General features: G+C 64.8%; 56 protein-coding genes and 1 tRNA gene (2 of these 57 running past the window's edge). 32 read left to right on the top strand and 25 right to left on the bottom strand.

Features of this window, described 5'->3' with window-relative positions:
- The 3 genes in view from mbtN to AB4Z42_RS07625 are tightly spaced (at most 5 nt apart) and all read right to left on the bottom strand, a layout consistent with a single transcriptional unit that may run on beyond the window.
- Positions 1-96, bottom strand: the beginning of a protein-coding gene (gene mbtN, locus AB4Z42_RS07635; RefSeq protein ID WP_442008520.1) for a mycobactin biosynthesis acyl-ACP dehydrogenase MbtN. 1,080 nt of this gene lie to the left of the window's left edge; only the first 96 of its 1,176 coding nucleotides appear in the window; its start codon is at positions 94-96; the stop codon falls past the left edge of the window.
- Positions 93-1,664, bottom strand: coding sequence for a long-chain-fatty acid--ACP ligase MbtM (gene mbtM, locus AB4Z42_RS07630; RefSeq protein WP_442008875.1), 1,572 nt, complete (start codon positions 1,662-1,664; stop codon positions 93-95). Before mbtM ends, mbtN begins: the two co-directional genes overlap by 4 nt.
- A 5-nt stretch (positions 1,665-1,669) precedes the next feature.
- Positions 1,670-1,939 (bottom strand): acyl carrier protein, encoded by a 270-nt coding sequence (locus AB4Z42_RS07625; protein WP_442008519.1) that lies wholly within the window; start codon positions 1,937-1,939, stop codon positions 1,670-1,672.
- Positions 1,940-2,061: 122 nt separating this feature from the next.
- Here AB4Z42_RS07625 and crcB (AB4Z42_RS07620) point away from each other — a divergent pair, with 122 nt between their 5' ends.
- The 6 genes from crcB (AB4Z42_RS07620) to AB4Z42_RS07595 all read left to right on the top strand — a co-directional run bounded on the left by crcB (AB4Z42_RS07620) (position 2,062) and on the right by AB4Z42_RS07595 (position 6,614).
- A complete protein-coding gene (gene crcB / locus AB4Z42_RS07620) occupies positions 2,062-2,562 on the top strand; it encodes a fluoride efflux transporter CrcB (protein ID WP_442008874.1) in 501 nt (166 codons plus the stop codon).
- On the top strand, positions 2,559-2,927 hold the full coding sequence (crcB, locus tag AB4Z42_RS07615; protein WP_442008518.1) for a fluoride efflux transporter CrcB: 369 nt from the start codon (positions 2,559-2,561) through the stop codon (positions 2,925-2,927). Before crcB (AB4Z42_RS07620) ends, crcB (AB4Z42_RS07615) begins: the two co-directional genes overlap by 4 nt.
- Positions 2,927-3,499, top strand: a complete 573-nt coding sequence (locus AB4Z42_RS07610) for a histidine phosphatase family protein (RefSeq protein ID WP_442008517.1) — start codon at positions 2,927-2,929, stop codon at positions 3,497-3,499. Before crcB (AB4Z42_RS07615) ends, AB4Z42_RS07610 begins: the two co-directional genes overlap by 1 nt.
- Before the next feature lie 83 nt (positions 3,500-3,582).
- On the top strand, positions 3,583-5,214 hold the full coding sequence (gene pgm / locus AB4Z42_RS07605; protein ID WP_442008516.1) for a phosphoglucomutase (alpha-D-glucose-1,6-bisphosphate-dependent): 1,632 nt from the start codon (positions 3,583-3,585) through the stop codon (positions 5,212-5,214).
- Entirely contained in the window at positions 5,211-6,485 is a 1,275-nt protein-coding gene (locus tag AB4Z42_RS07600) for an MFS transporter (RefSeq protein WP_442008515.1), read from the top strand. The genes pgm and AB4Z42_RS07600 overlap by 4 nt, the downstream gene beginning before the upstream one ends.
- A gap of 56 nt (positions 6,486-6,541) precedes the next feature.
- A tRNA-Ala gene (locus AB4Z42_RS07595) sits at positions 6,542-6,614 on the top strand.
- 59 nt (positions 6,615-6,673) lie between these two features.
- Here the strand turns inward: AB4Z42_RS07595 and AB4Z42_RS07590 are convergent.
- The gene (locus tag AB4Z42_RS07590) at positions 6,674-8,737 is read right to left on the bottom strand and encodes a serine/threonine-protein kinase (RefSeq protein WP_442008514.1); all 2,064 of its coding nucleotides are present in this window, start codon (positions 8,735-8,737) and stop codon (positions 6,674-6,676) included.
- 293 nt (positions 8,738-9,030) lie between these two features.
- On the opposite strand from AB4Z42_RS07590, the gene AB4Z42_RS07585 reads away from it, so the two are divergent.
- The 5 genes from AB4Z42_RS07585 (at position 9,031) to AB4Z42_RS07565 (ending at position 12,137) form a co-directional block, all read left to right on the top strand.
- Positions 9,031-9,288: a DUF3297 family protein gene (locus AB4Z42_RS07585; RefSeq protein ID WP_442008513.1), complete on the top strand. Its 258-nt coding sequence runs from the start codon at positions 9,031-9,033 to the stop codon at positions 9,286-9,288.
- 9 nt (positions 9,289-9,297) lie between these two features.
- Positions 9,298-9,450: a hypothetical protein gene (locus AB4Z42_RS07580; RefSeq protein WP_442008512.1), complete on the top strand. Its 153-nt coding sequence runs from the start codon at positions 9,298-9,300 to the stop codon at positions 9,448-9,450.
- Between the two features lie 132 nt (positions 9,451-9,582).
- Positions 9,583-10,242, top strand: coding sequence for a TetR/AcrR family transcriptional regulator (locus AB4Z42_RS07575; RefSeq protein WP_442008511.1), 660 nt, complete (start codon positions 9,583-9,585; stop codon positions 10,240-10,242).
- Between the two features lie 602 nt (positions 10,243-10,844).
- Positions 10,845-11,057: an excalibur calcium-binding domain-containing protein gene (locus AB4Z42_RS07570; protein WP_442008510.1), complete on the top strand. Its 213-nt coding sequence runs from the start codon at positions 10,845-10,847 to the stop codon at positions 11,055-11,057.
- A 357-nt stretch (positions 11,058-11,414) separates the two neighbouring features.
- Positions 11,415-12,137, top strand: coding sequence for a hypothetical protein (locus AB4Z42_RS07565; protein ID WP_442008509.1), 723 nt, complete (start codon positions 11,415-11,417; stop codon positions 12,135-12,137).
- Between the two features lie 180 nt (positions 12,138-12,317).
- Here the strand turns inward: AB4Z42_RS07565 and AB4Z42_RS07560 are convergent, their stop codons facing one another.
- Positions 12,318-12,737 (bottom strand): hypothetical protein, encoded by a 420-nt coding sequence (locus AB4Z42_RS07560; protein WP_442008508.1) that lies wholly within the window; start codon positions 12,735-12,737, stop codon positions 12,318-12,320.
- 878 nt (positions 12,738-13,615) lie between these two features.
- On the opposite strand from AB4Z42_RS07560, the gene AB4Z42_RS07555 reads away from it, so the two are divergent.
- Genes AB4Z42_RS07555 through AB4Z42_RS07545 form a run of 3 tightly spaced genes read left to right on the top strand, consistent with a single transcriptional unit; the run spans position 13,616 to position 16,081 of the window.
- Positions 13,616-14,218, top strand: a complete 603-nt coding sequence (locus AB4Z42_RS07555; protein WP_442008507.1) for a hypothetical protein — start codon at positions 13,616-13,618, stop codon at positions 14,216-14,218.
- The gene (locus tag AB4Z42_RS07550; RefSeq protein ID WP_442008506.1) at positions 14,215-15,588 is read left to right on the top strand and encodes a hypothetical protein; all 1,374 of its coding nucleotides are present in this window, start codon (positions 14,215-14,217) and stop codon (positions 15,586-15,588) included. Before AB4Z42_RS07555 ends, AB4Z42_RS07550 begins: the two co-directional genes overlap by 4 nt.
- 10 nt (positions 15,589-15,598) lie before the next feature.
- Positions 15,599-16,081: a GNAT family N-acetyltransferase gene (locus tag AB4Z42_RS07545; protein ID WP_442008505.1), complete on the top strand. Its 483-nt coding sequence runs from the start codon at positions 15,599-15,601 to the stop codon at positions 16,079-16,081.
- A 114-nt stretch (positions 16,082-16,195) separates the two neighbouring features.
- Here the strand turns inward: AB4Z42_RS07545 and AB4Z42_RS07540 are convergent, their stop codons facing one another.
- The 5 genes from AB4Z42_RS07540 to AB4Z42_RS07520 form a co-directional block, all read right to left on the bottom strand.
- Positions 16,196-17,158, bottom strand: a complete 963-nt coding sequence (locus AB4Z42_RS07540; RefSeq protein ID WP_442008504.1) for a YihY/virulence factor BrkB family protein — start codon at positions 17,156-17,158, stop codon at positions 16,196-16,198.
- 105 nt (positions 17,159-17,263) lie between these two features.
- Positions 17,264-18,502, bottom strand: coding sequence for a mechanosensitive ion channel family protein (locus AB4Z42_RS07535; protein ID WP_442008503.1), 1,239 nt, complete (start codon positions 18,500-18,502; stop codon positions 17,264-17,266).
- 153 nt (positions 18,503-18,655) lie between these two features.
- Positions 18,656-19,651 (bottom strand): glycoside hydrolase family 6 protein, encoded by a 996-nt coding sequence (locus AB4Z42_RS07530; protein ID WP_442008873.1) that lies wholly within the window; start codon positions 19,649-19,651, stop codon positions 18,656-18,658.
- A 54-nt stretch (positions 19,652-19,705) separates the two neighbouring features.
- Positions 19,706-20,191, bottom strand: coding sequence for a ribonuclease HI (gene rnhA, locus AB4Z42_RS07525; RefSeq protein ID WP_442008502.1), 486 nt, complete (start codon positions 20,189-20,191; stop codon positions 19,706-19,708).
- A 52-nt stretch (positions 20,192-20,243) separates the two neighbouring features.
- Positions 20,244-21,158, bottom strand: coding sequence for an SPFH domain-containing protein (locus tag AB4Z42_RS07520; protein WP_442008501.1), 915 nt, complete (start codon positions 21,156-21,158; stop codon positions 20,244-20,246).
- Positions 21,159-21,291: 133 nt separating this feature from the next.
- Between AB4Z42_RS07520 and AB4Z42_RS07515 the strand changes: the two genes are divergently transcribed.
- Entirely contained in the window at positions 21,292-21,558 is a 267-nt protein-coding gene (locus AB4Z42_RS07515; RefSeq protein WP_442008500.1) for a YdeI/OmpD-associated family protein, read from the top strand.
- Positions 21,559-21,575: 17 nt separating this feature from the next.
- Here the strand turns inward: AB4Z42_RS07515 and AB4Z42_RS07510 are convergent, their stop codons facing one another.
- A complete protein-coding gene (locus AB4Z42_RS07510) occupies positions 21,576-22,793 on the bottom strand; it encodes an NAD(P)/FAD-dependent oxidoreductase (protein ID WP_442008499.1) in 1,218 nt (405 codons plus the stop codon).
- Positions 22,794-23,263: 470 nt separating this feature from the next.
- Between AB4Z42_RS07510 and AB4Z42_RS07505 the strand changes: the two genes are divergently transcribed.
- A complete protein-coding gene (locus AB4Z42_RS07505; protein ID WP_442008498.1) occupies positions 23,264-24,691 on the top strand; it encodes a hypothetical protein in 1,428 nt (475 codons plus the stop codon).
- Here the strand turns inward: AB4Z42_RS07505 and AB4Z42_RS07500 are convergent.
- Positions 24,688-25,605, bottom strand: a complete 918-nt coding sequence (locus AB4Z42_RS07500) for an NAD(P)H-dependent flavin oxidoreductase (protein ID WP_442008497.1) — start codon at positions 25,603-25,605, stop codon at positions 24,688-24,690. The two genes, AB4Z42_RS07505 and AB4Z42_RS07500, sit on opposite strands and share 4 nt — an antisense overlap.
- Positions 25,606-25,677: 72 nt before the next feature.
- On the opposite strand from AB4Z42_RS07500, the gene AB4Z42_RS07495 reads away from it, so the two are divergent.
- Both AB4Z42_RS07495 and AB4Z42_RS07490 read left to right on the top strand, forming a co-directional pair.
- A complete protein-coding gene (locus tag AB4Z42_RS07495; RefSeq protein ID WP_442008496.1) occupies positions 25,678-26,709 on the top strand; it encodes a Rieske 2Fe-2S domain-containing protein in 1,032 nt (343 codons plus the stop codon).
- Positions 26,706-27,794 carry an NAD(P)H-dependent amine dehydrogenase family protein gene (locus AB4Z42_RS07490; protein ID WP_442008495.1) on the top strand — a complete coding sequence of 363 codons (1,089 nt, stop codon included), beginning with the start codon at positions 26,706-26,708 and terminating at the stop codon, positions 27,792-27,794. Before AB4Z42_RS07495 ends, AB4Z42_RS07490 begins: the two co-directional genes overlap by 4 nt.
- A 5-nt stretch (positions 27,795-27,799) precedes the next feature.
- On the opposite strand, the gene AB4Z42_RS07485 is transcribed toward AB4Z42_RS07490, so the two are convergent.
- Entirely contained in the window at positions 27,800-29,017 is a 1,218-nt protein-coding gene (locus AB4Z42_RS07485) for a cytochrome P450 (RefSeq protein ID WP_442008494.1), read from the bottom strand.
- 162 nt (positions 29,018-29,179) lie between these two features.
- On the opposite strand from AB4Z42_RS07485, the gene AB4Z42_RS07480 reads away from it, so the two are divergent.
- On the top strand, positions 29,180-29,752 hold the full coding sequence (locus AB4Z42_RS07480; protein WP_442008493.1) for a TetR/AcrR family transcriptional regulator: 573 nt from the start codon (positions 29,180-29,182) through the stop codon (positions 29,750-29,752).
- Positions 29,749-30,375: a TetR/AcrR family transcriptional regulator gene (locus AB4Z42_RS07475; RefSeq protein ID WP_442008492.1), complete on the top strand. Its 627-nt coding sequence runs from the start codon at positions 29,749-29,751 to the stop codon at positions 30,373-30,375. Before AB4Z42_RS07480 ends, AB4Z42_RS07475 begins: the two co-directional genes overlap by 4 nt.
- Here AB4Z42_RS07475 and AB4Z42_RS07470 read toward each other — a convergent pair.
- The 4 genes from AB4Z42_RS07470 to AB4Z42_RS07455 form a co-directional block, all read right to left on the bottom strand.
- Positions 30,372-31,268, bottom strand: a complete 897-nt coding sequence (locus tag AB4Z42_RS07470) for a DMT family transporter (RefSeq protein ID WP_442008491.1) — start codon at positions 31,266-31,268, stop codon at positions 30,372-30,374. The genes AB4Z42_RS07475 and AB4Z42_RS07470 overlap by 4 nt on opposite strands.
- 146 nt (positions 31,269-31,414) lie before the next feature.
- Entirely contained in the window at positions 31,415-32,539 is a 1,125-nt protein-coding gene (locus AB4Z42_RS07465) for an acyl-CoA dehydrogenase family protein (protein WP_442008490.1), read from the bottom strand.
- A gap of 13 nt (positions 32,540-32,552) precedes the next feature.
- Complete coding sequence (locus tag AB4Z42_RS07460; RefSeq protein WP_442008489.1) at positions 32,553-33,785, bottom strand: acyl-CoA dehydrogenase family protein; 1,233 nt, start codon at positions 33,783-33,785, stop codon at positions 32,553-32,555.
- Positions 33,786-33,861: 76 nt separating this feature from the next.
- Positions 33,862-35,547 carry a diguanylate cyclase domain-containing protein gene (locus AB4Z42_RS07455; protein ID WP_442008488.1) on the bottom strand — a complete coding sequence of 562 codons (1,686 nt, stop codon included), beginning with the start codon at positions 35,545-35,547 and terminating at the stop codon, positions 33,862-33,864.
- Positions 35,548-35,725: 178 nt separating this feature from the next.
- Here AB4Z42_RS07455 and AB4Z42_RS07450 point away from each other — a divergent pair, with 178 nt between their 5' ends.
- The 4 genes from AB4Z42_RS07450 (at position 35,726) to AB4Z42_RS07435 (ending at position 40,373) form a co-directional block, all read left to right on the top strand.
- A complete protein-coding gene (locus AB4Z42_RS07450) occupies positions 35,726-36,886 on the top strand; it encodes a beta-ketoacyl synthase N-terminal-like domain-containing protein (protein WP_442008487.1) in 1,161 nt (386 codons plus the stop codon).
- A 72-nt stretch (positions 36,887-36,958) separates the two neighbouring features.
- A complete protein-coding gene (locus AB4Z42_RS07445) occupies positions 36,959-38,488 on the top strand; it encodes an MFS transporter (protein ID WP_442008486.1) in 1,530 nt (509 codons plus the stop codon).
- Positions 38,489-38,681: 193 nt separating this feature from the next.
- A complete protein-coding gene (locus AB4Z42_RS07440; RefSeq protein ID WP_442008485.1) occupies positions 38,682-39,815 on the top strand; it encodes a GGDEF domain-containing protein in 1,134 nt (377 codons plus the stop codon).
- Between the two features lie 105 nt (positions 39,816-39,920).
- Positions 39,921-40,373: a MaoC family dehydratase gene (locus AB4Z42_RS07435; RefSeq protein ID WP_442008484.1), complete on the top strand. Its 453-nt coding sequence runs from the start codon at positions 39,921-39,923 to the stop codon at positions 40,371-40,373.
- 202 nt (positions 40,374-40,575) lie between these two features.
- Here the strand turns inward: AB4Z42_RS07435 and AB4Z42_RS07430 are convergent, their stop codons facing one another.
- Positions 40,576-41,403, bottom strand: a complete 828-nt coding sequence (locus AB4Z42_RS07430) for a mycofactocin-coupled SDR family oxidoreductase (protein WP_442008483.1) — start codon at positions 41,401-41,403, stop codon at positions 40,576-40,578.
- Positions 41,400-42,572: an acyl-CoA dehydrogenase family protein gene (locus AB4Z42_RS07425; RefSeq protein WP_442008482.1), complete on the bottom strand. Its 1,173-nt coding sequence runs from the start codon at positions 42,570-42,572 to the stop codon at positions 41,400-41,402. Before AB4Z42_RS07425 ends, AB4Z42_RS07430 begins: the two co-directional genes overlap by 4 nt.
- A gap of 113 nt (positions 42,573-42,685) precedes the next feature.
- Between AB4Z42_RS07425 and fabG the strand changes: the two genes are divergently transcribed.
- The 4 genes from fabG (at position 42,686) to AB4Z42_RS07405 (ending at position 46,576) form a co-directional block, all read left to right on the top strand.
- Positions 42,686-43,423 carry a 3-oxoacyl-ACP reductase FabG gene (gene fabG / locus AB4Z42_RS07420; RefSeq protein WP_442008481.1) on the top strand — a complete coding sequence of 246 codons (738 nt, stop codon included), beginning with the start codon at positions 42,686-42,688 and terminating at the stop codon, positions 43,421-43,423.
- Complete coding sequence (locus AB4Z42_RS07415; RefSeq protein ID WP_442008480.1) at positions 43,420-44,640, top strand: acetyl-CoA C-acetyltransferase; 1,221 nt, start codon at positions 43,420-43,422, stop codon at positions 44,638-44,640. The genes fabG and AB4Z42_RS07415 overlap by 4 nt, the downstream gene beginning before the upstream one ends.
- Positions 44,641-44,701: 61 nt before the next feature.
- Positions 44,702-45,895: an acyl-CoA dehydrogenase family protein gene (locus AB4Z42_RS07410; protein WP_442008479.1), complete on the top strand. Its 1,194-nt coding sequence runs from the start codon at positions 44,702-44,704 to the stop codon at positions 45,893-45,895.
- 3 nt (positions 45,896-45,898) lie between these two features.
- A complete protein-coding gene (locus AB4Z42_RS07405; protein ID WP_442008478.1) occupies positions 45,899-46,576 on the top strand; it encodes a GntR family transcriptional regulator in 678 nt (225 codons plus the stop codon).
- On the opposite strand, the gene AB4Z42_RS07400 is transcribed toward AB4Z42_RS07405, so the two are convergent.
- Genes AB4Z42_RS07400 through AB4Z42_RS07375 form a run of 6 tightly spaced genes read right to left on the bottom strand, consistent with a single transcriptional unit; the run spans position 46,569 to position 53,434 of the window.
- Positions 46,569-48,059, bottom strand: coding sequence for a class I adenylate-forming enzyme family protein (locus AB4Z42_RS07400; protein WP_442008477.1), 1,491 nt, complete (start codon positions 48,057-48,059; stop codon positions 46,569-46,571). The genes AB4Z42_RS07405 and AB4Z42_RS07400 overlap by 8 nt on opposite strands.
- Positions 48,052-49,566 carry a class I adenylate-forming enzyme family protein gene (locus AB4Z42_RS07395; RefSeq protein ID WP_442008476.1) on the bottom strand — a complete coding sequence of 505 codons (1,515 nt, stop codon included), beginning with the start codon at positions 49,564-49,566 and terminating at the stop codon, positions 48,052-48,054. Before AB4Z42_RS07395 ends, AB4Z42_RS07400 begins: the two co-directional genes overlap by 8 nt.
- A complete protein-coding gene (locus AB4Z42_RS07390) occupies positions 49,559-51,019 on the bottom strand; it encodes a class I adenylate-forming enzyme family protein (RefSeq protein ID WP_442008475.1) in 1,461 nt (486 codons plus the stop codon). The genes AB4Z42_RS07395 and AB4Z42_RS07390 overlap by 8 nt, the downstream gene beginning before the upstream one ends.
- Positions 51,019-51,810, bottom strand: coding sequence for an enoyl-CoA hydratase/isomerase family protein (locus AB4Z42_RS07385; RefSeq protein ID WP_442008474.1), 792 nt, complete (start codon positions 51,808-51,810; stop codon positions 51,019-51,021). Before AB4Z42_RS07385 ends, AB4Z42_RS07390 begins: the two co-directional genes overlap by 1 nt.
- Positions 51,807-52,619, bottom strand: a complete 813-nt coding sequence (locus tag AB4Z42_RS07380; protein WP_442008473.1) for an enoyl-CoA hydratase/isomerase family protein — start codon at positions 52,617-52,619, stop codon at positions 51,807-51,809. Before AB4Z42_RS07380 ends, AB4Z42_RS07385 begins: the two co-directional genes overlap by 4 nt.
- Positions 52,620-52,639: 20 nt before the next feature.
- Complete coding sequence (locus tag AB4Z42_RS07375; protein WP_442008472.1) at positions 52,640-53,434, bottom strand: enoyl-CoA hydratase/isomerase family protein; 795 nt, start codon at positions 53,432-53,434, stop codon at positions 52,640-52,642.
- Positions 53,435-53,546: 112 nt separating this feature from the next.
- On the opposite strand from AB4Z42_RS07375, the gene AB4Z42_RS07370 reads away from it, so the two are divergent.
- The 4 genes from AB4Z42_RS07370 to AB4Z42_RS07355 all read left to right on the top strand — a co-directional run.
- Positions 53,547-54,200 (top strand): hypothetical protein, encoded by a 654-nt coding sequence (locus AB4Z42_RS07370; protein ID WP_442008471.1) that lies wholly within the window; start codon positions 53,547-53,549, stop codon positions 54,198-54,200.
- On the top strand, positions 54,200-54,979 hold the full coding sequence (locus AB4Z42_RS07365; RefSeq protein WP_442008470.1) for a FadR/GntR family transcriptional regulator: 780 nt from the start codon (positions 54,200-54,202) through the stop codon (positions 54,977-54,979). Before AB4Z42_RS07370 ends, AB4Z42_RS07365 begins: the two co-directional genes overlap by 1 nt.
- Positions 54,976-55,845, top strand: a complete 870-nt coding sequence (locus AB4Z42_RS07360; protein WP_442008469.1) for an enoyl-CoA hydratase/isomerase family protein — start codon at positions 54,976-54,978, stop codon at positions 55,843-55,845. The genes AB4Z42_RS07365 and AB4Z42_RS07360 overlap by 4 nt, the downstream gene beginning before the upstream one ends.
- A 78-nt stretch (positions 55,846-55,923) precedes the next feature.
- On the top strand, positions 55,924-55,929 hold the 5' end (the start) of the coding sequence (locus tag AB4Z42_RS07355; protein ID WP_442008468.1) for a thiolase family protein. Its footprint extends 1,170 nt past the window's final position; only the first 6 of its 1,176 coding nucleotides appear in the window; its start codon is at positions 55,924-55,926; its stop codon lies off the right edge, out of view.

The following is a 55,929-nucleotide window of genomic DNA, read 5'->3' as shown; positions in this document are numbered from 1 at the left end:
CGTCCATTTCGTGACTCGGTCGTCGAAGACACGGTCGAGCAGCTCGCTGAAATCCTCCGCCGAAGGTCCCGCTGAAACATCGGCGGCTAATGTCATCGGCTGGCCCCCTCCAGGTTGCGCTTGACCTCCAACCGGCGCAGCTTGCCCGACGACGTCCGCGGCAGCGCACCGGGTTTCATGAACACGACGTCGGCGGGCACCACACCGCATTCCGATGCAACGCGCGCGACCACAGCGCTGCGTGCCGCGCTTTCGTCGTCACCCTTGAACTCGGCGGCGATGACGAGTCTGGGCCGCGCGGTCGCCTCACCCGTGCCGACCGCCACCACGCACCCGTCGCGAACACCGTCGATTTGGCCGGCGATGCGCTCGATCTCGGTGGGGAACACGTTGCGTCCCGCCACGGTGATGAGTTCCTTCGCACGGCCGCAGATGACCAATCCGTCGTCGGTGAGGTACCCGAGATCGCCGGTGGGCAGCCATGCCTGGCGATCGATCGGCGCCTCGCCGACGTACCCGTCCATCAGTGATGTGCCACGGACCTCGACCTCGCCGACGTCCCGCCCGATGACCTCGGTCGAGTGCGGCTGATCGGTGTTCACACGGATCTCCATACCGGGGATCGGGTGGCCGAGCGCCGCGAAGCGTCGAGTGGACTCGCCAGCATCGGTGGTGACGGTGACCTCGTCGAGCCGGAGGCCGGAGAAGGGCTCGGGAATGGATACCGCACAAGTAGATTCGGCAAGCCCGTAGGACGGGGCCAGCGAGTTCGGGTTGAAGCCGAAGCGGGCCATCTCGCTGGAAAAGCGCGCATAACCCTCACAGTCGACGGGCTCACCACCGTTGAGCGTGAAGCCAAGGTTGCTCAGGTTGATGTCGGACAGGCCGCTGGCGTACTTGCCGATGATGTTGAACGCCATGTTCGGTGCGGCGGTCATCGTGGCCTTGCTTTCGTCGAGCCACGTGAGCCAGCCGAATGGATTGCCTGCGAACGCTTTGGTGGGTGCGTGCCATAGTTCTGTCTGCGCCAGCATGGACGTGAGCAGGAAGGTCAGCCCCATATCGTGGTAGATCGGCAGCCAGCTGTGCATACGGCTGTTTACGTCGATGTTGACTCGATACATCAGTCCGCGGAAGTTGGCCAGCGCGGCCGCTGGCGAAATCTGCGCTGTACGTGGCGTTCCCGTTGATCCGGCCGTGCCCTGCAGGATTGCGACATCGGCGGTCCGTGGTCCCTCGAACGTGCTCGAACGCTGGATGTGGGCGACCTCGGCGAGATCGTGGGCGACGATTCCTTCGTCCTGTCCACGTAGCAGTTCCAACTCCTCGCCGTGGCTGAAGACCGTTGTCACTCCGATACCGCGGAACCGGTCCAGGGTGGTCTTGGCCCATTGCGCAGGATCGGCGCGGCGGATGGGGCCGGGCAGGATGGACGCTGCCGCACCCGAGAAGAAGATGCCCGGGATAGCCGCGATGAATTCCACCGTCGGGTCGCCGACGAGGCCGACGGCTGTCGACCCGTCGTCGACGATGCGGTCGGCGACGTTCTCAGACCGGGCGTGCACTTCCGGCCAAGGATGATGAATCCACTTGTCGCGGTCGGTATCGAGCACCGCCAACTTGGTCGGCGCCCCCCGCATCGCGGCCGAAAGCGCCGCGGCCAACTCGTTCACGAGTTCGCCTGGGCGGCAGGCACCTTAGCGATAATCGCCGCTTCGAGGTCGCCGACGGTGTCACAGCTGAGCAGGTCCTCCTCGGACAGCGCCACCCCGATCTTGTCCTCGATGGCCACCATTCCGACGGCGAATGCCACGGAGTCGAGTCCGACGTCATCGATCAATCTGGAGTCCGGGGTGACTCGGCTGATATCGACGTTCATGTCTTCGCGCAGGATCTCGGTGAGAGCAGCGCTCACCGCTGCGGGAGTAGACGGCTTCACGGCGTCGGACGGTACACGGGAATATCAGATGAGGCTAGGCTTACCTTTGGTCGTTTGCCACGATATGCGGTGCGCGAGCGGTTAGAGTCGACCGCATCGACGATGACGATGACGATGACGTGATCGGCGCTGTGCCGCCGGCGGTGTCCAACGATCCGCACGCCGAGTTGCTCACCGATCCCGACGCTCCGGCGAGACCCTTACGTCCACTGCACCTACGGCCATCGGCAATGGCGTGGATCTTCGCGGGCGGCATCGCTGGTACAGCGCTGCGGTATTACGTCGAGAAAGCCCTGCCGCACGACGGCGCCTCGTGGCCGTGGGCGACCTTCTTGATCAACCTCAGCGGTGCCTTCGTCTTGGGCGGCTTGTTGGAGAGCCTCGCGCGGCTGGGTGACGACTCGGGATGGCGCCGGCGCGCCCGCCTCTGTGCCGGCACGGGATTCTGTGGGGCCTTCACCACCTATAGCGCCTTCGCGCTGGAGATCGTGCTGCTGGGCCGGAACGGTCACCTCGGCACCGCGATCAGTTACGGCCTGCTCAGCGTCGTGGGCGGCGTACTCACCGCGTGGCTTGGCATCGTGGTCTTCTCACACGTTCACCGCGCGAGGACTCGCGCATGATTCCGATCCTCACCTTCCTCGCGGGAGCCTCCGGCGCCGTGACGCGGTTCCTGCTCGACGCATGGACGAAACAGCGGTGGCGGTCGCCGTTTCCGTTGGCCACCGTCGTCATCAACGTCACGGGATCGCTCCTTATCGGCGTTCTCGCCGGAGCCGTGCTCTTCCACGGCCAATCCAGCGCCTGGCAGACCGTACTGGGAACCGGATTCTGCGGCGGATACACGACGTTCAGCACCGCGAGTTTCGAAACCGTGCGACTGGTCCAGCAGGGCCGGCGCGCGTCCGCGTTGCTCAATGCCGTTGTGTCCTTGGTGTTGTCGGTGGCTGCCTGCGCGGGCGGATTCGCTCTGGTGTGGGCGCTCTGATGGAGCATGTTTACCTCGTCCGTCATGGAGAGACATCACTCAACGCCGACGGAAGGCTCCGCGGTCTCGCCGATCCCGAGCTGAACGAACGCGGTGAAAGCCAAGCCCTCGCAGTCGCGGCTGCACTGGCGGCGGTCGATGCCGCCGTCGTGGTGTCGAGTCCGCTTCGGCGCGCAGTCCGCACCGCAGCCGCCATCGCCGATCACGCGGGAATCACCCACCAGGTCGATGATCGTTTCAACGATCGCGACTACGGGCGGTGGACAGGCGAGCTGAAGTCAGAGGTCATCGCCGAGTGGGGCAGTGTCGACGCGGCGCCGGGAGTCGAGCCGACGGAGACCGTGCTGACCCGGTGTCAGCCTGCTCTCGACGAGTGGGGCGCTTGGGCCGAATCCCAGCACAAAGCGGTTGTCGTGGTGACCCACGACGCGGTGATCCGGCCACTCCTGGCGCGCATCGCTCCCAGTCTGCCCGCCGTGTCCGTACCCACGGCGTCCTACCAAGTGCTGCGGTACGACGCCGGCATCTGGTCCGTCGAACTGACCGATCAGCAGGCGCCGCTGCCCGCCTAGTTGGTGCGACGAACTGTTGCCGTCGACCTGAATTCCTGGCACCGCGCCGATGCGCGGCGCGGAACCGGAGCAGAATCGACACCATGGCCAATCCCCGCGCCGGTCAACCGGCACAACCCGAAGACCTCATCGATGTGGCGCAGCTGGTGACGGCGTACTACACCGTCGAACCCGACCCGGACAACGTCGATCAGCAGGTGGCGTTCGGCACGTCCGGCCACCGAGGGTCCAGCCTCGACGCGGCGTTCAACGAGGCGCACATCGTCGCGACGACGCAGGCCATCTGCGAGTACCGGCACGCGCAGGGCACGTCGGGACCGCTGTTCATCGGCCGTGACACGCATGCGCTCTCGGAGCCCGCGTGGGCGTCGGCGCTGGAGGTGCTGGCCGCCAACGATGTGGTCGCGATGATCGACTCCGCCGATCGCTACACCCCGACACCCGCCGTCAGCCATGCGATCCTGACGTTCAACGACGGCCGCGACGGCGATCTGGCCGACGGGATCGTGGTCACGCCCTCGCACAACCCGCCGCGCGACGGTGGCTTCAAGTACAACCCGCCCAACGGTGGACCCGCCGACACCGACGCCACCGGGGTGATCGCCAAGCGGGCGAACGAGATTCTGCGCGACGGCCTCAAAGCCGTGAAGCGGGTACCGCTGGCCAGCGCGCTGAAGACGGTGGAGCGTCATGACTACCTTGACGCGTACATCGCGGACCTGCCCAACGTCGTCGACCTGCACGCGATCAGTGCCGAGGGGATCCGCATCGGCGCCGACCCACTGGGCGGCGCGAGCGTCGACTACTGGGGTGCGATCGCCGAGCGGCACAGCCTGAAACTCACCGTGGTCAATCCGCTCGTCGACTCGACGTGGCGGTTCATGACGCTGGACACCGACGGCAAGATCCGGATGGACTGCAGTTCTCCCAACGCGATGGCGTCGCTGATCGCCAACCGCGAGAGCTTTCAGATCGCCACCGGCAATGACGCCGACTCCGACAGGCACGGCATCGTGACGCCCGACGGCGGACTGCTCAACCCCAACCACTTTCTGGCGGTCGCGATCGACTACCTCTACTCCAACCGGCCCGACTGGCCTGCGTCTACGGCGGTCGGCAAGACGGCGGTCAGTTCGTCGATCATCGACCGGGTCGTCGCCGGATTGGGCCGCAAACTGGTCGAGGTGCCGGTGGGTTTCAAATGGTTCGTCGACGGATTACTCAGCGGCACCATCGGTTTCGGTGGCGAGGAAAGCGCCGGGGCGTCGTTCCTGCGGCGCGACGGTTCGGTGTGGACCACCGACAAGGACGGCATCATCATGGCCTTGCTGGCGTCGGAGATCCTTGCAAAGACGGGGTCGACACCATCGCAGCGATATGACGAACTCGCCGAAAAGTACGGTGCGCCAACGTATGCCCGTATCGACGCACCCGCCAACCGTGAGCAGAAGGCTCGGCTGGCCAAGCTGTCGGCCGACGAGGTAACGGCGACCGAGCTGGCCGGTGAGCCGATCACCGCGAAGCTGACCACGGCGCCGGGCAACGGAGCTCCGCTCGGCGGTCTGAAGGTGACGACGGAGAACGCGTGGTTCGCGGCACGTCCGTCGGGCACCGAGGACGTGTACAAGATCTACGCCGAATCGTTCCGCGGGCCGGAGCATCTTGCCGAGGTGCAGGAAGCGGCCAAGGACGTGGTGAATAAAGTCATCGCGTGAGTTCTACCGCGGAGGGCGACTGTTCGTCGGCAGTCGCCGACAAGCCGAAGCTCCCGCGCGAGGTCTGGCTGCTGGTCGCCGCCAACGTCGTGGTGGCGCTCGGCTACGGGGTCGTCTCGCCCGTGTTGCCGCAGTATGCCCGCCACTTCGGGGTCAGCATCAGCGCAGCGACCTTTGTGATCACGGCCTTCGCGGTGATGCGGCTGGCGTCTGCGACGCCGGCGGGCTGGCTGGTGCAGCGTCTGGGGGAGCGCCGGGTCTACATCAACGGGCTGTTGATCGTCGCGGTGTCCACCGCCGTGTGCGCATTCGCCCAGACGTACTGGCAGCTGCTGCTGTTCCGGTCTCTCGGAGGACTCGGGTCGGCCATGTTCTCGGTGTCGTCGCTCGCGCTGATGATCCGGATTTCGCCGCCAGACGCACGCGGTCGCGTCGCGGGCCTGTTCTCGTCGGGATTTCTCATCGGATCCGTCGGCGGCCCGGTGCTCGGCAGCCTCACGGCGGGGCTGGGTCTCTCGGCGCCGTTTGCGATCTACGGTTTCGCGCTGCTTGTCGCGGCCGCGGTGGTGTTCTTCAGCCTGCGGGGCAGCCCGTTGGCGGCGGCCGAGGACGCGGCCGCTGAGCCCGCCGTTTCACTGCGAGAGGTGCTGCGTAACAGCGCCTACCGCGCGGCGTTGTTGTCCAATTTCGCGACCGGCTGGGCGGCGTTCGGACTGCGGATCGCGCTCGTGCCGCTCTTCGTGGTCGACGGGCTTGGCCGCAGCACCGGCATCGCCGGCCTGGCGCTTGCGACGTTCGCGATCGGCAACGTCTCGGTGGTCATCCCCAGCGGATATCTGTCCGACCGGATCGGGCGACGCAAGTTACTCATCGTCGGGCTGATGGCGGCAGCGGTGTCGACGAGTCTGCTCGGGGTGACGTCATCGTTGGTGATCTTCCTGGTGACCGCGTATGTGTCGGGCGCAGCGACGGGCATCTTCGTGTCCCCGCAGCAGGCCGCCGTGGCCGACATCGTCGGAAACCGGGCGCGCGGCGGTACTCCGGTCGCTGTCTTTCAGATGATGGTCGACGTCGGATCGATCGGGGGGTCGCTGATCGTCGGCATGATCGCGCAGCACGCCTCCTTCGGCTGGGCCTTCGCCGTCAGCGGTGCGGTCCTCTTTGTGGCGGCGATCGGTTGGGTGTTCGCGCCCGAGACGCGGGGCGTGCCGCCCGCAGGTCATACACCGGCGCGCCCCCTTGGGCCCGAAGCCGGCGGTGAAGTGCCCTGACCTGCGATTTTGAAGGCATACCGCAGGTGGTGTAACTTCGATGAGCACAACTTCACGGGGCTATGGCGCAGTTGGTAGCGCACCACACTGGCAGTGTGGGGGTCAGGGGTTCGAATCCCCTTAGCTCCACTTGAGATTGAACGACCCCAAGATAGACCGTGCGTGTTCTTGTTCGGGGGATGTCGGCGTCACCTTCGGGTCGGTCTCGTGATCCGAAGGTAAGACCGCAGATGGGAGTCTGCGAACCTGTCCCGGTAGCGTCTCGGATTGCGAATTGAATGTGGAAGCTCGTAACGCGCTCGGCTGCGAATCACCCGCTCAAGCGCGCGAATGTCGGATTCGATCTGCCGCGACAACCAATACGCGAGCACGAACGCGGCGATGCCCCCAATACACAGCACTCTCATCGGGACGACGACTGCAGCGATCTCGGGGGCGGTCAGGAAGCTGACGGCCACAATGCCGAGCAACGGCACTGAGGCCGCGACCGCCAAATAAGGCGGCAGTCGGCGGCTGAGCCGTTGTAGCTGTTCGGCCTCCTGCACATTCGTCTGTCCGTGTGCGACCAGTTCCGGATAGACGCTGCGCACGATGTAAAAGGTGAGCAAAAAGAACGGATACGCGATCGCGATGGCGCCACACACCGTGATTGACCCAAAGAAATGGATCGCATACCTAGCGGAGATTCCACCCGCGAAAAATTGCATAAGGACCGGAAATGTAAGCCCGCTCACCAACGACAAACCGGCCACGACTATCACCACTCGATCACCCATGACGAGACAGTCATGGCGCGCTCGAGCCAAGGTTTCTGCGGGCGGTGCTGGTCCCAGCCGCAGGCGCCGCGGGACCAGGATGACGTAGCGACACAAATAGACCACCGCCGCTGCGCCTAGCGGAATGAAAATCAGGTTGATCAGCGTGGTGACCAGAACAAACCGATGCTGAGCCTGCTGGGAAAGATGACTGACGATAAGCAGGTGATTGTGCTGGATGTTGTACGCGCCGGCGAGCATCACGGGAATCAGGATGGCCAGCGCAGTAACCGGCAGAATGAACGGACGCAGCCGCAATCGCCAACTGCGCGCGGGCGGATCCAGCAAGTCGCGAGCGTGCGGGTCTAGGCACAGCTGTAGTTGCTCGGCGAATTCAGCGCCAGAGCGCCAGCGTTGATCGCGATCGCCACACAATGCCTTCAGCAGAACTCGACGCAGAGCGGTAGGACAGTCACTGGGGAGCGCGTCGAGCGCAGCAGACGAGATTCCTTTTTCGCGGGTAGTCATCATCAGATCGAGCGCGGTGGTGTCGCCGACTAATTCGGCCGAGGCCGCCCGAGCGGCTTGCGCCGCTGAATCGTCAAATGGCTTCAGGCCGGTCAGGAGTTCCCACAACACGACCGCGAGCGAGTAGATGTCGCTGCGGGTATCGAGGTCTGCTGCCTCTAGCACGTGTCCCGGTCGGCAAGCCGTGAGCTGCTCGGGAGACATGTAGGACAGTGAGCCGCCGAAATAGTCGAACGGGCTTGCGCCCGATACGTTGCGGGAGAAGCTGACGTTAAAGTCCGCGAGTTTGGGGGTGCCATCGCGTGCGAGCAGTACGTTCGCGAGCTTGATGTCGCGGTGCAGGACGCCCCTCGAGTTCGCATAGTGCAACGCTCCGGCCAGTCGTTTCCCCAGCCACGCGACAGTCTCGGGCCAGGAAAGGGTCGCCAGCTCGGCGCGAGTGATTGATTCGGTTGGCCGGCTCTCGCCGCGTGACTCCAGTGCGATGTCCACCGCGTCAAGCAACGCCTGACCGGAGTCGGGTCGCCGCTCACCCGCGTAAATCACTCGACCGAGGTCGAGCAGCGTCCCGCCGGGCAAATACTGCATATACAGCAGCCGCCAGTCTCGATCGCGGAGAACATGCTGGTCGAAGACTCGGACGATGTGATCGTGATCCAGCTGAGCGAGGGTCTGTGGTTCGTGGCCGCGGTTCGCCGATATCTTGACCGCCACCAGTCGCTGCATCGAAAGTTGCCGGGCTAGAAAGACTCGCGCGAATGCGCCGCTGCCGAGTTCGATGAGCAGATCGAAGTCGTCGAGCCGCTGGCCGACCTCTATCTCTCCTATCTGCGTGACGTCCGCGGATTCGCTGATATCGGCAAACGCTGAGCTGAATGTTCCAGTGCGGAGTCCCGTTGCTTCGCCGGTTTCGGTCCTCGCGTGCGTTTCAGTGAACGCTGCCGGGTAGTTGGCAGTCGGATCTGTCATGGCAACCTCGTTTTAGGTCGCCTAAATCGTAACGGCTGCGGTACTTGAAGCCTGGAAGGTTCTGGTGTTGAGGACGTGCGCCTCGGGCGTGTGGCGCGCTGAGGCGCTCCGACTGGGCGGCGCCGGGGCCGATCCGCACCCGTCCATGGTGATCGGCGACGGCCTTGTCGGAATGCTGGTCAATGGCGCCGCCAGCGCCGGCGACCGGCACGACGAGCCGCCGGGCGGTACTAGAGAGTCGCGTAGGTTCTTAGAGAATCAGAACCTCACGCCGCACTCGAACGAAAGCCATCATGTCCGAGGATCAGAACACAGACGCCCCACCGAATCACCTCTCCATCGATCCGCGCAGCGCCTTCTATAGCGAAGAGGTGCTCAGTCGCGACGTGGGTATTCGCTTCAATGGCGTCGAGAAAACAAATGTTCACGAATACAACGTGGCCGAGGGTTGGGTGCGTGTTGAAGTCCCCACCGCCAAGGATCGCCGCGGAAATCCGATGGTGGTCAAGCTCAGCGGCACGGTTGAACCTTACTTTCGCCTAGAAAAGTAGCGGGCGCCCTTGGGTCTGGCGCGGCTGTCCGTCGGACTGCTGGTCGGCGAGGACGTCTGGGAATACGACGAGTCGGTCCGCGACATCATTGCGCTCGACCCGGCCGACGTGCTGACCGCCGAGCATTCGGGCAAGTTGCTCGACCGGTGTGTCAGGCAGTGAACGGGTTGTGTGCCGGCAGTGGCTTGATGAGCGGGGCGGGGCCTAGTGCGATAAACCTGTGCTCGCATTTTCGACTCCCTGCTGTTCCTGTAGTCTCTGATGTAAGTAGGTAATTACTTACATAGGAGTGTGATGGCTGAGTCGTCACGGGATCGGATCCTTGCCGAGGCGCTGCGCTTGTTCGGTGAGCAGGGGTATGCGGGCACTTCGATCGCCCAGATCGAGAAGGCGTCGGGCCTGTCACCGGGCTCGGGCGCGCTCTACCGTCACTTCAAGTCCAAAGACGAACTTCTCGTCCAGGCCCTGCAAGCCCGAGTTCTGGACCGCGGTCAGTGGGCACAGTTCCTCTCACCCGATTTCTCAGTGCTCGCGATGCTGGATCTCGTCGCACCCAACACCGACATCGTCGACCGGCTGATGGTGTTGTGCAGGATCGGCTTGCAACGTCTCGATCACGACCGCGACGTGACTCGAATCCTGTTGCGTGACAATACGGCACCGCAGGATGCGCTGGAGGTGGCGCGGCGAGACGAGCACTTGGTAGTGCTGTCGGTTCTGTCGCGAGGGTTAGCCGAGCTCGCCGGCCCGAACCAGGGCGATGAAGACTGGGACGCTCTGGCAGTCGTCCTGCAAGCCGCCCTCGCGCACTACTGGTTGGTGAGCGACGTCTTCGGCGGCGAACACCCGTCCAGTATCGATCCTGATCGATACTTGCGCGCGATCGCAGAGATGGTCGCTGCACGCCTAAAAGTGGCTGCCCCCGTGAGCAATTCGACTGCAGGCAGCGCTTGAGTCAATCTGCACAGAATGATTGGTGAGGGTTACGCGGAAAAGTTGAGCCGCACAGTGTGATCCGAAGAGGTTCGCTGACGTCCTAAGCGCCTTCACGCTGATCAGTCAGTCCTGCGTCACTCACTGGCTTCCGTGCGTTCGGTTCTCTGTGCGGGTTCGATGCCCCGGGGTGCTTCAGCAGGCGCCGTCAGTTTGGGCCCGCCAGCCACGTCCAGTGCTCGTTTGTCTGCGCACCCCTCATCGAGAATTTCCTGCGTGTGGGGGTTGACGCGCTGTTGCTCCTATGTTGTGATACAACTGTAAGTAAGTGGTTACTTACGTCGACAAAGGAGAGTGCAATGTTCAAATCAATGCGAAATCGCACGGCCGCATCCACCTGGTTGCGGGTCAGCCTGACCACAGCCGCCCTGGCTGCGACCGCTGTGCTGTCGTCCGGGTGCGTACCAGTCATGGCTGCAGGAGTGATCGTCTTCCCGGGGTGAGCGCCCTGCCCCCGCGCGAGGCGCGGGCATTCAGTACTGAATCCGCGTCGTACGCGATCTCTCGGGCTCGCCGGAGCGCGTGGATTACCTCTACACCCATCACCAATTCAGGAGAGCAAAATGATTCATACCGTTGCGAGAGGCCTGCTCCTGGTCACCCTCGTGGTCGCCGGCACATCATCGATTGCCAACGCATCTATCGCCAACGCGCAGCAGCCATACCGAAACTGCGCGGAAGCAAGGGCCAACGGCGACAACAACATTCCGTACGACTCGCCGTATTACGGACCGCACTTGGACCGTGACAACGACGGCATCGGCTGCGAATCATGATTGGGATGGCGCCGCAATGAAAACGACTGAACAAACCCGGAATATGTTGAGACGATTGCTGATTACCGGGGCCGCTGCGACCTCGATCATCGTTGGAAACGGCATGGCTATGGGTGCCGCTTCGGCCGACCCTGCCGTGTGTGGAGTGCCGGGGATGCCGCCGTGTGCGCCGTCCCTGAGTCCCGAGCAGCAGTGCGCTTTGATCGCGTGGCGTACTTGGACGCCTTGCAACTGGGTAGGTGTGCAGGTTCCGATCGGTACACCGGGCAGCGTCGGCTGATGATGCCGTGCAGAACAACCCCACCGGCGAAAGATCTGCACTGCCTATCGGAACCGCTGGAAGAAAGCCGACCCGACATGGTCAGCGGTCCCGACGAGGTCGACCCCGACGCCGAGACCCAGTACGGGTACAGCAGGTACGACGACTACCAGGACTACCCCTTCAGTCCCGAGAGTGCCCCCACGGCCATCGTGACGACCCGCTCGGATTCCTCGTCGGTGATCGCCATGGCCATCCTGGCGGCGGCGGTAATGATCTGCGCGGCGATTGTCGTGGTGGTGGTGATGACAAACACTCCCAACACCGACCCGCCGATACCCGCCCCGACGACCATCATCAGAACGACGGTCACCGCCGCACCGGAGCGCTCGTCGCCGACATCCACGCCGACCGCCGCGCCACCGGACACGCAGGACACTGCCGTCCCCCCGCCGACGGTGCCGGTGCCGGTGCCGGTGCTGGTGCCCTCCAGCCTGCAACTACTGCGAACCCAGGCCACCCTCGACACCCGCACCGGCCTCAACGCAGGCACGCTGTGGGTGCCGCAGTTGAGTTCCAAGCGACCGGGCACCGTCGATGACGGGATCGTCTGGGACTACGACGACATCTGGCAGGAGCACCTGCGGCTCCGGCAGCAGTACGGTGCGATCGTGCTGTGGTCAGCGGACTGGGATTTCGGTGCCGACGACCTCTGGGTGACGGTGGCGACCACGGGCTTCCCCACCGCTGACGGGGCACGGCGGTGGTGCCTCAACCACGGTCGTGACACCTGGCACTGCTTACCGGCTCAGCTGCGTTGATTGACGTTGGTTACCGTCGCGGCATTCGCCTTCGGCAACCCTGACGGGGTGGAGGTGTTAGGAGCTGAGGGGTAGCGGGTTCTGCAGCCATTAACCAATACCCGATATTCATCTGCGATCAACAACGGAAAGCTCTTCAGCGGATGGGATTTCGTTATTGGCGGAGGCACTGACTCCGCGTTAGTTGTCGGCGGGGGCTTCCTTCGGAAAGCCCAGACTCCAGCCGCGGTAGGTATAGCTGTTGTCCCCCACACTAGGAGTGGGCAGTATTTGGATGTTGCTCCCGTCGCCGTATCCCGGTGACAGCCCCTGAACGCCACCGGATACGTAGGTTCCATCCCCGCGGGCGATGTCGATATGGGCGCCGACGAACCCTCTGCTGAAGACCAGTGCCCCACGCGGGGGGTTCATGTCCTTGTGGATCTTCCCTTGTTCGAGGAGTGTCTGATACATGGTCTCGGCAGCGCCGTCCCAACCGTATTCAGCCTGCGCCACCCCGAATGCGTGGGCCACCAAAGCTTCACATCCGTAGATACCGAATTGGTCTGTCCCGACGAGGCTTTCGGCCTTGGCGATGGCAGCGTCGGCTCCTCGGATCATAGACCGTGGCTCAGCTGGTGCAATCGGCGCGAATAGGAGCGTCGCGGCGAGGCAAGTGGCTACAAGAAACAGGCACTTTCGGACGCTCAACTCAGGTAACTCCGATACTCGGCCTGCATGGTGGCTATTGATTCCATGGACGATAACCGATGGTGCGGAGCCAAGCACATCAGGCGTTCTCAGGTGTTCGTCAAGTAGCCGTCGTCCTGGCGAGGGGTTGGTTGTCGCTGACGGTGAACAAATGCCCCTTGCTACGCCGACTAAACGCGATCAGATAGGTCGATCACTCTCATGGGGACCAACCGATGAGTTGTGGCTATTGCGAGTACTTACTCGGATTCTGCGTTGATAGGCCGCTTAATGGGGGGCCTTCGTCCACGGTGAGACCGCGAAGGCGGGGTTGTTGTCCTTGTATGACCCTAGTGAGCCGATATCGGCCATGCTCGTTTTGCTGGTGTCGTCGTGGTTTCCGCAACCTTCATCCGACGCCGAGCCGTGAGAGAAGGGTTGATGTGCCGATCCTGCCGGTATGTTGCCCCAGCAACTCACATCAGGCGTCGCAGCTGAAGCCACGCCCGCAAAGCCGATCAAGCCCGCCGCCAACGCCCCTGTGACCAGTAGGTTTCTTGCACACGAAATAGTCCTGAACATGTGAAATTTCCTCCCAGTGGAAGTTACTGAGGCAATGTCTACCAGGGCGTCCGACGGCATCACAACCAACTCCAGCTAACTCACAGAGCACCTGGTGAAGATAGACAGCCTTGTCGGTGGCCAATTCGAAAATAAAGGTACCGAGGGATCCGCCCGGCCCCGTCGAGCATCGATCACTACTCAAATTTCCGTCATGACAGGGGACCTTCAAGTGCGAGACTGACTAGGTGGACCACCTACCGCCAGCAGGCATTCTGGGAGATCTACCGGCGCGGGATTTCGTGGTCTCGCCTGGCTTCGCCGGCCTCTTGGCGCTGCTGGCAGCGGTCATCGCAGCGGCTGCTGTTCTCTACACCTCGCGACGGGCCCGTATACGGTCTGAGCAGCAGCGTGATCAGGAGGAACGCCGTCAAGGACAGGCTCGTGACGACGCGCAGAACGCTCTGGCGTGGGAGCGGTGGCAGTGGGTGGTCGACACCGCCGGGATAGAGCCTGCCGTGAGCGAGGGCGCCACCCTGGGTCTTGGGCCCGCAGTCACCCTCGAACTGTTGAATGGGCTGCTTCGTGATGCCGAGCGACTCGGCGATGAGACGCTCGCCAAGGCTGTCGCGGTGTATCAGGAGCAGCTCCTGTTTGTGCTGGCACAGCAGGCCGGCCCGGTTTCCGATATCGCGGGGGCCACGGCCCGCCCGCCCGACGGGACGCGCGACGTCAAGCCGGCATCGGCGCACCGGAAACCAATCACGCCGACGCCCGACGCTGAAACACCTTCCGCGGAAGCTCTTTCCGCCACGGTGACGGAGAGCAGCGGAGGGCGGCGTCGCCGATGACCACTACTCGCCAACACATCGAGGACCTCGACGTCGACCGCTGGGCGACGTTGACACGCCGGGCGGCGGCGGACTCGGTCGCGGCCGCCCTGCGGTTGGGGCTACAACCTCGGGCTGAGTCGGTCGCGTTGGCGGGGATGAGCGAGCGCGAACTCGCCCAACACCGCGAACGCAATGGGCCACCCGTACCGCGCCGGTCGCTGGCGATGCAGCTCGTCGAGGCCGACCATCTGCGCCGGGTGGCCGAGGAACAGGTGCGCGTAGCCGATCAGGGTCGGCAAGACGCCGAGGCGGCGGCCTCGCTCGCTCGGGCTGAAGCTGAGGAGTCGGCACGCGTTGCCACCGCGGCGGGCGAGCGGGTTCGCGTGGTGGAGGCCGAGGCCGCGCGCAAAGACGCCGAACGGGCGGCAGAGCGGGTGGCCGATCAAAAGGCGCTGCAGCAGGCCCACGCCGAGATCGAGCGGGTTCGCGCTGGCGCGGCAGCGGAGATCGCGGTTGCCGAGGAGAGGGTTCGCGCGGCGGAGGCGCGTGCCGTCGAGCGAAGCAATGAACGGACAACCGAGCGGGCGGCCGGGGAGCAGACCGTGCAGCAACTGCAAGCCGAGATCGAACGCGTCCGCGCGGGTGCGGCGGCCGAAGTGGCGGCAGCCGAGGAGAAGGTTCGCGCGGCGGAGGCGCGCGCCGTCGAACGGAGCACTGAACGCACGTCAGAGCGAGCTACGGGCGAGGAAGCCGTGCAGCGGGTGCGCCGCGAGTTGGAGAAGTTGCGCTCGGACACGGCCGCTGAGGTGGCGGCGGCGCGTGGGCAAGCAAGTGGTGACGTGGCCGCCGCGAGGGAAGCCGCCGAGGCCGAGGTTGCCGCCGCGCGTGAAGGCGCAGAGGTCGAGGTCGCTCGCTGGGCGGCCCATGCCCGAGACATGGAGCGATGGGCGCGAGGCGAAGTGTCGACCCAACTGTTGACGATTCCCATTCCGCCGCCGGAGGTACGCGCCCAAATCTGGTCTGTCGAAAGCACAATCGACATGCTCTATCAGATTGATCATGTGCTGGAGGTAGTACTGGCTGAGGACGTGGAGTCGCCGTTCGTGGCCGATCTCGACTTCACGCGAAATCTGATCGCGAAGGTGCAGGAGCAGGCCAAGGTTCTCACTCATGAACTGGCCACGCTGTCCGCGCGGTACTCCGATCCATCTCAGGTGGAGGCCGCCGCCGGTTACGCCCAAGCCGCGCGTGACGCCTATCGTGCGCTTCTTCAGCGCATCGACGCTGCCGTCGAGCGGACGGGAAAGCGCTTCCACAGCCCGGATGCTGAGATCCTCGCGGCGATCACGGCCATGCTCAAAGACCTTCGAGCGCAAGGTCTTTACTAGGTGTGCACGCGTGAACCGTCGATCGCGCGAATTGGCTGACGTTCAGATTCGCCGGGCGGATTTTTCCGACGTAGGGACCATCGAGCGCATCGTGCGCGCAGCCTTCGAGATGTACGTCGCTCGGATTGGCAGACAACCGGCACCCATGGGTTCCGATTACCGCACTGCCGTCGCGTCGTCGCGAGTATGGGTGATTGAAGCTGACGGCAAGGTCGCCGGAGTGGTGGTCAACGAGGTCCACGACGACCATCTCTTGCTCGACACCATCGCAGTCGCCCCGGGAGCGCAGGGGTGCGGTTATGGCGCGCTGTTGCTCGCGCGTGCCGAGGACGACGCTCGCGAACTCGGGTTGTCGGAGGTCAGACTCCTCACCAATCAGGCGATGACCGAAAACCAATCGTTCTACCCGCGTCATGGGTACATCGAGACGGCCCGCGGCCAACAGGACGGTTACGACCGCGTCTTCTACGCCAAAAAGATTGCAGGGCAATAACTCAGGTGGTCCGGCCCAGAGTCGCGTCAGCACGCCGCGCCTCCTATGAACTGACCTCGATCACGGTCGTTGTACCCGGACATCGGGTGCCGTTAAACGGTCGGGGAGGAGAACCTATGGGTCTCGCGCGTCGTCGAAGCGCACACTCACACGTTGAAAGCCTTTGACCCGTTCGGCTTTGGCTCTGCGGGTGTAGGTCTCGCGGTCCGCTGGCGTGAGATCGACGTTGTCGGTGAACGGGGTGAGAAGTGCGCGCGGGTGGAGACGGTCCACCCGCACGACATTGATCTCCGCGCAGACCACCATGCTCACCGAAATCAGATACAGAAAGGCCAACAACCCAAGCACCAACGCGAAAACACTGTTGGTGACGCTGGCCGTCGTGACGATATGGGCGACGTAGCCTGCGCCGAACCACTGCAGAAGCTGCCAAATCACCGCTGCGCAAAGGGCACCCGGCAGCACATTTCGGTAGGTGACGTGGCGAGCGGTGGTTACCCGGAACACCACCAGACAGATGGCCGCGTTGATCGCGATGGCGGCAACCGCAAGGCCCCCTTTGCCCACCAAGCCGAGCGTCTCGGTGGCTCGGCCCGCCGCCGACAGCGCGGTCGCTGCGATGGCCGCCGATCCCAGGATGAAGAGCAGCAGCAAGCTGCGAACGCGGGAGCGGATCGGGTCGGGCCGGTTGTTGCGGGGCACGGCCCACACGGAGTCCATCGCATTCTGAACGGCTTGTCCGACGCCCAGCCCGCCGTAGAGCGCGCCCGCGATGCCCACCACGATGGCCACCGGACCCCCGCTGAGCTCGTCGGGTCGCTGCAGCTGGCTCCCGATGGCTGGAAGTTGGCCCATCGTTGACTCCACCACCTGCTGCTGCAGCTCGGGGTTACCGGCCAGCACCACACCGAGAACTGTGGTCATCAACAGCAGCAGCGGAAAGAGCGAAACGAATGCGTAGTAAGTGATCAGAGCGGCCAGGTAGCCGCCCTGATCATCGACATATTTATAGACGACGGCGATGACGAACCCCACGCTGCGATTCCGCTGCTGCAAGCGGTCGAGCCAGCCCACCATCTTTCGGCTCCCTGAGGGTGCGGACATTCTTTGATGCGCTGGTCAATACCCCTTCGTGGAATCCGCCAACCGTCTCGGCACCTCATCGTTGTGGGGGGCGAATGCCTAATCGCCGTCGTAGCGGACCCGCGCATGCCCGCGCTCTGCTCGCCCTGCGCCGTCACTCTCAGAGTCGTCGAATGCGCGACCTCGTCGTTCAGCCTCCGGAGTGCCGCTGAACAGGCTCGAATCGGCCTGCGGCTGCATGCTGTCGCCGAAGTGACGGTGGATCTCACGGTCCAGATCACTCTGGTGTTCGACGCGTGCGCGGGGCAGTGCGCCGGGATGGGTGCGTTGTAACCACGCCACCATCCCTTCGCGGACATTGCAGCGCAGGTCGAACAGATCGGGGGCGTTGGAGGCGCTGACCAGCATCCGCACCTGCACAAAGGTGTCGGCGTCGGTGACCTGCAGAACACCAACGCGCTCATCCCACAGCGGATCGGCACTCAGAAGCCTGTTGAGCTCGGCACGCATCTCATCGAACGGTGCGGTGAAATCGACCTTCATCTCGGCGGTGCCGAGCAGTTCGGTGGCATTCCGGGTCCAGTTCTGGAACGGCGTCGTCGTGAAGTAGGTGCACGGAAGCACCAATCGACGCTCATCCCAGACATGCACGACGACGTAGGTGAGGGTGATCTCCTCGATCCGGCCCCACTCGTCTTCCAGCACCACCACGTCACCGACACGGATCGCGTCGGAGAAGGCGATCTGGATACCGGCGAACGCCGCACCCAACGAGGTTTGTGCCGCCAAGCCGGCGACGACGGACAACACACCTGCCGAAGCGAACAGCGTCTTGCCGATGTCGCTGAACGACGGGAACGTCATCAGCACGGCCGCGGCGCCCAGCAGCACGATGACCGCAATCACTATGCGGCGCAGGGTCATTACCTGCGTGCGAATTTTGCGTCGGTGCCTGTCGGCATCGGTCAAACCGACGTCGCCGCCGCCGAACCGGGTGATGATTTGGCGTTCAGCGACGAGCACCAGAGTTGCCACACCCCAAGTGACTGTGGCCATGAGTGCAATCAGCAGCGCGTGGTCGAGCCAGCCACGCCAACTCGCCGCGTCGCTGGACGTGCGTTTCAGCGCGACCGTGGCGCCGATCACCATCAAGGTGGCCCTCAGCGGCATGCGGGTCAGCTCGGCGGTGTCGGACATCAGCCGACTGCGTCTGCCGACGCGTTGCACCGTCCACGACACGGCAACGCCGAGGAGATATGCGACGGCGACCGCGGCGGCAACCCACGCCGCGGTGACCGCAAGTTGGGTAGCGGATTCGAGCTCGATCGTGTCAGGCATACGGATGTCTGCTCCGGGATCGGGGTCGGATGGATCGCCGACGTTGGCGACCCGAAGAGCCTTCCCGTCCTTGCGCGGCAACCAAACCCGGTTATCGGCAGATCGCGGTTTTGAGAGTCAGTTCACATGCACACCGCGAAGGTGACGCCGGACCTAGCCGCCCCCGTTACGCGCCAGGTCGACGACGAACGAGTTCACGAAGGTGCCGGCGGGCGGATCGCCTTTGTCGCACCCGCCGTCGGATTCACCGGGACGTTTGATCCACAGGTAGGCGTCGGCGTGCGGGCCGGCAGTCGCCGTGGTCGGAGGAACACCCAGTGCCCGGCCGTCGGGGTTGCACCAGTGCAGAGGCGAGTCGGGTGCGGCTCCGTTGCCGTTGCGGGACGTGTCGATCACGTAGTCCTTGCCGTTGGTGAGGCCCGAAATCGCTTCGCCGTAACCGATTTCCTCCTCGGTGGTGAAGAAGTTCGCGACGTTGAGGCTGAAGCCCCGCGCATGCTCGACACCCGCCTGGCTGAGTCTGGACGCCATGTCTTCGGGGCTGTGCCAACGCAGGTGACCCGCGTCGACGTAGACGGCCGCTGCGGGATTGCGGGTCAGGGTGTCGACGGCGTAGCGGATCAGGTCGTAGCGTTCCTGGCGCTGATCGTCTGACAGGCAGTCGGCCATGGCGAGCGCATCGGGTTCGAGGACGATCGCCGCCCGCGAACCGCCGATCTGGGAAGCGATCCCGTCGATCCATCCGCGGTAGTCGGCGCCCGACCCCATGCCGCCGGCGGCATAGCTGCCGCAGTCGCGGTGGGGGATTCCATAGATCGACAGCACCGGGATGGCACCGGCGGCCGCAGCGTCGGCCGTGTATTTCCCGACCGTGGATGCCGACGATCCCGGGACGATCCAGTACGCCTGCGGTGTGTTGGCGACCGAAGCCAACTCCGGGCTCGGCGGATTGGCGGCCTGCGCGGCGCGCATGGCCGCGGAAGTGGGATTGACGTAGAACGGCGCGCCAACCAGCGGGTTCGCGTCGCTTGCCAGGCGCACTGTTGGGGCCTGGGAGACCTGCGCCGGGTTGGCGAGAAGACCGATGCCGGCGACGGCCGCAACCGCCAGGACGAACAATCGCGCGACTGCGTTGGCAGCTGAGGACATCACGCGTGGAAAATTAGCGCTTCAGCGCAGCGAGCGCCAATCACCGACGACGGATTACGGCGCGACAGGTACTTCGTCAGGCGAGATGGTCAGCGCCTCCTGCATACCCCGCGTGGCCAGTTCGTCGGCCAGTTCGTTGTCGGCGACACCCGCGTGCCCCTTCACCCAGAACCATTCGACCTGGTGCCGTATGCACGCCATCTGGAGCCGCTGCCATAGGTCGACGTTCTTGACCGGCTGTTTCGCGGCGGTCATCCAGCCGTTGCGCTCCCAGCCGAGGACCCACTTGGTGATGCCGTTCCTGACGTAGGTGCTGTCGGTATAGAGGTGCACCACCACCGGACGGGTAAGCGCCTCCAGCGCCATGATCGGCGCCGTCAGCTCCATCCGGTTATTGCTCGTCACGCCGGGCTCGCCGCCGCACATCTCGCGGACGTGCTGGCGGTGCCGCAGCACCGCACCCCAGCCGCCGGGCCCGGGGTTGGGTCGGCACCCACCGTCGGTGTGGATGACGACGATGTCCGTGTTGGACTCGACCATGCGCCGAGGATAGGCACCTCAGCGAGCGATTGGCTCCTCGACGCGCGAGGTGTCAGCCTGCTTGTGGGACAACGTAGGTCGGCTGGTAGGGGTTGAGCCCCTGCTGGATCGCCTCGGCGCGCAGGTAGTCCTCGACCGACGGATAGCCCTTGACCTCGGCGGCGCGTTTCAACGCCTCCTGCTCGGCCACCTTGGTCTCGGCCACTGCGGCGGCAAGGTCCGCTTCTGCTTTGGCTTTCTTGGCGTTGGCCTCGGCGACGCCTTGTGCCTGCGTCGCCTGTGCGTTCTGAATCGCGGCCTGCTCGCGTTCGATTGCAGCCTTGAGCTCCGGGTTGACCGGCGTCGGCTTGAGCACCGTCACCTGGAAGTTGGTGAAGAAGTCCACACCGTTGGTACGGGCCTTACTGGCGTTGGGCAGCGATGTGAGGAGTGCATTGCGGAATTCGGCGCGCGCCTGTTCATCGTTCCAAATCTGCTGCCACGTGTATTTCTGCGCCACCCCATTGAGGGTGTCCTGCAACGGCTGCCCGATCACGTAGTTCAGCAGCTCGACCCACCCGGCGCTGACCGTGCCGTCGTCGTTCAACCAGCCGTTGTATTTGGTCCCGAAGTCGCGATGAAACTGCTTGAGCTTCTCGCAGTCCGACGTCAGGTCGAACGTCACCACCACCGGGACGTTCATATCGGCGGGCGCCTTGGCGTTGGACACCACGACATACGGTCCGCGCTCGGAACCCGGGTCACCCGTCGCATCCCAGGAGATCTGGCGGGCCGGATAGCGGTACACCTGGTTGGTGATCTCGTTCTGCGAATTCTCCGGTTCGATGCACCCCTTGACCACCGGGTCGGTGGGGATCATCCAGTAACCGTCGACGACGACTGCCTGCTCGCCGGCCCCCACGCTGGCGTACGAGCAGCCGGACAGCAGGGCCATGGAAATCCCAAGGGCCACAGCAGTTTTCTTCATGGTATGTGCCTTTCGTTCATGGCCCTTGGCGCGCCTTTTTACCACCGCCGGCGGGAAGTCTGTGAATGACCTGTCCGCGAACTGTACTGTCGCGATCACAGTGCCTCAGTCCGAATTTGGATATCGTGGCGACATGGGTAGTCAGCCGGTCCCCGGCGGGGTGGTGCACAAGCTGCCCGCCGACCTGCGCAAGGCGCTGATCTCCAACGACACGGCGCTCGCCGCGTGGAAGGACATCACCCCGTTGGCGCGCAACGAGTTCATCTGCTGGGTGGAGGACGCCAAGCAGGAGAAGACTCGGGATCGCCGCATTCGGCGCACCCAGGAGGAACTTGAAGAAGGCCAGCGCCGACCGTGCTGCTGGCCGGGATGCAAGCACCGCGAGCGCAACGGCAAATAGCGTGCGGCGACCCGCCGTCACTCACCGTAGGCGGGCGCGGCCTGCAACTCCGGAGCGGCTGCCGCAAGCAATGCGGTGCGGTCGCCGGTGAGCGGGGGATAGATGCGTTCGCCGTTGATCACCTGCTTGGTCGCCTTGGCTTGCGCGCCGGTGCTGACGACGCGCCGATCCCAACCCTCCGTGTAGACCGCACCCGCGGGACCCAAGTCGAGAACGGTTACGTACCAAGGGATTCGCAGCGACAACATCGGAGCGCCGAGCAGCTCGCTGATCACGTTGTAGCCCGCATAGCGGCCCATCGGCCGACCATGTTGGCACGACATCACCGACATGTGTTCGTCGTCCATGCGCGCCGCGGCGACATCGCCTGCGGCGAACACTCCGGTGACACTCTCGACGCGCAGATAGTCGTCAACGGGCAGGCGGCCCAGTCGGTCGCACGGAACCCCGAGCTGCGCCGTCAACGCGTTCGCCCGCATTCCGGCACACCACACCACCGTGGCTGCCTGCAGGATCTCACCGGACGAGAGGGTGACTTCGCGCTCGTCGACGGCGGCAACGCCCACGCCGGTCATCGTGTCCACATCGTTGTCGGTCAACGCCTGCTCGATGAAGGGTCGGGCCGACACGCCCATGTCCGAGCCGACGTGCGGGTTGTGATCGATGAGGATCACCCGCGGCGTGACCCCGGGTCCCAATGCGGCAGAGAGCATCGCCGGCAACTCGCTGGCGGTCTCGATACCGGTGAGGCCGGCGCCCACCACCACGGCGGTCCTGCTCGCGGGGTCCGGCAGGCGTTTGGCCAGGTCACGGATGTGGTCCTGCAGCCTGACGGCACCGTCGTAGGTATCGACGTCGTATGCGAACTCGGCCAGGCCTGGAAGGTCCGGCTTGGCGACCCGGCTGCCGACCGCCAGGACGAGGCGGTCGTATTCGAGGGTTTGGCCGTCGGCCGTACTCACAGACGATCGCGACGGATCGATTCCGGTCACATCGGTGGTGATATGACCGACACCGACCGGATCAAGCAAGTCCTGCAACGGGATTCGGCATGCGCTGAGGTCGGCCTCGTAGTTTCGGACCCGGATGTCGTGGAACGGTTGCGAACTGACAAGGGTGATGTCGATGGCGCCGTCGGCGGCGCCGAGTTCGTCGAGTCGCCTGGCTGCGCCGATTGCGGCCCACAGTCCGGCGAACCCGGACCCGAGGACGAGAACACGCAAGGTCCGCGACACCGGACAATCGTCACGCCGAACCGATGAACTGACAAGTGCCGGTGTTTGCTCGACTCGCACATTTCCGCGGCGCTCGGGGACCGACCGAGCCCAGCGGAGTCGGCCGATTTCGATCGTTGCCACTAGCGAATTCGGCGCGCGCCACGCCGCCGTAGCGACTAATCAAGATCATCTGTCCATTTCACGAAGCCGACGCGATGGACCCTCGCGATGGTTACCGGCGCGAACATTTGCGCGCCCCGTCGGCCTCCCGCGCAGGGTCGGCTCGTGAGGTCCCGCTAAACCTGCTGGTGGTGGTGCTGAACCGACAAAGCGTCGGGTGCGGTTTGCGAGGGGGCGGTGCGTCAGGCGAACGTCACGCGCCGGCCCGCCAGCGAAGTCAGCCGGATTTGCCCAACTTTTGGGACTCAGTTTCTAGTAGGTAATGGCAGGTCTGTGCGACAATGACTCGGTATCTACCGGCAGACTCCTTGCTGGATGGAGGGATCATCGTCACGACGCATTTGCGCGCCGCAGCGGGTGCTTGCGCGCTCTCGATCGGGCTGCTCGTCTGCAACAGCAGCGGGGCGGTTGCCGTCGCTGATCAGACCGACCCCAGCGGTACGCCTACTGAAACCCAGAGTGGCTCCTCCACCACGGACACGACCTCGAAGAAGACCACGTTCGGGTTCGGCGGGCCGATGACCCGTTTCGGCAATCAGCGCGTCGACGAGAATGCCGAAGACGGCACCACAACCGTAACCACGATCACCACGGGTACGACGGCCGGCACGGGCAACGAGAATGCCCCGACCTCGACGGTGGAAGCCCAGACCAACACGTCCGAGGATCAGCCGGGCTCCGGCACCGTCGCCCCAGCCACGAACGAGGAAAAAGTCGAGCCCACCACGCCCAACGTGGTTTTGGACACGCCGCAGATTATTGCGCCCCTCGTCGAGTCGTTGACTCCGGAAACGCTTACGCAGGAAACGATTTCGCCCACGCAACCAAGCAACGCCCCGTGGGCAACGCCTCTGGCGGCCGATGAGCCGGGAGGGTCGGGGAATTCGCCCGCGCCTTCGGGTACGCAGGCACCCTCGACACCCGGATCGGTGGCCCCGAAGCCTGCGCCGGTCGCGCCGTTGGCGCACTTCTCGAATGCGTTCAACGCACTTGCGCAGGGACTCGGTGCGGCGACGTTGAAGCTGGCAGGGGCGCCGTTCTCGTCGACGCCGATCACTGACGTCATCACAGCGGTTCAGATAATGCTCACCGCAATAACGAACGCCGTCGCCGAGGTCGCCCAGGTGCCGAAGGACCTGCTCTCCATGTTCGGCATTCCTGGCGCTGGCGGGCCCCGGGCACCGCTGTTCGGCGCAGGCGGCTCTCCCATCCACCTTTCGCACGCACCCGCCAACGCGCACTTGGTCGGGCACGAAGTGCAGCTACCTCAAGTCGCTGCTCCGGGCGCACCTCTGTTCGGCAACGTGGTCCAAGCCGCGGACTTCGGCGGCGTCGCCACCGTCGGCTTGAGCCACCAGTTGGCATCCGGACTGGAGCCGGCACCCGCGAGCGTCAGCCCGGCGACGTCGTCGTTCCTCGACAACATGGTGAAGTCGGTTCTCGTGCCTGCGTCCCTGACGGCGCTCGCCGCCATCGCGGTGCCGGGCATCGCAGGCCTGCTGATCGTGTGCATCGCCGGAATTCGGGTCGGCTACCGTCAGGCCAAGGCCGGCCTGGCACTGAAGCTTTCGGGAATCGCACGCTTCGCCGGACCCGGACCGATGGGCGTCGTTCGGTCTGGTTCGATGGTCGCTCTGCACTCGCGTACATCGCGGCTCACCAGGCCGCACGGCCTGCGTGCGGCCCGCGTAAAGTCCGAGCCCGCAGCGCGCCGTCATCTCGAGAAGGTCGCTTAACCGGCGCGGCCTCGTGCCGCATCCAGCACTCCTTCTATCTCGACCCATGTCCGGCGGACGATCTCTGCCACGGGAAGAAGTTCGCCGATGCGTGACGACACCTGACCGGTATTGGCGACGCTGGCTTCCATATCGCCGCCGAAGTACAGCTCGGTGACCTTTCCCAGCAGCTTCGCCTCCGGATCGTGCTCGGCCACCCGTGCCGCCAGGCCGGTGCGGAGTACACGCATGGTCGGATTACCCGGGATGTCGAGCAGCACGGTGCCGGCGTCGTTGGCTGCAACGATCGCATCCTTGAAGTTGATGTGTACCAACGATTCTCGACTGGCCAGCATCCGCGTGCCCATCTGAACGCCTTCTGCGCCCAGCACCAGCGAGGCCGCGGCGGACTGCGCGTCGCACATCCCGCCCGCCGCGATGATCGGCAGATCGACATTGGCGGTGACGAGGGGAAGCAGCACCATCGTCGACGCCCCCAGCGCCGATTTGAACCCACCGCCCTCGACGCCCTCGACCACCAACGCATCGACTCCCGCGTCGACCGCCTTCTGCGCTGCCCGCAACGATCCGACGACGTGCACCACCGTCATCCCCGATTCGTGCAGGCGAGCGGTGAACAACGCCGGATCACCCGCGGACGTGAACACGTGCCGCACGCCCGCAGATGCAAGTGTGTCGACGATGGACGGGTCGCCCTTCCAGCCCTGGATCATCAGGTTGGCCGCGACGGGACGGTCGGTCAGGGTGCGCACGCGCTGCAGGTCGGCGCGTCCTTCCGGGGTCAGGGTCTCGATCATCCCCAGACCGCCTGCCTCGGAGACCGCCGCGGCGAGCTCGGCGCGGGCGATGTATGTCATCGGCGCCTGAATGACGGGATAGTCGACGCCGAGAAGGGACTGGATGCGATTGGCCACGGCCCATTAAACCGTCACGCTCAGGAATTAGGCGCTGTCGCATTTTTACATTGAGTGCTTTATGATTTCGGAATGGCCAAGCCACCCCTGTCGATGAAGCCGACCGGTTGGTTCCAAGTCGCATGGTCCGACGAGATCAAGATCGGCGATGTTCATCGGATGACCTACTTCGGCACCGAGATGATCGCCTGGCGGGCCGAATCCGGCCAGCTCACCGTCATGGATGCGTACTGCGAGCATCTCGGCGCGCACCTCGGCCACGGTGGTCACGTCGAGGGCGAGGTCATTCAGTGCCCATTCCACGGTTGGCAGTGGAACCAAGAAGGCCGCAACGTGTGCATTCCCTACGAGGACCGGCCGAACCGAGGGCGTCGCATCCGTACCTATCCTGCGGTCGAGCGCAATGAGGCGATTTACATCTGGCACGACGTCGAGCGACGCGATCCGTTCTTCGACGCACCCGACGTGTTCGAGAGTTTCAACGACGGCAAGAGCGCCGACGACTATTACCCACAGCAGCGTCTGTTCCGCGAAGCCTTGGAGATGCATCCGCAGTATGTCATCGAAAACGGCGTCGACTTCGCGCATTTCAAGTTCGTCCACCAGACTCCGATCGTTCCTGTCTTCACCAGGCACGATTTCGACGAACCGGTGTCCTATGTCGATTTCACGATCACGTTCGAAGGTGACGACCAGCAGAGCATCGACGATATCGACAGTAGGGTCGAGGCGATCAATGGTGGCCTCGGCATCGCAGTGACGAAAAGCTTTGGGATGGTTGATAATAGGACGATCTCCGCCATCACACCTGTTGACGACAGCACGTCTGATGTCCGCTTCATGGTGTACATCGGTCGTCGGCCGAGTCGCAATCCGGAGCGCGCCGAAGTAAAGGCTCGCGAATTCGGGCAGGAAGTCATCCGGCAGTTTGCCCAGGACATCGACATCTGGAGATACCAACGCTATTCCGACCCACCTGCGCTGGCTGGTTCAGAGCAACAGGGCTTCACCGCGCTGCGCAACTGGGCCAGGCAGTTCTATCCCGACGGTATAGGCGGCAGCGCCGCCGAAGTCTACGCAGCACAGAAAGGCCGTACCGAATGAGTGCAAATCGCAAGCCGATCCGCGTGTTCCAGGTAGCAACGGGCAATGTCGGCAGCGAGATGATCAAGCGGATCGCCGACCGCCCAGATCTCGAACTGATCGGAGTGCATTGCTACTCACCGGACAAGGTCGGTAAGGACGCCGGGGAACTGGTGGGGCTGGCGCCCAACGGAGTGACCGCTACCGGATCGATCGACGAGATCATCGCCGCCAAGCCCGACGTGCTGACATTCCACGGTGTCTTCCCCGACGAGGATCTCTACGTCAAGGTCCTCGAGGCCGGCATCAACATCGTCACCACGGCGGACTGGATCACCGGCTGGCATCGCGACACCAACCATCCGCATCCGTCCGGCAAGCCTGTCTCGCAACTTCTTCGGGAAGCGTGTGAGAAGGGCGGCTCCACGTTCTACGGCACCGGCATGAACCCGGGGCTGAACCAGATCCTCGGAGTCGTGTGCTCGGCCGACGTCGCCGAGATCGAGAACGTCACCACCATCGAGTCCGTCGACGTGTCGTGTCACCACAGCAAGGACACCTGGATCGAGGTCGGTTACGGGCTTCCCGTCGACGATCCGAGCATTCCGGACAAGTTGGAGAAGTACACCCGCGTGTTCGCCGACAGTGTGCTCATGATGGCCGACTGCTTCGACCTCACACTCGACGAGGTCAAGTTCAGCTATGAGCTCGGGGCGTGCACCAAGGACGTCGATCTCGGATGGTACGTGCTGCCAAAGGGTTCACTCGGCGGCAACTACATCAAGTATCAGGGCATCGTCGACGGTGTTCCCAGGGTGGAGACGCACCTGGAGTGGCAGATGACGCCGCACACGGATCCGAGTTGGGATATCAAGGGCTGCTACATCACTCAGATCAAGGGCGATCCATGCGTGTACAACAAGCACATGATCTTCCCGAAGCCCGGTGTCGATCTGTCGGATCCCGCGAACTTCGCCTCGATCGGCATGACGGTGACCGGAATGCCGGCCCTGAGCGCGATCACGTCGGTCGTCGACGCGTCACCGGGGCTGGTGACGAGTGCCGACCTACCGTTGCGCGGGTTCGCCGGCCGCTTCAAGTTGTGACGGTCTCAGGCCACGCTGAGGTCCAGCCGTTCCAGGCGACGCACCAGAAGGCTGGGTAACCACCGGCCCGTATCGGCTGCCTCGATGTGCGATGTGCGTTCGAGAAGTCGACCGATGACGATCTTGGCTTCCAGTCGCGCAAGCGCGGCGCCGACGCAGAAGTGGGCGCCCTTCCCAAACGCGATGTGGCCCTTGCCGCCCGGGCGGTCGAGCCGGAAGGTGTCGGGATCGTCGAAATGTGACGGGTCTCGGTTGGCCGCGCCCCACAGCAGCACGAGGCGTGAGCCGGCGGGCAGGTCGACGCCCGAGAGTATCGTGTCGTTGACTACGTGGCGGTAGTGACCCCGGAACGGCGGCTCGTAGCGCAGCACCTCCTCGAGGAATGCGCCTAGCAGGTCTGGGTTTTCGCGCACCTGCTCTTGGACGTCGGGACGGGTCGCCAACACATGGGCGGCCGACCCGATCAACGACGCAGTCGATTCGCCGCCCGCGCTGAAGAGCGTGGCCATGATGTTCAGCGCCGTGAGGTCGGTCAATTGCCCCGCCGCGCGTGCCGTCGCGAGATCGCCCAACAGGTTGTCCTGCGGATCGTCGGCGGCCAATTGAAAGTGCTCGTTGATATAACCGGCGAGTTCCATGACCGCAACACCTGCGGCGGCGAGCTCGTCTTGGTCGACAAGTCCTTCAACCACTTTGGTGGCGGCGTAACCCAACCGCATCAGCTGTTCAGAGTCGAGATCGGGCACCCCGATGAGGCGCGTGACGATCATCATCGGAAGCCGGTTCGCCATCGCCGACATCCATTCGATGCCACCACTCTGCACCTCGTCGTTCCAGAGGCGGTCCTCAGTCTCGGCGACGAATGCCTCTAGCTCACGAATTCGCTTCCCTGCCAGTTGCGGCACCAACAGTTTTCGGTGCGCGGCATGAGCAGGGTCGTCCGCCGTCGCCAGAGCCTGGATGTCACCGCCTAGTGCGCCCATCGGGAACGCGCCGACCTTGCCGTCTTGGTACGTCATCGTGGCCGTGAGGTTCGAGGAGAAGTCCTCGGGTCGGGCGATCGCCTCGTGGACGGCCTCCCATCGACAAACCGCATGGAAGCCCGAGTCGTGGATCGAGTGCACCGGTCCGATCGCGAGCATCCGTTCGTACAGCGGATAGGGATCCTGGATGAACGCGTCGTCGAACAACGCGATCCCGAGTTGGTCGTCTCGCACCGTCATCACTCAAGGCTCTACGCACCGTGCTGACTGCGTCAACGTGCTCAGAAAAGTTGAAAATCGCTGCTCGAAGGCGGTCGACGTCGCTGTCTCACGTGCGACGTGGACCAGCGCAAACCGTGAGATATGTGCAATAAATTGTCTCAAGGTGAGATCATCCACCGTATGCCTCGCAACGACTGGCTGGTGGGCGGCGACCGTGGCAGCGCAGCTGCCGAGCGCATCTACGACGCCGCCACCGACATGATTGCCAGCGGGGGATTGGACGCTTTCGACGTCGACACGCTCGCATCGCGGGTGCACTGCTCGCGTGCGACGATCTACCGCCACGCGGGCGGCAAGGCCGAGATTCGTGAGGCTGTGCTCATCCGCGCCGCAGCCCGGATCATCGCCACGGTCCGGGCGGCCGTCGACCATCTGACGGGATCCGACCGAATCGTGACCGCGATTTCATTGGCGCTCAAAGAGATTCGATCTGATCCGCTGGGACGGCTGATGATGACCTCGATAAGGGCTCAGGAGATGATGTGGCTCACCGACTCTCCGGTCGTCGCGACCTTCGCCCGCGATATCAACGGCCTCACCGAGGATGACCCGCAAGCCGCGCAGTGGATCGTCCGTATCGTGCTGGCGCTGATGTACTGGCCCGTCAACGATGCCGAGATCGAACGCCGGATGGTCCAGCGCTTCGTTTCGCCGGCCTTCGCTTCGGCCGCCGTAGACTCTGGACGACCATGACCTCCAACGTGACACCGCGACGGCCCGTGAACGGAAAGCAGGTTCGCGCGGACCGCACGCGGGCCATGGTCATCGAGGAGACGGTGAGCTGTGTACTCGAAGAGGGGTTCGGCGCGGCGAGCGCCAAGCACATCACCGAGCGTGCTGGTGTCACCTGGGGAGTGATCCAGTACCACTTCGGCGATCGCGACGGATTACTGATGGCCGTCGTCGATGAAGGCTTCAGCGAGCTGCTGGCCAAACTGCGGGACGTCGAGCCCATTCTTGGTGCGCATTCGGGACGCGCCAGGACCGAGCTGCTGGTCAACACGGTGGCAGAGGCGTTCCTGAGCCCGACATCGGTTGCGGCACTGGAGATTCTGATCGCGACTCGGGCCGGTCGAGCGGATGTCGACCAGCGCCATCTGTTGGACCTCTTCACGACCCTCACAGATCTCGGTCGCTTTGTCGCCGAGGGACTCGAACCCGAGCGCGCCGACGCGGTCGGCAATCTCGTATGGACCACGTTGATGGGCGCGATGGTTGCCACGATGGCGGTGCCCGGCCCCGTCGACGTCAGTCGTGAGTTACGCGCGCTGACCGACGCGATCACCGCGTACGTCGACCACGCGCGCGGGGCTTAGCGCGGCACGATTTGCGTCGGCTCGACGGTGTCGTCGGATGAGGCGATGTCGTGGCGGCGCGTGGCGAGCACGCAGCCGATGAGAATGAGCGCGAGCGCACCGACGTTCCAGGGCGTCAACGGTTCGTTCAGGACGAGCACCCCGGCCGTCAACGCCACGGCCGGGTTGACGTAGGTGAACACCAACGCGCGAGCCGCACCGACCTCACGGATAAGCGCGAAGAACACCAGAAACGCCAACGCCGTGCAGATCACCGCAAGGCCACCGAGCGCCAAAAGCACTTGAGTGGAGGGCATTTCGTCGGGCCAGGTGGCCGCGGCCGGCGCTGCGTACACCAGTGCGGCGAATCCCAGGCACACCGCCGTCATCGGCAGTGCCGGCACGTCGGCCAGGTGACGCGCGGCGATCAACGGCGCGATCGCGTAGCACGTCGCCACCAACAACACCTCGATGATCGGCCACGTGCTGCCACCGATGTGCGGGCCGGCGAGAACCGCAACGCCCGCAATGCCGACGGCGAGACCGAGGATTCGTTTGCGGCCCAGACGCTCACCACCGGTCACGCGATCGAGCATTGCGGCGATGATCGGTGCCGCAGCGATGAGAAGGCCGGTCATCGAACTGGTGAGATGGCGTTCGGCGTCAGACAACAACCACCATGCGGCGATGATTTCGAAGAATGCGAAACCCGCCAACGCCTTCCAGTGGTTGCGCACGATCATCACCGTCCGCCGCGACAGGGCCAGCGGGAGCAGCACCGCGGCGCCGACCGCAACGCGCGTAAAGACCAGCACAGGAACGGACACGCCCTCGACGGCGATCTTGATGAGCAGGTACGGGATGCCCCAGATGAGGCTCATCGCAAGGAACAGGATCCATCCGCGCGAGCTCACGCACTAACCCTACGAGGCGGCAACGACGGCCGTCGAAGGGTTTATCCGGGCTTGCCGTTCACGCCGAAATCGACGTTTTGCAGGCTTCCACTCGAACTTCTCCGACAAAACGTGGATTTCGGCGTGACTGAGTCAGTGAGCCGGACCTACTGTCGCGTCAGCTCCGCATACCGCGCGACGTGGTAATCAGTCGATCCGAATTCGAACTGGACCGCGGTCAGGCGCTTGAAGTAGTGCCCGATCGCGAGCTCCTCGGTCATCCCCATGCCGCCGTGCAGCTGCACGGCCTGCTGGCCGATGAAGCGGGCAGCGCGCCCGATCGTCGCCTTGGCCGCCGAGACCGCCCGTGCGCGAACCGCGGGCTCGGCCTCGAGGTTGAGGACGGCGAGATAGACGGCGGCGACGGCCTGCTCGACTTCCATGTACATATCGACCATCCGATGCTGCAGAGCCTGGAAGCTGCCGATCGGCTGACCGAACTGATGGCGCTGCTTGGCGTATTCGACGGTGTCGGCCAACACCTTTCGCATACATCCGACCGCCTCGGAGCAGACCGCGACCGCGCCTTCGTCACGTGACGTCTCGATCGACGGCCACGCCTGGCCTTCCTCGCCGAGCAGTGCATCGCCCGGCAGCGCCAGGCCGTCGAACGTGATGTCGGCCGCGCGCCGGTCATCGACGGTGCGATAGGGGTGCATCTCGATGTCAGCACCCTTGTCCGCCAGATCGACGAGGAACAGTGAGATCCCGTCGGCGGTCCGTGCCGTCACCAGCAGATGGGTCGCCAACGGCGCGCTCATCGCGACGATCTTCGATCCGCTCAGCGTCCATCCGTCGCCGTCACGCTCGGCGGTCGTCGACAGGTCCTGCCAGTGGTCGCCCGACGACGGTTCCGCCGCGGCCAGCGCGACGATCGCGGTGCCCTCGGCGATCTTCTCCAGCAGCGCCGTCGCGACGGATCCGCCTGCGCGGTGCAGCAGGCCACCGGCCACCACGACGGTGTCGACGTAGGGTTCGACGACCAGTGCATGGCCCAGCGCCTCGGTGATCACCATGACCTCGACGGCCCCGCCGCCGATCCCGCCGACGTCCTCGGGGAGCGCGGCGCCAAGAATGCCGAGTTCGTTGGCGAATCCCCGCCAGATGTCGGGTTGCCAGCCGGGTCCGGTCTTGGCTGCGGCCCGGCTCTTCTCGAGGTCGTATCTCGTCGACAGGAACTTGCCGAGCCCGTCGCGCAGCAGTTCCTGTTCCTTGCTCAGGTTGAAGTCCATATCGCGCCCCCTATCAAAGTCCCAGAGCCGCTTTGGCCAGAATGTTGCGCTGAATTTCATTGCTGCCGGCGTAGATCGACCCGGCCCGGTCGTTGAAGTAGCGCAGCGGAGCGACCGCCTGCCACTCCTCACCGCTGACGTAGTCGTCCGGCGGCGGCTCGTACTCGGTCACCGGTCCGCCAGGACACGTCGCGTGCGGCTGGTACACCCGCCCGCGTGGCCCGGCGGCCTCCATCGCGAGTTCGGTCAGCGCCTGGCTCAACTCGGTGGCGATCACCTTGAGCATCGACGACGCAACGCCAGGATTCTTGCCCGCCGCCACGGCCGCGAGCACCCGGTATTCGAGAATCTCCAGAACCTCGGTGCGGATTCGGGCGTCGGCAAGCTTGCGTGCGAACGCGGCGTCGTCGAGCAGTCGACCGCCTCCGGGTCCGGGCTGATCGGCGGCGACCGTCGCGATCTCGTCGGCCATCACCTGGAGTGCGGGAGACGATGCGCCGCCGCCGCGCTCGAACTCCAGTAGGTACTTGGCGACGGTCCATCCTTCGTCGATCTTGCCGAGAACGTTAGCCTTGGGCACTCGAACCTCGTCGAAGAAGACCTGGTTCTGTACCTCCTCGCCCGATGTCATGACCAGCGGCCGAATCTGGATGCCCGGCGTCGTCATGTCGATGAGCACGAACGTGATGCCCTGCTGCTTCTTCTGGGCCTTCGAGGTGCGTACCAACGCGAACATCCAGTTCGCCTCGCCGGCGTGGGTTGTCCAGATCTTGCTTCCCGTACACACCAGGTCCTCACCGTCGTCGACGGCGGCCATCGACAGTGCCGCCAGATCGGAGCCGGCCTCGGGTTCGGAGTAGCCCTGGCAGAAGAACACCTCGCCGGTCAGGATGCGGGGGAGGAAGAACTCCTTCTGTTGGTCGGTGCCGAACTTGACCAGTGCGTGGGCGACCATGCGGATGCCCATCGGCGACAGCGACGGGGCTCCCGCCAGCTGCGACTCCCGGCTGAAGATGTAGTGCTGGGTCAGGCTCCATTCACAGCCACCGTGCTCGATTGGCCACGCCGGCGCTGCCCAGCCTCGTTCGTGAAGGATCCGCTGCCACTCCATGCTCGCCTCGTGATCCGCGTAAACGCTGGTCATCAGGCGTCCGGCCCGGCGTAGTTCCGGTGTCAGCTTGTCGTCCAGAAACCCGCGTACCTCGTCGCGGAATGCGACGTCGGCGGGCGAGAACGTGAGGTCCATGCTTGATCCCCTGTCTGCAGAACGCTAGGGGACAGGGTAAACCTAGTTAGTTAAGTGAGATGTCGCGGGGCACGAGTCAACCGCCGATCTCAAACTGTTCCCTCGCTGCTTGCCTCTTCACCCGCAGTCTCGGGTCCGTACCGTTCTGGGACGACATGAAGTGGGTCGTCGCGCGATAGACCTTCGCCTTGTACATCGCGGCGTCGGCGTCCCGCAGGATCTCTGCGGCGTCGCGCGAATCACCTGGCTTCACCTCGGTCACGCCGATACTGGCGGTGAGACTGCACGTGATGCCGGCAACGTCCAGCGGCGCCGCGAGTGCGGCATGCAGTCGTTCGGCGAGGCGCTTCAGCGCCGTGTGGTCGGCATTGCCGAACAGCAGCGCGACGAATTCGTCGCCCCCGTGGCGGGCGATCAGATCCTCGGAGCGCAGGGTGGCTCGCAACCGCAGTGCCGCAGCCTTGATCACGGTGTCGCCCGTGTGATGCCCGAAGGCATCGTTGACGGTCTTGATGTTGTCGAGGTCGATGAACATGACGGCCGCCAGCGTCGGCGGGTTGGCAAGTAGCGCTTGGCTCGCCTGCGATTCGGCATAGGCCCGGTTGGGCAGTCCGGTGAGCGAATCGTGGTGGGCCTGGTGCCTGAGTTGTAGCTGTGCGTCGCGCTGGTCGGTGACGTCGGTGAACGAGGCCAACAGCGCCTGCTGCCCGGTGTCCGAGGGGTCGAGCAGGCGGCAGCTGACCGAGAGCCACCGCCGCGTGCCGTCCGTGCGGTCGAAGCCGACGATCTCATGCGGATTCGTGAGACCGTTCTTCAGACCCCTGACGAAGAACCTATGCCAGTCGACGAGCGACGTGCCCTCTGCGTCGTACAAGGGGAACGCCACCGACGGGTCGACGTCGCGATCCAGCACGCGGCTGGACTCCAGGCCGAGGATGCGGCGGGCGGCGGGATTGATCCACTCGGGCTTGCCGTTCGCGTCGAGTACCACCACCCCCTCCACCAGCGAGTCGACGACGGTCTGGAATCTGCGCTCGGCGCGGCGTAACGCGGTCTGGTCGGAGCAGACGAGGACGTATCCGTTGTCCATGGCGGCGGCCGACACCCGCACGATGAGCGCGGTGCCGTCGGCGGCACGATGAACTCCGTGTCGGACGCCTCCGCCGGCGATGACCGCTGCCGGATCGATGGCGGCGCCGACGGCCTCGGTGATCGGCAGCGCAAGAGCGAGCGCGGCGGGTCTTCCGTATATCGCCTCCGCCGCCGGGTTCCAACTGGTGACGGTTCCGGCCCACGTCGTGGCGATGATCGCGTCTGTGGCGTGTGTCACGAGCGCCGCTTGGTAACGCAGACTTTCCTCGGCGGCTTTTTGCACCGTCAGATCGCGGAAGACGACCTGATAGGCCGGTTTGCCATTCCAGTTCGTCAACGACGAGACGACCTCGACGGGCAACGGGCTGCCATCTAGGCACCGCATCACCGCCTCCGAGGCGGGGGAGCTGTCACCCTCCTCGTGGAGGCCGGCGATGCGTGCCAGCATCGGCTCGATGGAGTCAGGGTCGACGAAGTCGGTGATCATCCTTCCCACCACGTCATCCGCGCTGTTCGCGGCGATTCCCTTGACGCCGGCGGGATTGACGTAGACCACGTATCCGTCGGCGTGGACGCACATGGGATAAGGGCTGTGCTCGAGCAGTTGACGGTATCGCAGTTCGACGGAGGAGGCCTGCGTCGCACTCGCGTCGTCGGCTTCGACCGCCATCAACGGCCCCTTAATCCGGAATCAGCTGGTTGCACGCAGCTTAGCCTCGTGCATCCTCAGTTCCCACTGTCTCATTGTGCTGACATTCTGCCTGGTCAACCAAGCCGATATAGGCGTTAATTAAACGGGAACTACTTTCGCATGCATTTAAAACAGGAAACAGGAAGGGCGACACATCATGGCAGGACCGATGGCGATCACCGGGATCGGCGCAGTGACGGGATATGGCTGGGGTGCGGAAACGCTATGGAGCGGTCTGCTCAGCGGTAAACCCGCCGCAAAGCTGGTCGGCGGATACGGCCCGACCGGTGAGGAGGACGCGTGGGTGGCGCGGGTCGCTGACGAAGGCGATCCGCTCGATGGCCTCAGCCGGTCAGCACGCGCCATGCGTGGGGCCGCACGCGAAGCCCTGACCGACGCAGCCGCGCGAGGCTGGGTGCCCGGCGCCCGGGTCGGGTTGCTGCATGCGGTGGTGATCAATGAGGTCGAGGGTTGGCGGGACTTCTACCTCAAAGATGCGGCGCACCGCAGAATTCGCGATTACCTGACGCTGATGCCGTCAACACCGGTGTCGATGCTGATGCAGGAATACGACTTCCATGGGCCCGCGATGAACGTCTCTGCGATGTGCTCCTCGGGCAACGCCGGGCTGATCACCGCGAAGATGTGGCTGGACAGCGGATACGTCGACGACGTTGTGTTCGTGTCCACGGATCTGTCACTGACACCGGAGAACGTCGAGCATTTCGTGCGCCTCGGCGTCGGTGTCGTCGACGTCGAGCCGTTGGACGCCTGCCGCCCATTCCAGGAGGGCAGTCGCGGGTTCCCGGCCGGTGAAGCGGCGGTCGCGTTCGTCCTGTCCAACCGTGCCGTGCGCAGCTACGTGCACATGCTCGGTGGCGACATGACCCACGACGCCTACCACCTGACGTCGGTCGACCCCGGGCGCACCTACATCGACGGCTGTGTTCGCAATGCGCTCAATGCCGCGAAGACCTCCACCGACGAGATCACGTACCTCAACGCTCACGGACCGGGCACCCAACAGTGCGACAAGGCGGAGGGCGAACTCGTCGACGAGGTGCTGCACGGCTCACCACATATCTACTCGATCAAGCAGCTCGTCGGACACTGCCAGGGCGCTGCCGCAGCCGTCGAACTCGCCGCCGCGGCACTCGGCTATGCCCACGGAACCGTTCCCGCGCCGCCGACGGTGGCTCCCGGGCACCACCGGTTGCTCGACGGGCCCACACCGCTGAAACCCGGCGCCGTCACTTTGAAGACGTCGCTCGGCATGGGCGGTCACAACTCTGCGGTGGTGCTCGCAATTGCCGCCTGAGCGCACATCTGCCACGAAACATTGGGCGCCGTGCGGCCCGCTGCTGTGGCCTGCACCGACCGACAGGAGAACATGAGTAATCGACTCATCGGACCTCGCGCTGAGACTGCTTCGCCGCCAGGCGGTTTCGGCCAGTCGGCCGCGCCGCCAAATCGGCGGTGGTCGGTACTGGCCGTTATCGGAGCGGCGCAGCTGATGGTGGTGCTGGACATCACCATCGTGAACATCGCCCTGCCGTCCGCCCAGGACGAACTCGGCTTCGATATCGCGAGCCGGCAGTGGGTGATCACGGCCTACTCGTTGGCGTTCGGCAGCTTGCTGCTGCTCGGGGGCCGATTGTCCGATCGCGTAGGTGTGCGGCGAACCCTGATCATCGGATTGATCGGGTTCGCTGCGGCCTCTGCTGTCGGCGGCGCCGCTGGCGGATTCGCGATCCTGATCGCGGCCCGAGCGGCGCAAGGTGTTTTCGCCGCCATCCTCGCTCCGGCCGCGTTGTCCACTCTGAACATCACGTTCACCGATCCTCGTGACCGCGCGAAAGCATTCGCTGTTTTCTCGGCCATTGCCGCCAGCGGTGCGGTCATCGGGCTGCTGCTCGGTGGCGCGATGACGGAGTGGTTGTCGTGGCGATGGTGTCTCTACGTCAACATGGCCTTGGCGCTGCCCGCCGCGCTCGCGGCGCTCTTCCTGGTGTCCGCGACCCCGACGCAGCGTCGCGTCAGAATCGACTGGCCTGGTGTGGCAACCGCGACCGGCGGGCTGTTCTGTCTGGTCTACGGGTTATCACACGCCGAGACCGACGGCTGGAGCGCGCCGCTGACCGTCGTCATGCTCGGCGCGGCGGCAGTTCTCGTTGTCGTGTTCGTCATCGTCGAGACCCAGGTGCAGGCACCGCTGCTACCCCTGCAGATCGTCGCCGACCGCAACCGTGGCGGCGCGTATCTGACGATTGCGCTCACATTCTGCGCGATGTTCGCGGCCTTCCTCTTCCTCACCTATTTCATGCAGCGCGATCTGCGTTACAGCCCGCTCGCGACCGGTGTGGCGTTCCTACCGATGGCCGTCGGGATCGGACTCGCCGCTGCGTTGGCGAATACGTTCTTGATGCCCCGGGTCGGCCCCCGGCCGATCATTCCGATCGGCATGTTCGTGGCAGCCGCGGGCATGGCATGGCTGGGTGAACTCGAAGTGGGCGCCACCTACCGGCACGACATCCTCGGCCCGATCGTCCTTCTCGGTATCGGCATGGGCCTCGCGTTCTCGCCGGCGGTGGCCACTGCTACGAGTGGCGTTGCCGCGCAGGACGCGGGTGTCGCCTCAGCGATGGTCAACACCAGCCAGCAGATCGGCGGCACGGTGGGCACTGCGGCCCTCTCGACGATCTTCACCACCGCTCTCGCCCGCTATATCGACAGCCGTCATTCGCCCACACCCGACGTCGCGGAGGCCGGGGCGATCCATGGGTACACCGTGGCCTTCTACATCGCCAGCTTGTTGTTCGTCGCGGGGGCCATTCTCACGGCGCTGATATTGCGCAGCGGGCGAATTCAAAACAACGGCCACTCAACGACGAGTGCGTCCTCAGCAAGCATTAGTTCGTGAGCCTTTGGCAGGATTGGAGTGCAACTTTCAACATGAATAAAACATTCAGGCAACGTCGCGAATTTTTACAACCTCGGGACCTCCGCATTCGGTGTTTGCCCGTCGGCGTCCACACCCCGCACATACTTTCGCCAGGCGTTAGCATTGGTCGATGCGCGCAGGTCCCGGGTGTCACCGTGAGGTGTGACCGGTGATGGCTGCGGTTGGACGCTCCGAACGCAATCGCGATCACTACTACTGGCTGACAGCGTTTCTGGCAGCGCGCGGACTACAGACGAGGACTTGCCTCGTCGTCGCAGGAATGATCATCTCGGCCGGATCGATTCCGTTGGTCACCGCCGCAAGCCCCGCTGGAGCCTCCTATTTCTGGGGTCGAATCGTCGCCGTGGTCGGTGCGCTGTGCAGCGTGGCGATGGCTGCGGTGTGGCTGAGGAATCGCTGGCCGACCCGGATGACGTCGGAAACCTGTGTTCTTATCGGGACCGTCTACATCGCGTCCGCCAGCTTGATGGCGACCAATCCGGTTGTTGGTCTGCTGGGCTCGACCGCATTTGCGATCTTGGGCGGCTTCATTGCGCTGTTCCATTCGATGCGCCTGCTGGTGTTCATGTGGGTGGTCGGCGCCGCCACGGTCGTCGCCCTGGCGGTGCGGGTGGCCCAGACCGACGGTGTGTTGGCGATAACCGGTGCGCTTCTTGTTGGACTGGTCAACGTGTTCACGGTCTTCGCGTGCCGGACGCTGTTGCGGTCGATCACCAGCGACGTGCAACTCGACGACCTCGAACCGCTCACGAACCTGCTCACGCAAGACGCATTCGCGGAGCAGACCGCGACCTTGATGAGTTCCCGAGATCGTGGTGGCGACCGGTACCTGATGGTGGCCGTGGTCAACCTCGACAGCTTCTCGCTCTACCGCGACATGTCCGGCGTGGCCGCCGCTGACCGGGCGCGCGTGGCGGTGGGCCAGCGATTGCGGGAAACGGTTCGCCAGGTCGCGCTGATCGCCCATGTGTCAGATGCGGAGTTCCTGATAGCCGACGTGCTCAACACCGATGATCCGTCCCCCTTTGTGGAACGGGTGCGTGCCACGATTGCGTCGAGCCCCAGTCGAATGACCGCCAGCATCGGCGTGGTCAGCACTGCGATGAGCCCCCTGGCGGGTCATCCCCCGTACGACGTTCTCGACGAGGTGCTCTCCGTGGCCACCGCGGCGATGCATGAGGCACGTCGCGAGGGTGGCAACCGTGCCAAGCTGATCCTGTCGCCCGCACTCTCCGTTCTGGACCGGCCCGCCGGCGGAATCTGGTCAGCCGAAGAATCGGCCTGAGTCTCTGGCGGCGGCGCGGGAGGAACTCCCGGGTGGCGTTGTGGCACTGTGAGGGCCGGATCATCCGGCATGGAATCAGACAGTGGTCTTCGAGGAGGAGCGGCAGTGAAAACGTTCAGTGGGCTTGATGAGTTAGTCGCGGCCCAAGGCAGCCAACTCGGTCCGACGGAGTGGCTCGAGGTCACGCAGGAGCGCGTCAACACATTCGCCGACGCCACCGACGACCATCAGTGGATCCACGTCGATCCGGAACGCGCGGCCAACGGACCATATGGCGGCACCATCGCCCACGGACTGCTGACGCTGTCTCTGATCCCGCACTTCTCGCATCAGCTCTACACGGTCGAGAACATCACGATGGCAATCAACTACGGCTACAACAAGGTTCGCTTCATCACACCGGTGAAGGTCGGAGCCAAGATCCGCGCGCGCGCAGAGCTCACGAAGGTCGACAAGCTCGACGGCGGCGCGCAGGCGACGATGACGACGACCGTGGAGATCGACGGCTCGGAAAAGCCCGCCGCCGTGGCGGAATCGATCGTCCGCTTCCTCGGCTAGTCGCGTACTGCGCGCGACTGTGCAATTTCGTACCAGACGCGCCGCAGCTGTGAATAAATCCGCACACTCGCCGAGAATGTGTCGGTGACCGTCCGCACTCTCCACCTGTGGGGGAGTTGCAATGGCCATTTCGAAGCTCGGAGGCGTTGGCGGCGGGCGTGAGCGGCGCCCGCGAACTACGCACGTTCTATTCGCCGAGGGATCAGAACTGTGTTGAGCCCTGGTCGACCGATATCGCCTGCGCCGTCACCATTTTCGACTCGTCGCTGGCCAGCCAGCACACGGCGTCGGCGATGTCCTCGGGCTGAGCCACCCAGGTCGGCAGGAAAGGCGTCAGCACGTTCAACAGCGCCGAGTTGCCGACAACCTCTGCTGCTTTGGCGATCGCCTGGACCATCTCCGGGGAACCCATCTCGGTGACGACGGGGCCGGGGTGCACGCTGTTGACGCGAATCGAATGTGTGCCGAGTTCGGCGGCGAATGCCCGGGCCATTCCCGTGACGGCGTGCTTGCTCGCCGTGTAGTGAATCATGAACGGCTGGAACTTGACTCCGGCCGCAGAGCTGATCAGGATGATCGACCCGCCACGACCGCCGTCGACGATGTGCTGAGCCCCGGCCATCACGGTGTTCCAGGTACCGGTGAGGTTGACGTCGATGACGTCTCGCCACTCGTCGGGGGTGATTGCGTTCCAGGCGTGCGGAGACGTGATCCCCGCGTTGGCGACGATGACATCGAGACGGCCGAATTCGGCGACGCCGTCGTCCACGACCTTGCGCAGGCCGTCGTGATCACGGATGTCGACGGCGTAGGACAAGGCCCGCCGCCCGGTCGCTTCGACCAGCGCCACGGTCTCGGCGAGGTTCTCCGGTGTCGCCGGTGGATAGGGCACACACGAAGGCAGTTCACCCGCGACGTCGACGGCGATGATGTCCGCGCCTTCGCCGGCCAACTTGACCGCATGCGCGCGGCCCTGACCTCGCGCAGCTCCGGTGATGAATGCCACCCGGTCGGTGAGGCGCCCGCTCATTTACTCTCCCGCTGTGCCGTCTTGACGAGGTTGGCGCCGATGATGAGGCGCTGGATCTCGCTGGTGCCTTCGTACAGTCGCAGCAGGCGGACATCACGGTAGATGCGCTCGACGGGCACTTCCCGCATGTATCCGCTGCCGCCGTGGATCTGTACCGCGAGATCGGCTACCTGGCCGACCATTTCGGTGCAGAAGAGCTTCGCGGCAGACGGTGCTATCCGGCGGTCCTCGTCGCTGACCCACAGCCGGGCGGTGTCCCGCACCAGTGCCCGCCCCGCGAGCACACCGGTCTGCTGATCGGCGATCATCGCCTGCACGAGCTGGAAGTTGCCGATCGGAGTGCCGCCCTGGGTAGCCGTCGCCGCGTACGCGACGGACTCGTCGAGCGCACGCTGCGCGGTGCCGACGGCCAGTGCGGCGATATGGACGCGGCCACGCGCCAACGAGATCATCGCCGCCCGGTATCCGATGTCCTCACTGCCTCCGATGAGCGCGCTCGCAGGCACGCGAACGTCGTCGAAGCTGACGTCCGACGTCCAGGCGCCCTCCTGGCCCATCTTGGCGTCCTTGGCGCCGACCACCACACCATCGGCATCGGCAGGGACCAGGAACACCGCGATGCCCGCCCCATCGTCGTCGGCTGGGCGCGTGCGCGCGAAGACGATGAACAGATTGGCCATCGGCGCGTTGGTGATGAATCGCTTCTGGCCGTTGATGATCCAATCATCGCCGTCGCGAACGGCTTTCGTCCGCAATCCGGACGGGTTGGACCCGGCGCCAGGTTCGGTCAGCGCGAAGGAGGCGACGACATCGCCGGTGGCAATCGGTTCGAGCCAGCGCGATCTCTGTTCGTCGGTGCCGAAGCCGACGAGCACCTGTCCGGCGATGCCGTTGTTAGTGCCGAACATCGATCGCAGCGCCAGCGAGGTGTAGCCCAACTCCATCGCGAGCTCGACATCCTGCGCGAGGTTAAGGCCCAGCCCACCCCATTTCTGGGGGATCGCGTAGCCGAACAGTCCCATCTTCTTGGCTTGTTCGCGCAGATCGTCGGGCACCTGGTCGCCGGCCTGGATCTCCTGCTCGCGCGGTACGACGGCGGTGCGCACGAAGTGCCGTGTCTGCGCGAGGATCTCCTGGAAATCCTCGTCACTGACTTCGGTGGTGGTCATCGGGGATGCTCCTCTCCGGCGAGTAGCCCATGGACTCAAAAATCATATATGAAATATGATGTCCGTCTGACGGGGCCCTTACCGGGCTCCTACCAGCGAAGAGGGGTGTTCAGGTGTCGTTGCTGACAGGTCAGACCGCCGTCGTCACAGGAGGCGCGCAGGGTCTCGGCTACGCGATCGCGGAACAGTTCGTCGCCGAGGGCGCCCGCGTGGTGCTCGGTGATCTGGACCTCGGCGCCACGGAGACCGCGGCCAAGCAGCTCGGGGGCGAGCAGGTTGCGCTCGCGGTCCGCTGCGATGTGACGAAGGCCGATGAGGTCGACGCACTCGTCGCGGCCGCCGTCGAATTCGGCGGTCTGGACATCATGGTCAACAACGCCGGCATCACCCGCGACGCGACGCTGCGCAAGATGACCGAGGAGCAGTTCGATCAGGTCATCGCCGTGCACCTGAAGGGGACCTGGAACGGGACGAAAGCCGCGGCGGCCATCATGCGCGAGAACAAGCGCGGCGCGATCGTCAACATGTCGTCGATCTCGGGCAAGGTCGGGCTCATCGGCCAGACCAACTACTCGGCGGCCAAGGCGGGCATCGTCGGTATGACCAAAGCCGCGGCCAAGGAACTCGCACATCTCGGTGTCCGGGTCAATGCCATCCAACCGGGACTCATCCGATCCGCAATGACCGAGGCTATGCCCCAACACATCTGGGATCAGAAGCTCGCCGAGGTGCCGATGGGCCGCGCCGGTGAACCGGCCGAGGTGGCCAAGGTCGCGTTGTTCCTCGCCAGCGATCTGTCGTCGTACATGACGGGCACCGTGCTCGAGGTCACCGGAGGTCGGCACGTATGAGCGTCCGCGAGGCCGTCATCTGTGAACCGGTGCGCACGCCGATCGGGCGCTACGGCGGCATGTTCAAATCGCTGAGCGCGGTGGAACTCGGCGTCGCGGCGCTCAAAGGGTTACTGGAGCGCACCGGGATCGATCCCGCCGCCGTACAGGACGTCATTCTCGGCCACTGCTATCCCAGCAGCGAGGCGCCGGCGATCGGCCGTGTCGTGGCGCTGGATGCAGGCCTTCCGGTGACTGTGCCGGGAATGCAGGTCGACCGTAGGTGCGGTTCGGGTCTGCAGGCGGTCATCCAGGCGTGTCTTCAAGTCGCGAACGGCGACAACGACGTCGTCGTGGCAGGGGGCGCGGAGAGCATGAGCAACGTCGCCTTCTACTCCACGGATATGCGTTGGGGCGGAGCGCGTTCCGGCGTTCAGGTACACGACGCACTGGCACGCGGCCGCACGACCGCGGGCGGGCGGCACTACCCGGTGCTCGGTGGCATGTTGGAGACGGCCGAGAATCTGCGCAAGCAGTACGCGATCTCTCGGCAGGAGCAGGACGAGTTGGCGGTGAGGTCGCATCAGCGGGCGGTCGCCGCACAGAAGGACGGCATCCTCGCCGAGGAGATCATTCCCGTCGCGGTCCGCAACCGTCAGGGCGAGGATCTCATCGATACCGACGAACACCCTCGCGCCGACACCTCGGTCGAGTCTCTCGCCAAGCTGAAACCCGTTCTGCTGAAAGACGACACCGATGCGACGGTCACGGCGGGCAACGCCAGCGGGCAGAACGACGCCGCATCGATGTGCATTGTCACCACGGCCGAGAAGGCCGACGAGCTCGGCCTGACGCCGCTGATTCGGCTGGTGGCTTGGGGATCGGCGGGCGTAGCGCCCAACCTCATGGGCATCGGCCCGGTGCCGGCAACAGAGAAGGCCCTCGGCAAGGCGGGTCTGACGCTGAACGATATCGACCTGATCGAACTCAACGAGGCATTCGCCGCGCAGGCGCTGGCGGTGATGCGGGCGTGGGAATTCACTGCCGCCGACCATGACCGGACGAATGTGCACGGCTCGGGTATCTCGCTGGGACACCCGGTCGGCGCCACCGGTGGGCGGATGCTCGCCACACTCGCACGGGAGTTGAACCGGCGCGGCGCACGCTACGGGTTGGAGACCATGTGTATCGGCGGCGGGCAGGGCCTGGCAGCCGTATTCGAGCGGGTGGACGCATGAGCGAAGCTTGCGAGCGAATCATGGTCCCGGAATGCGGCACCCGAGCCTGCGAGGTGGGCGCATGACCAGGCTTGCGCAGACGCTCGGCCTCACCGAGTTCCAGACCGAGATCGTCGCTAACGTACGGCAATTCGTCGACAAGGAGATCATTCCCGCCGCCCAGGAACTCGAGCATGCGGACACCTACCCGCAGGCGATCGTCGACCAGATGAAGGAGATGGGTCTCTTCGGGTTGATGATTCCCGAGGAATACGGCGGCCTGGGGGAGTCTCTGCTCACCTATGCGCTGTGTGTCGAGGAACTCGCCCGCGGCTGGATGAGCGTCTCTGGGGTGATCAACACCCACTTCATCGTCGCGTACATGATCCGCCAGCACGGCACGGATGCACAGAAGCAGCATTACCTGCCCCGAATGGCGACCGGGGAGACCCGCGGCGCGTTCTCGATGTCCGAGCCGGAGCTCGGATCCGATGTCGCGGCGATCCGCACCCGTGGCAAGCGCAATTCGGACGGGACGTACACGATCGACGGCCAGAAGATGTGGCTGACGAACGGCGGCAGTTCGACATTGGTGGCCGCACTGGTTCGCACCGACGAGGGCGCCGAGAAGCCGCACCGCAACTTGACCGCGTTCCTTGTCGAAAAGCCCACGGGCTTCGGTGAAGTCGTTCCCGGGCTGACGATTCCGGGCAAGATCGACAAACTGGGCTATAAGGGGATCGACACCACAGAGCTGATCTTCGACGGCTACGTGGCGCAGGCCACCGACGTCCTCGGTGAGGCACCCGGCCAGGGCTTCTTCCAGATGATGGACGGCATCGAGGTGGGCCGGGTCAATGTGTCCGCCAGGGCCTGCGGGGTGGGGATCCGCGCGTTCGAGCTCGCCGTGAAATACGCGCAGCAGCGGCAGACGTTCGGCAAGCCGATCGCAGAGCACCAGGCCATCGCCTTCCAACTGGCCGAGATGGCGACGAAGGTCGAAGCCGCGCATCTGATGATGGTCAACGCCGCCCGGCTGAAGGACTCCGGCGAACGCAACGACGTCGCGGCGGGAATGGCGAAGTATCTTGCGAGCGAATTCTGCGCAGAGGTCACTCAGCAGAGCTTCAGGATTCACGGCGGCTACGGCTATTCCAAGGAGTACGAGATTGAGCGGCTGATGCGCGACGCTCCGTTCCTGCTGATCGGCGAGGGGACAAGCGAGATCCAGAAGAACATCATCAGCAAGCGACTGCTCGCCGACTACCGGATCTGATCCGTGTCCGCTCCCGAGACGCCCCAGGTGCTGGCCAGGACACAACTGGCCGAAGATGTCGCACGCATCGTGCGTAAGCGCGTCTTCGACGGCACTTACGCCGCAGGCACATACGTGCGGCTGGACCAGCTCGCAGCGGATCTCGGCATCAGTGTCACGCCAGTGCGCGAGGCACTTTTCGAACTGAAGGCGGAGGGGCTGCTGTCGCAGCAACCGCATCGGGGCTTCGTCGTCCTGCCGGTGACCGGTCGCGACTTGACCGACGTGTCCGACGTGCAGGCCTACATCGGAGGTGAGCTCGCCGCGCGCGCAGCGGCGAACATCAGCGACGAACAACTGCGTGAACTACAACAGATCCAATCCGACCTGGAATACGCGTACGCCGCCGACGACGACGAGCGCGCCGTCAAGCTGAACCACGAGTTCCACCGCGCGATCAACGTCGCGTCAGATTCCCCGAAACTCGCCCAGCTGATGTCGCAGATCACCCGCTATGCGCCAGAGGCGGTCTTCCCGATCATCGCGGGCTGGCCCGAGAAGTCGAACAAGCATCATCGTCGGCTGTTGGACGCGTTGGAGAAGCGCGACGAGAACCTCGCGCGCACCGCGATGTCCGAGCACCTTGCCGCGGGTGCGAAGCCGCTGATCGACCACCTCACCGAGAGAGGCGTGGTCACTTAGCCTCGCGCAGCATCTCGCGCAGCGCACCGACATCGACCTTGCCCGTCGCCTTGCGCGGAATCGCATCGTCGGAGTCGACTGTCAGCCACACCGTCGGTACCTTGAACGCGCTCAACCGTTTACGTGCGGCCGCGCGAAGGTCCTCGACGCCCAGACCGGAGATCAGGACGGCACCCACCGTCCCGGACACCTCGGTGACGAAGGCGCCGTGCACACCGTCGATCGTGCGCAGCGCCTGCTCGACCTCGCTGGGATACACCGTCGCGCCGCTGACCTTGAACATGTCGTCGGACCGCCCGTGGTAGAACATGAAACCGTCGTCGTCGAGGTGGCCGAGGTCGCCGGTGGGATAGAAGCCGTCGGCGGTGAAGAGGTCGTGGTGGTTTCGGCGACAGATTCCGCGCATGACGTGAGGTCCGCGGATCTGGATCTCACCGATGGTGCCGTGTGCCACGGGTGTGCCGTCATCGGGGTCGACGATGCGAACCTCCATGCCGTCGAACGGCTTTCCGCAGCTGCCCCACGCTGAGCGTGGCATGTCGGTGTCGGCCGGATATCCGCAGTACGGCCCGAATGACTCGGTCATGCCGAACAGCCTCGCCCGCGCACCGGGTTCAGCGCGCTGAACCGCGGGCAGAAGCGCCTCCAGGCTGCCGGGACGCAGCGACGACAGATCGACTGCTAAGGAATCGGTTTGGCGTGCGAGCGCTTCCGCTTGGTCGGGCCACCCACGGAATAAGGTGACACGTTCGCGCTCGAGAAGTCGCAGCGTCGCCTCGGGTTTGGGTACCTGCTCGGTGACCAGTGTCGCGCCCGCCAGCAGTGCAGACAACACGCCGCTGCCGAATCCTCCCACCCAGAAGAACGGCATCGGCAGGTAGAGCCGGGTGTCTGGTCCGATGCAACGCGCGGCGAGCCCAGACCGGACCGCACCCAGCGCATTGCCATGCGAGTGGATGACGCCCTTGGGTGGGCCGCTGCTGCCCGACGTGAACATGATCGCGAGTGTGTCGCTGGGCGTAACGGTTTCGGTGACCGCGTCGACGGGTGCATCGTCGGCAGGCTTGGGAAGCCGGTCGGCCGTCCACACCTTGCGGAGCGCGGGGAGATCCACCCGATAGGGCTCAAGGTCGTCGAGGTAGCGGTGGCCGCGAAATTCCTGCACGGTGATGAGGCACTGCACGGAGGCCGCGCGCAGCGCAGCAGCGAGCTCCGGCGGTTGCAGGAGCGTGCTCAGCGGTACCAGCACCGCGCCGATACGGGTGAGCGCGACCGCGATCTGCACCCACTGCGCGCCGTTGGGCATGATCAGGCCCACGCGTGTGCCCTTGCCGACGCCGGTGGCGATGAACGCGGTGGCGAGGTCGCGGCTGGTGGCGTCGAGCTCGGCGTACGTCAGCCGGGCGTCGGGGTCGATGACCATCAGCTTGTCAGCGTCGCCTGCCGCGCGAAGGCGCACCAGCGCGTCGATCGTGTCAGGCATCGAACACCTTTGTGAGACGGGGCATGTCGATTTTTCCGCTCGACATCATCGGAACGTCCGCGGCGGTCACTGCGGCGAAGCGCCGCGGGATCTTGTATGACGACAGCTCGCTCTTGAGCCTTTCACGCAGCGTGGCCGCGTCGAGTCCGGTCCCGTCCGGCACGACGATGACGGCGGCCACCACCTGCCCGCGCTCGGGATCGGGCAGTCCAAACACGTGCGCCACCATTCCGGTGACCTTGGCGATGGCCTTCTCCACCTCGGCGGGGGCGACGTTGGCGCCCGCGCTCTTGATCATCGCGCCGCGCCGGCCGATGAAGTACACAAAGCCGTCGAGATCGGTGCGGACGAGATCGCCTGTGTGAAACCAGCCGTCGGCGTCGAAGCACTCCTCGCGGCTGCGCTTGTAGTAGCGCTGCATCAGGAACGGCCCCCGCGCGCACAGTTCACCGATCTGGCCGGCATCGACGCGTTCGCCGGTGTCGGGGTCGACGACCTTGGTGTCGAATCCGGGTGCCGGCCGACCGAACGATCCCCGTCGATGTTCGGGCTGGTCGGATTCGTCCTCGCTGATCGTGATGACGCTTCCGGTCTCGGTCATCCCGAGCATGGTGTGCCGAAGCTCGGGGTCCGCGGGCCGTACATCGGGGGCCATGATCGGGTAGAGGTTGCCGCGGCGCATGGATGACAGATCGCGACTCGCGAGGCTGGGATGATGGGCGAGCGCGGTGATTCCACCCACGAAACCGTTGGTCATGGTGGGCTTTTCGGCCTCCAGAAGGTCGAGGGTCTCACCCGGATCGGTGGCGTTGGAACACACCAGCGTGGCTCCGGCGAGCATCGCGGCCAGAATCGAGAACGCGATGCCCCCGATCCAGAAGAACGGCGAGTTGCAGAACAACCTGTCTGCCGGCCCCAGCCCGCGGATCTCGTTGAGCACCCGTTGATGGTCGAGCAGCGACGCGTGTGTGTGCACGACACCTTTGGGTGCGCTCGTCGAACCCGACGTGTACACGATCGCCAGGGGGTCGGAGGGGTCGACGTCGTCCTCCATCGCCTCCAGCAGTTCCGAGTCGACGGCGACCGGTGGTGCCGAATCGAAGAAGGCATGACGCAGCAGCGGGATACCGGTTCGATCGATCTGATCCAGTTTCTCGCGGTAGTCGTGGCCGCGGTAAGCGGCGGTGGCGAGCAGGATCTCGATGTCGGCGTGGGCGAGCTGCGTCGCGAGTTCAGGGGCGGTGGCGAACGTCGAGAAGGGAATCACGACGGCGCCGATGCGGGCTGCGGCCAGCATCGCCACGATGAAGTCCGGCCCGTTGGGGTACAGCACGCCAACGTGAGAGCCCTTACCCGCGCCGAGTGTGATCAGGCCGCACGCCAGCTTCGTCGAACGCCGATGGGCATCGGCGTAGGTGAGACGGTCGCCGTCGCATATGAGCAGTGGATGCTCGCCGCGGTTCTGCGCCTGTTCGCGGAGAACGTCGGCGACGGTGGTGTCAGGCATGTTCGACGGTGTTGAAGTGCCCGCGGACAGCGGTCAGATCGGCCTTGCCGGACGGTGTCCTGGGGATCTGCTCGACGATCGCGATGTCGGTGGGAATCTCGTAGCGCGCCAGCCGCGTCCGTAGGTGGTCGAGCAGCGTGTCCACCTCGACAGCGTCGCGCAGTTCGACCATGGCCACAGGTGTTTCACCGAGCCGCTCATCGGGTCGGCCGACCACCGCCGCACCTTGCACCGCCGGGTGGCTCTCCAGGGCGCTGCGCACATCGTCGGGCATCACCTTGAAGCCGCCGCGGATGATGGCCTGATCGGCGCGGCCGAGGATCCACAGGAATCCATCGGCATCGATGCGCGCCATATCGGTGGTCCGCATCCACTCGCCACTGGGTCCGAGCTGACCCGGGCGCACCTCGAGCAGTCCCGCCTGTTCGTCGGCGACGGAATTGCCGTCGTCATCGACGACGCGCAGCTGCGCGCCGAGCGTCGCCCGGCCGACGCTGCCGCGTTTGGTGTGCCAGTACTTCTGGTGGTCGCGTAGCGACCATCCCGCGACACCGCCACCGAACTCCGTTGCGGCGTATGACGTCAGGACGGGTATGCCGAACTTCTCGGTAAACGCGTCGGCATCCTCGGCGGAGAGCGGCGCGGTACCCGAGGTGACGGCGCGAATGCTCTGCAGATCGTCACGCGTGAGGTCCGAATGCAGCACCGTGCGCAGTGCCGCGGGAACCAGTGACACCGCCTGCGGCCGATGCCTGCGCACGGCGTCGGCCCATCGGTCGAGCTCGAAGCGTTCGAGCAACGCGAACGGCCTTGCCTCGCAGACGCATTGCAGGACACGGAACACGCCTCCGATGTGCACCAGCGGGGCATTGACGATCGCGACACCGCGTCGCGGTTCTGTCGGCGGCGGCGCGACGTCGAAGTCGGTGCCGATCACGCTGCGCGCCAGCATGTCGTAGGTGAGATCGATGCGTTTGGGCGGACCCGTCGTACCGCTGGTCAGCATCCGCACCGCGACGCCGGCGCGATCCGCGTCCCCTGTCTTCTCCTCGACCCCGCCGACGGTCAGGGCGCCGGCGAGGCCGGCGATCGCCACCGTGGCGGTAAACGGCGTCGGGGTGACCAGGGTCGTCAGGTCGTCGTCGGTGCCGATGACCAACGGCAGCTGAAGGGACTCGATATCGGCTCTGATGCGGTCATCACCGCGGGAGGGGTTGATGACGACGACCGTGCCACCGCCGATCAGCACGCCGAGGAAGGCGGCGATGTGGGCTGGTGTGTTGCGCAACAGGATTCCGACCTGGCCGTCTGCCACGCCGAGCGATTCGATACGTCGTGCCGACGCGGCGATCTGTCCCCATGTCAGCCAGTCACCGTCGTGCTCCACCGCAGGCCCGTTCGGCCGCAGATCCAGTACGGCCAGGATGCGCCGGCTCAGCGGATGTGCGGTCATCAGCGCAGCCTCGGCGTGGGCCTGTCGCCGGGAGGGCGGGCAGCGAGTTCGGCCTGTCCGAGCGGATTTCCCAACCTCGTGTAGATCAGGTTCTGCTCCATCGCCGCGCGGTAGGGCTTGTCGAGTGACTCCCAGATGGCCTTCACGGTGCCCTGTGTCGCCGACGGTGGTTTCGCGGCGATCGCGGTCGCGATCTCGTGGGCGCGTGCCCAGAGGCGGTCAGCGGACACGATCTCTGACACCAGGCCGATCCGCAGCGCGGTGTCCGCGGTGACGCGTTCGTCGTTGCCCATCAACGCGATTCGCAGCGTCTCGCCGAGGCCGACGCGGCGCATCAGGCCGATAGGCTCCAGCGCGCATACCAGCCCCGCGCTGACGTGTGAGTCGAAGAACGTCGCGTCATCGCTGCAGATGACGACGTCTGATTCGTTGACGAAGTAGAAGGCTCCCGCGGTGCACATGCCCTGCACGGCACACACGACCGGCTTCCACATCTTCTGCCATTTGGGGCTGAGGTATTCGCCCGGATCCTCGTGATTCCACACGTTGTCCGGCTGACCGTACGGCGACTTGATGTCCAGGCCCGCGGAGAACGCCCGAGTGCCCGCCGCACGCACCACCACCGCGTGCACCGAATCGTCGAGCCTGACGATCCGCCACGCCTCGGCCATCTCCTCGCACATCGCCCTGTTGAACGAGTTGAGCGAGTCCGGCCGGTTCAGCGTGATCGAGGCGACGTGGGCAAGGGGATCCACGTCGAGCACGATCGTCTCGAAGTCCGTTGCGGTCATTTGCACTGCCAGTTCGGCGCGCGCTTCTCGACGAAGGCCTTGGGTCCCTCGAGCGAATCCTGTGTGTGCAGATTCCGCTCGCGAAAGGCCTCCGCGAGAATCTCCGCCTCGTTCAGCGGTAGATCCAAGGTCTTGTGAATGGCCAGCCGAGTGCCCCGAACAGCCAGCGGGGCATTCGCGTTCACCATGTCGGCGATCTCGTGCGCGCGCTCGAGAAGACGATCGTGCTCGACGATCTCGGAGATCATGCCGAGGTCGTAGGCGCGCTGGGCATCCATCCGTTCATGCTTACCCGTCAGGGCCATGCGCAGCGCGATGTTGCGGGGGAGTACGCGGGCGAGTCGCACCATCTCGCGACCGGCAACGAGGCCGATGCTGACGTGCGGATCGAAGAAAGTGGCGGTGTCCGAGGCGATCACGATGTCGCCCGTCGTCACCCAGTCCAGGCCGGCGCCGCAGCAGATCCCGTTGATCGCAGCCAGGACGGGTTTGGCCATCCGGCGAAAGGGCGGCGTGCCCTCCTGAGGTGCCTCCCACTGGTCGTAGGTCGACAGGTACGGCCGTTCGTTGATGACCTTGCCGTCTTCCGGAATCTGTTTCGCATCGGCACCGGTGCAGAACGCCCGGCCGGTGCCGGTCACGATGAGTATCCAGATGTTGTCGTCGGATTCGGCCTCGTCGTACGCGGTACGCAGTTCGGTGATCATGTGCGGACTCAAGGCGTTGAGCGCTTGTGGCCGGTTCAGCGTGATCGTGGCTTTATGGCCGTCGACCTCGTACGTGATGTCGCTGAAGTCAGAGGAAGACATTCTTCACCTATCCGTCGGGGTCACCGGCCACCGAATTCCGGCGTGCGCTTCTCGCGGAACGCCGCGAGTCCTTCTTTGAAATCCTTGGTCCGGCACGACAACTCCAGGTTGAACAGCTCCTGGTTCATAGTTTGCGGCAGCGTGGCGTGTTGCCCGTAGTGAATGGCCTGTTTGGCAAGTCCGATGGCGACAGTGGGGCCAGAGGCCAATCGCATCAGCAGTTCTGTCGCGACGTCATCCAGTTCGGAGTCGTCCACGCAGAGGTGGATCAGGCCCCAGTCCGCCGCGACGGATCCGCTGACCTTCTCGCCGAGCAGCAGCATGCTCTTCGCCCGCGCCACCCCGATGAGTCGGGGCAGCAGCCACGTCGAACCTGAATCCGGGCTGAATCCGCGATTCACGAACGGTTCCCAGAACACGGCGTCTGCAGCCGCGACGGTGAAATCGGCGGCCAGTGCCAGATTGCAGCCGAGCCCGGCGGCCCAGCCGCGCACACTGCACACGACGGGCAGCTGGATGGTGTGGACCAGTTCGATCACGCGGTGCGCACCGTGCGGAACGCGGCGTACGAGGTCCCCGGTGCGGGGGCGATCGCCGCTGTTGGCGCTGACCCAGTCGACGCCTGCACAGAAATCGGTTCCGCCGCCGCGAATGTGAACGGCCCGAAGGGAGTCGTCGGTGGCGGCGTCGGTCAACGCGTCGACGAACGCGTCGACCATCGAGGGGTTCAACGAATTGCGTCGCGCCGGTCGTTCGAGCGTGACGTGCAGAACGCCGTCCACCCGGGAGGTAGTCACCGCCCCGTCGTCAGCCACCGTTGCCGCCGCCCTTCCCTCGTTCTACGGTTGGGGATACAGTATTGCTATCTTGTACAAGTTAGCAAGGAAAGCGTCCTGACGGAACAGGCGGGAAGCGAAAGGGGAACTCATGCCCGAGAGCACACCCCGATTCGGTGAGCAGCCGCTGCCGCAGACGGTGGCCGCCGCCGGGGCCCTGCGCCGGCTGACCGGGCTGCTGCTCTCGCTGGAACACGACCACCCGACCGTCGATGCCATGGTCACCCAGGTTGCCGAGTGGGAACGCGAGCTGGCCTCTGCCGCACCGCCTGACCCCACACCACGCATCGGGCCGCAGAGCACCGATACCCAACGCGTGTATCTCGATCACGCTTTCGACGTCGGTGCGTACAACCCGTGTTTCCCCGAGTACTCCTTCGACACCCTCGACGCGGACGCCGCGTCCGGCAGCGTCACCTTCCCAGTGGTGTACGAAGGACCGCCAGGGCTGGTAAACGGCGGGTTCCTGGCGGTGTTCTTCGACTGCGTCACCCAACACCAGAGTTGCGCTTCGGGTCGCACCGGTAAGACCCGCTCGCTGACGGTGACGTTTCGCCGGCCGACGCCCGTTCTGGTCGAGCTCGGGTTTGACGTCGTTCGCGGTGAAGCCGACGGCCGGGTCACCTCCACGGCAAGACTGTTCCTCGGCGACGAGGTGTTGTGCATCGGCGAGTTCAGCACGGCCGCTTCGTCGCCCGACAAGTTGAGTGTCTTCGAATTCGGGCACCGGCGGGCGCTGAGCTGATGACCAGCGTGCAACGGATTCGTAAGCCCCGGGTCGCCGAGATTGTGGCGTCGCGACTGCGCAACGACATCCTGTCCGGGCGCATCAAGGAAGGTGATGTGCTGCCGTCGCAGGACACGCTGCTCGCCGAATTCGGTGTCAGCCCACCCGCGCTGCGCGAAGCCATCCATATTCTCGAGACCGACGGGCTGATCTCGGTGCGTCGCGGAAACATGGGCGGGGCGGTCGTTCACCCGCCGTCGGCCGAGCGCACCGCACACATGATCAGCATGGTGTTGCAGACACGATCGGCGAAACCCGCGGACGTCAGCGGTGCGTTGATACATCTCGAGCCGATCTGCGCAGGCATGTGCGCTGCCCGCGATGACCGGATGACCGCGGTCGTGCCGTATCTCGAGGCGGAGATCGCCATGCAGACAGAGCAATTCGACAACCTGGCGAAGTATGTGCCCAACGCCCGCAGGTTTCACGAGGCGATCGTCTCCCGATGCGGCAATGAGCCGATGATTCTGTTGATCGGCTCGCTGGAGCTGATCTGGTCGGCCCACGAATCGTCGGTGTGGAGTGACGAGGGTGATCCGATGGAGCACAAGACCATGCGGGCCGCGCTTCGCGATCACCAACGCCTGCTCGACGCCATCCGCGACGGCAACGAGGCCCGCGCGGTGAAGCTCGCGCAGGATCACCTGTCCGTCGCCCGGCGCAACACGCTCGCCGTCGGAGCGGACAAGACCATTGAGGCCAAACTGATTTCCGATGTCGAGAAGGACTTCCGATGACCACCGATGACCGAGTGCTTTTCGATGTCGACCGTGACAAGCGCATCGCCACGATCACGTTCAACAACCCGGACAGGCGCAACTCCTACGACGCGGCGATGCGCGAGACGGTCGGCCGCTACCTCGACCAGGTGGCCGAGGACGACGATCTGACCGTGGTGCTGCTGCGCGGCGTGGAGGGGGTGTTCAGTACCGGGGCCGATATGAACAACGCGTACGGCTGGTACGGCGATGTGGGGGCACCCGAGGCCAAACGTCGCCCCAGTCAAAGGCGGCGCCTGGCCGTCGACCGTAAGTCGTTCGGTTTCTATCACAACCTGATGGGCTATCCGAAGGTCACCGTGGGGGAGATCAGCGGTTACGCACTCGGCGGCGGCTTCGAGATGGCGTTGATGACCGACATCTCCGTGATCGGACGCGACACCAAGATCGGCATGCCCGCCACCCGCTTCCTGGGTCCGGCGCTGGGCAGCCTGCACATGTTCTTCCATCGCCTCGGGCCGGTGCTGGCGCGGCGGCTCCTGCTCACCGGCGACATCATCGAAGCCGGGGCCGTCGAACATCTCGGAGTGTTCACCGACACCTGCGACGCGAGCTCGGTCACCGCGAGGGCGCGCTACTGGGCGGAGAAGGCGGCGAAGATGCCCGCCGATGGTGTGGTCATCGCCAAGGAGGCCTTCCGGCTGGTCGAACAGAGTCAGGCGTACGCGGGCGAGGAGGTCGCCAGCTATCTGTTCCACGCCTACGGGACAAACCTGCAGTTCGCGCCCGGTGAGTTCAACTTCGTCAAGACTCGCGCGCAGCACGGCACCAAGGAAGCGTTCCGCCTGCGCGACGAACACTTCTTCGTGCCCGAGCCGGAGTGAGCACCCTCACCTTCGGGGAACGCAACAATACCTGCTACTTTTGTAAAGTCACCCAAGCCGAAACCCGAGGTTGAAAACATGTCC

The organism is Mycobacterium sp. 2YAF39 (assembly GCF_052114565.1).
Classification (GTDB): domain Bacteria; phylum Actinomycetota; class Actinomycetes; order Mycobacteriales; family Mycobacteriaceae; genus Mycobacterium.
The sequence above is the reverse complement of the archived record's forward strand: the minus strand, read 5'-3'. Positions and strand labels throughout refer to the sequence as shown.

Excerpts from the sequence above, each read along its gene's own strand:
- crcB (WP_442008518.1), top strand. The coding sequence starts at position 2,559 with ATGATTCCGATCCTCACCTTCCTCGCGGGAGCCTCCGGCGCCGTGACG.
- AB4Z42_RS07610 (WP_442008517.1), top strand. The coding sequence starts at position 2,927 with ATGGAGCATGTTTACCTCGTCCGTCATGGAGAGACATCACTCAACGCC.
- pgm (WP_442008516.1), top strand. The coding sequence starts at position 3,583 with ATGGCCAATCCCCGCGCCGGTCAACCGGCACAACCCGAAGACCTCATC.
- AB4Z42_RS07590 (WP_442008514.1), bottom strand. The coding sequence starts at position 8,737 with ATGACAGATCCGACTGCCAACTACCCGGCAGCGTTCACTGAAACGCAC.
- AB4Z42_RS07585 (WP_442008513.1), top strand. The coding sequence starts at position 9,031 with ATGTCCGAGGATCAGAACACAGACGCCCCACCGAATCACCTCTCCATC.
- AB4Z42_RS07575 (WP_442008511.1), top strand. The coding sequence starts at position 9,583 with ATGGCTGAGTCGTCACGGGATCGGATCCTTGCCGAGGCGCTGCGCTTG.
- AB4Z42_RS07570 (WP_442008510.1), top strand. The coding sequence starts at position 10,845 with ATGATTCATACCGTTGCGAGAGGCCTGCTCCTGGTCACCCTCGTGGTC.
- AB4Z42_RS07565 (WP_442008509.1), top strand. The coding sequence starts at position 11,415 with ATGGTCAGCGGTCCCGACGAGGTCGACCCCGACGCCGAGACCCAGTAC.
- AB4Z42_RS07560 (WP_442008508.1), bottom strand. The coding sequence starts at position 12,737 with ATGATCCGAGGAGCCGACGCTGCCATCGCCAAGGCCGAAAGCCTCGTC.
- AB4Z42_RS07550 (WP_442008506.1), top strand. The coding sequence starts at position 14,215 with ATGACCACTACTCGCCAACACATCGAGGACCTCGACGTCGACCGCTGG.
- AB4Z42_RS07540 (WP_442008504.1), bottom strand. The coding sequence starts at position 17,158 with ATGGTGGGCTGGCTCGACCGCTTGCAGCAGCGGAATCGCAGCGTGGGG.
- AB4Z42_RS07535 (WP_442008503.1), bottom strand. The coding sequence starts at position 18,502 with ATGCCTGACACGATCGAGCTCGAATCCGCTACCCAACTTGCGGTCACC.
- AB4Z42_RS07530 (WP_442008873.1), bottom strand. The coding sequence starts at position 19,651 with ATGTCCTCAGCTGCCAACGCAGTCGCGCGATTGTTCGTCCTGGCGGTT.
- rnhA (WP_442008502.1), bottom strand. The coding sequence starts at position 20,191 with ATGGTCGAGTCCAACACGGACATCGTCGTCATCCACACCGACGGTGGG.
- AB4Z42_RS07520 (WP_442008501.1), bottom strand. The coding sequence starts at position 21,158 with ATGAAGAAAACTGCTGTGGCCCTTGGGATTTCCATGGCCCTGCTGTCC.
- AB4Z42_RS07515 (WP_442008500.1), top strand. The coding sequence starts at position 21,292 with ATGGGTAGTCAGCCGGTCCCCGGCGGGGTGGTGCACAAGCTGCCCGCC.
- AB4Z42_RS07495 (WP_442008496.1), top strand. The coding sequence starts at position 25,678 with ATGGCCAAGCCACCCCTGTCGATGAAGCCGACCGGTTGGTTCCAAGTC.
- AB4Z42_RS07490 (WP_442008495.1), top strand. The coding sequence starts at position 26,706 with ATGAGTGCAAATCGCAAGCCGATCCGCGTGTTCCAGGTAGCAACGGGC.
- AB4Z42_RS07485 (WP_442008494.1), bottom strand. The coding sequence starts at position 29,017 with ATGACGGTGCGAGACGACCAACTCGGGATCGCGTTGTTCGACGACGCG.
- AB4Z42_RS07480 (WP_442008493.1), top strand. The coding sequence starts at position 29,180 with ATGCCTCGCAACGACTGGCTGGTGGGCGGCGACCGTGGCAGCGCAGCT.
- AB4Z42_RS07475 (WP_442008492.1), top strand. The coding sequence starts at position 29,749 with ATGACCTCCAACGTGACACCGCGACGGCCCGTGAACGGAAAGCAGGTT.
- AB4Z42_RS07465 (WP_442008490.1), bottom strand. The coding sequence starts at position 32,539 with ATGGACTTCAACCTGAGCAAGGAACAGGAACTGCTGCGCGACGGGCTC.
- AB4Z42_RS07460 (WP_442008489.1), bottom strand. The coding sequence starts at position 33,785 with ATGGACCTCACGTTCTCGCCCGCCGACGTCGCATTCCGCGACGAGGTA.
- AB4Z42_RS07455 (WP_442008488.1), bottom strand. The coding sequence starts at position 35,547 with ATGGCGGTCGAAGCCGACGACGCGAGTGCGACGCAGGCCTCCTCCGTC.
- AB4Z42_RS07450 (WP_442008487.1), top strand. The coding sequence starts at position 35,726 with ATGGCAGGACCGATGGCGATCACCGGGATCGGCGCAGTGACGGGATAT.
- AB4Z42_RS07445 (WP_442008486.1), top strand. The coding sequence starts at position 36,959 with ATGAGTAATCGACTCATCGGACCTCGCGCTGAGACTGCTTCGCCGCCA.
- AB4Z42_RS07440 (WP_442008485.1), top strand. The coding sequence starts at position 38,682 with ATGGCTGCGGTTGGACGCTCCGAACGCAATCGCGATCACTACTACTGG.
- AB4Z42_RS07430 (WP_442008483.1), bottom strand. The coding sequence starts at position 41,403 with ATGAGCGGGCGCCTCACCGACCGGGTGGCATTCATCACCGGAGCTGCG.
- AB4Z42_RS07425 (WP_442008482.1), bottom strand. The coding sequence starts at position 42,572 with ATGACCACCACCGAAGTCAGTGACGAGGATTTCCAGGAGATCCTCGCG.
- AB4Z42_RS07415 (WP_442008480.1), top strand. The coding sequence starts at position 43,420 with ATGAGCGTCCGCGAGGCCGTCATCTGTGAACCGGTGCGCACGCCGATC.
- AB4Z42_RS07410 (WP_442008479.1), top strand. The coding sequence starts at position 44,702 with ATGACCAGGCTTGCGCAGACGCTCGGCCTCACCGAGTTCCAGACCGAG.
- AB4Z42_RS07400 (WP_442008477.1), bottom strand. The coding sequence starts at position 48,059 with ATGCCTGACACGATCGACGCGCTGGTGCGCCTTCGCGCGGCAGGCGAC.
- AB4Z42_RS07395 (WP_442008476.1), bottom strand. The coding sequence starts at position 49,566 with ATGCCTGACACCACCGTCGCCGACGTTCTCCGCGAACAGGCGCAGAAC.
- AB4Z42_RS07390 (WP_442008475.1), bottom strand. The coding sequence starts at position 51,019 with ATGACCGCACATCCGCTGAGCCGGCGCATCCTGGCCGTACTGGATCTG.
- AB4Z42_RS07385 (WP_442008474.1), bottom strand. The coding sequence starts at position 51,810 with ATGACCGCAACGGACTTCGAGACGATCGTGCTCGACGTGGATCCCCTT.
- AB4Z42_RS07380 (WP_442008473.1), bottom strand. The coding sequence starts at position 52,619 with ATGTCTTCCTCTGACTTCAGCGACATCACGTACGAGGTCGACGGCCAT.
- AB4Z42_RS07370 (WP_442008471.1), top strand. The coding sequence starts at position 53,547 with ATGCCCGAGAGCACACCCCGATTCGGTGAGCAGCCGCTGCCGCAGACG.
- AB4Z42_RS07365 (WP_442008470.1), top strand. The coding sequence starts at position 54,200 with ATGACCAGCGTGCAACGGATTCGTAAGCCCCGGGTCGCCGAGATTGTG.
- AB4Z42_RS07360 (WP_442008469.1), top strand. The coding sequence starts at position 54,976 with ATGACCACCGATGACCGAGTGCTTTTCGATGTCGACCGTGACAAGCGC.